Source organism: Peptostreptococcus equinus, from assembly GCF_027125355.1.
GTDB lineage: Bacteria > Bacillota > Clostridia > Peptostreptococcales > Peptostreptococcaceae > Peptostreptococcus > Peptostreptococcus equinus.
In genome coordinates this window covers 576716-634386 of record NZ_CP114052.1, presented here as the reverse complement: position 1 = coordinate 634386, position 57671 = coordinate 576716, and the positions used below count along the sequence as shown (strand labels likewise).

Genomic DNA, 57671 nt, shown 5'->3' with positions numbered 1-57671 from the left:
TTATGCTTTGAGTATACAGTCTGATATCTATCCTTATCTTCCAAAGTTTCAGTTATATACGGTGGAAGTGGCATATTTCCCAATTCATCCAATATTTCTTCAAAAATACCATTATACTTAAACTTAACTATTCTAGAACCATCTTCAAGTATATTATTTACTTGTGCTATTAATTTACCATTACCAAAGCTAAATTCACTGCCTATTTTAGCCTTTTTACCTGGTTTTACAAGAGTTTCCCATGTATCATCATCATTTCTTTTAAGCAATAGAAATTCTATTTTTCCACCAGTCGCAACTTTTTCCCCTATAAGCCTAGCTGGTATTACCCTAGTATCATTTAAAACTAGACAATCTCCTTCATTTAAATATTCCAAAATATCTTTAAAAATCTTATGTTCTATCTCACCAGTTTTTTTATCCATGACCATTAGCTTAGAACTAGATCTATCACTAATGGGAACTTGGGCAATCAATTCTTCTGGCAAATCATAATAAAAATCACTCGTCTTCATTTATTAACCTCTATTTGTATTTACTAATTTATTTCTTTTCTTGATATGCAATACCCAAATGTTCATATGCTTTTGGCATAGCAATTCTTCCTCTTGGAGCTCGATTTATAAATCCAAGCTGAAGTAAATATGGCTCATAAACATCCTCTATTGTATTTCTATCTTCACCAATAGAGGCTGCCAAAGTATCCAGACCTACTGGTCCACCAGAAAATTTTTCTATTATTGTAAGCAATAATTTTTTATCCACAAAATCAAGACCCAATGGATCCACTCCAATTAATTCTAGTGCATCACTTGCAACTTTATTTGTTATTTGTCCATCTGCTCTTACTTGTGCAAAATCTCTAACTCTTTTCAATAACCTATTAGCTATTCTAGGTGTCCCCCTAGAACGTTTAGCTATTTGAATAGCACCATCATCCATTATTCCTGAACTCAATATATCAGAGGATCTCTTAACTATTTCTGCTAATTCTTCTTCATTATAGTAGTCCAATTTACAAATAACTCCAAATCTGTCTCTTAATGGATTTGTAAGCATGCCTGCTCTTGTAGTTGCACCAATCAGCGTAAATTTAGGTAAATCTAATCTAATACTTCTAGCTGATGGACCTTTTCCTATTATTATATCCAGGCAATTATCTTCCATAGCTGGATACAATACTTCTTCCACACTTCTGTTTATTCTATGAATTTCATCTATAAACAATACATCATTTTCTTGCAAATTTGTAAGTATTGCAGCTAAATCTCCTGCTCTTTCTATAGCTGGTCCTGAAGTTATTCTTAGATTAACTCCCATCTCATTAGCTATTATACCTGCTAAAGTTGTCTTACCTAATCCAGGGGGGCCATATAGAAGTACATGGTCTAATGCCTCTTTTCTACTAAGAGCAGCCTCAATAAAGATTTTTAATTGTTCTTTTGATTTTTCCTGACCTAAATAATCATCCAATGTCTTGGGTCTAAGGCTATTTTCTATCTCAAAATCATCTTCCCTCATTGTAGAGGTAATAATACGTTCTTCTTCCACTTATGTCACCCCATTACTAAAACTTAAAACTTGTCTTCATTATATATTCTAATCCCTTTTTAACTATATCTTCAACTGACATACCTGGTTGCTTTACAAAATTTACTGATTCATTTGCTTCTGTAGATGAATATCCAAGTGCCATAAGTGCATCTATTGCACCATTAACTTCATCATCATTTTGTGATGTATTTAAATTCTCTATTTTCCTATCTTCTATACTTTCATCGAATGTAGCTTTTGAAACTTTATCTTTTAATTCCAATACTATTCTTTCAGCCGTCTTTTTTCCAACGCCTGGCGCCTTTGCCAAGGATGCAGTATCAGAACTAATAATATATTGTCTAATTTTACTAGGACTTGCAAATGACAACATAGCTAATCCAACTTTTGTTCCAATTTTTGATACTGATGTTAGAAGATTAAACATGGTTTCTTCATCTTTTGAATAAAAACCACATAGACTTATATCATCTTCCCTCACTATCATTTTTGTATATATCTTAGTATCCTCGTTCTTTCTTACATTTGCAATCGTATTTGCTGAGGTATTTAATTTATATCCAATATTATTATTTTCTATTATTAAATAATCCAAACCTATTTCTTCTATTTTACCTTTTATATAACCGATCATTTGATACCTCTCCTACTTCTTAAGGAATTTATCAAGAGTTTTTCCTACCTTATTAGAATGTGCATGGCATATGGCTATAGCCAGTGCATCTGCAACATCATCGGGTTTTGGTACAGCTTTTAAATTTAGAAATGAAGTAATCATTCTCTGTACTTGAACCTTATCAGCCCTACCATATCCACATACCCCTTGCTTTACTTGAAGTGGTGTATACTCATACACCGCTTTATTATTTTCAACACAAGATAATAAGATTACTCCTCTTGCTTGTGCTACTGTAATAGCAGTAGTAACATTTTTATTAAAAAACAATTCTTCTATTGAAACTTCATCAATATCATACATTTTAAATAACTGGTTCATCCCATTATATATCATCTGTAATCTATCTACCACATCCATTCCAGCTGGTGTAGTTATAGCTCCATAATCTAAAGTTCTAAATCTACTATTTTTATATTCTATCACGCCATAACCAATAATAGCCAATCCTGGATCTATTCCTAATATTATCATTTCATTCCCTTTACAAAAACATTTGTTCACATTAAACCAATTTATATTTTATCATACATATTATCTTTTCACAAATATTACAAATGCTTTCCGACTAATTCTTCTATATATTTTTTCTTTTTATAAAAAATCATCCTATTATCTATTAAATATCATTTTCTTTATATTTTTCACTATATTTTTTACTTTTAGAATGTTATAATAATATCAAATGCTAGTACATATTTTTACTGCATAAAGGATTATATTGTTTAATTTATTCTTTAAGGGGGGAATTAATTATGGATATATGTCAAATAGGTAATCATTTAATAGAATACAGAAAAAAAAATAATATGACTATCAAGGATTTTTCTTCTGTCTCAGGTGTAAGTACCGCTCTACTTAGTCAATTAGAGCGTGGAATGGGTAATCCCAGTTTAAATGTTTTAATCGCAATTGCAAGAACCATGAGTATACCAGTAGCCGCACTGTTTGAAGAAGCTATAAATCTATCAGACTTAGTGAAAAAATCTAATGAACAAACAATTATAAAAGATTCTTATAGTGATGAATTTGAATTTCAACTTCTTACTACAAAGACATCAAAATTATGTAAGGATTTGTATAGAATCGCAATAAAACCAACCACTGATAGTAATTTTTATCCATTTGGTAAAAGCAATAATGATGAAATTATTTATATGGAAAAAGGTAGTATTCATATTTTTTCTGATACAGGTAGCAATGTTATATTAAAAAAGGGAGATTCAATTAGATTGCCATCAAAACTAAGATACAAAATAAAGAATACTAGTTCGTATGAAAGCTATATTTTATATGTTACTAGTAATTCAAAAGAAATTTTATAGCAAAAGCGCTTAGGTTAACCTAAGCGCTTCATATTTTAAATCATTTTTTATTAGTCAAGTACTACTATTTCTAAATTTCTTCTACCAAAGTCATTAGCCTGAGCTTCTGAATTCATAAATATATCTATTTTAGTTCCTTTTATAACCCCGCCTGTATCATTGGCTATAAAAACTTTATTGAAATATGGTATATACACTCTTGATCCTAGAGGTATTACACTTGGATCTACTGCAATAGTACCCCATCTTGGAGCCTGACCTGATGCTGTAGTTCCATCACCTGCATATGCAGTAGCATTGGATGTATAAGTCTTTCCTGAATACCCACCCTTACTTGAAGATGTATTTGCTTTTGAAGTAATATTTTCTTTATTTACTTGCTTGTTTTCATAGTTTGTATTATTCTTGTAATTTTCTTTACTTTGAGTATTTGATTTTTTATTTGTTTTTACTTCTTGAACATCTTCTGATACTTGTTCATTTTTCTTATATTTATTTGACTCAGTAGATTTTACTTTGTTTTTTGAATAATTATTATTTTTTGAGTAGGTTCTACCTGCGTATGCACCATCTGAATCAAATTCAAACGATTCACCATCTATTTGAGTAGTACCTCTTACACTATGACCATTTTCATCAAAATAATACTGTACTCCGTCTATTTTGGCCCATCCGTATACTCTTACTCCATATCTATTGTAATATCCATAGTGGCCATTTTCATTAGTCCAACTACCCTTTGTATTTCTACTCTGTCTAACACTTACATTGTCATCATCGTTTTCTTGGTAATTCTTTTTATTGTTAACAGTATCATTTTCTTGACTATCATATGCTCTACTTATATAAGCACCTTTTGAACTAAATTGATATGATACACCATCAACCTCATATATTCCTGTAACTTTATGCCCATTTTGATCAAAGTAATATTGTACTCCATCTATTTTGGCCCATCCGTATACTCTTACCCCATATCTATTGTAATATCCATAGTGGCCATTTTCATTCACCCATGTTCCACCAGTTCTCTTTTTATTTAATTCACTTTTATTATATTCATATTGTGTACCTTGATATGCATTTGCTTGTGTATCAATTGTAGCTCCTACAAAACTTAGTCCTAATAAAATACTCGATGCTATCGTTATAGTTCTTTTCATAACACTCTCCTTTTGTTTCATTATTGTATAAATATTTGTAACTTTTTTGTTACTTTTTAACGTTACAACTATATATTCTAATATAAATATTACAAAAAAGCAACATTTTTATTTTTATTCCTTTTTAATTATTACATTTCTTAAACTTTAAACTTTATTAAATTAAAGTTATAAACCCAATTTAAATTTTATACTATAATATCAAATATTAAATTATTAAACAATAAGATATAATATCCTTCTTTAAGCAAATATTTATGAATACGTGTTTTCTTTTTTAAAAAAGACTAATAAATTAAATTTTTCTGATTTTTTTAAAATTTAACTTTTAAAATAAAATTTGCTGGGTAAATAAGGATTAAGAGAAACAAAATAATTTGTTAGTTATATTATAAAAATTATTTTTGTTTATTTTATATACTAACATAAAAAATAATAATATAAAGGAGTGAATATTATGTTAATCACAGACGGAATCAGAAGAAGAATGGAAGATGCAGTATTAGAAAGAAGAAGAAAAGAAAGAAGAAAAATGAATGCAGTTGGATTATTTGCAGGTGCAACTGGTTTACTAGTAGGTGCATTTTTAGTACCAGAAGATAAGAAAAACATGGTAGTTGATAAGGCCAAGGAAGCTACTGAAGAAGCAAAGGCACAGGCTCAGAAAATTTCAAATGATGTTACGCTAAAGTCTAAAGAACTTGCTAATAAAACTCAAGATATAATTGATGAACAAAAATGCAAATTAAATGAATCAAAATCTAAAATTAAAAGTTATTTAGATAATAAGCAGGAAGAAATGATAAGTGTAAGCGATAAAAAGAATTTACAGGCTGATATACAGGAAGCTAAAAAAGATATAAAGATATCTGCTAATAACATTAAATCTGATGCTGAAGTATTAAAGGAAGATATAAGTCACTTACCAAATAATAAGTAATAATATAAAGGAGGAATCTTATGAGTTTTACAATAGATATGGAAGTTCTGAACTTTATATTAGCTATAGTTGGTATAATAGCATTGGTTTTCCTAATAATGTTATTTGCTAAAGTAATAGGCTTATTAAAGTCAGTTCAGAAAATACTAGATAATAATGAATCGAATATAGATTTAACTATATCTACTTTACCTAGCATAACTAGAAATGTAGATGGTATACTTGATAATACCAAAGATATATCTGCCGTTGCAGTTGATGTTGCAGCCGATGTATTAGATGTAAAAGAAAAAGTTAAATCAACTGTTAAAACATCTGTAGATGTTGCTAAAATAGTAAAGACGACTTTTAAGGGCAGATGTTAGACCCCTTAAATTATAGACATATGGATATTTTACCCCCAAAAATATTATATAAAACGACCACAATGTGGTCGTTTTTTGTTTATATATACTTGCAATAAAAAAGCAGCTGTAAAATACAACTGCTCAGGATATTAAGCTAAGTTAGATTTAGCTACTTCAACTAATTTTGCAAATGCTTCTGGATCAGCTATTGCTATTTCAGATAACATCTTTCTGTTAACATCTATATTAGCCTTCTTCAAACCGTTCATGAATTTAGAATAAGACATGTCATTCATTCTACATGCAGCATTTATTCTCTGTATCCATAATTTTCTGAAGTCTCTCTTTTTCTGCTTTCTACCTATATATGCATTCTTTAAAGCCTTCATTACGAACTGGTTAGAAGTCTTATATAATTTACTTCTTGATCCTCTATATCCCTTCGCAAGCTTTAATACTTTTTTATGTCTCTTATGGGCATTCATACCCTTCTTTACTCTTGCCATTATACTTCCTCCTAATATCTATATCCTACTTGTATGGTAATAATTGTGCTATTCTCTTTGCATCTCCATCACTTACTAAAGTTGACTGTCTTAAATTCATCTTAGTTTTCGCAGATTTCTTAGTAAGTATATGACTCTTATAAGCCTTAGCTCTCTTTAGCTTTCCGCTTCCTGTTCTTTTTAATCTCTTTGCTGCACCTCTATGTGTTTTCATCTTTGGCATAACAAAATCCTCCTCTCAAATTTTATCTATTTCTTTGGATCTATAATCGCAACCATATTGTTACCCTCAAATTTTGGGGCTTTATTTGGTTCTCCAAACTCATTTACTAATTCGATGAATCTCATCATCACTTCTTTACCTATGTCCTTATGACCTAATTCTCTACCTCTAAATCTAAGTTCAACTTTAACCTTATCTCCTTTTTGTAGAAATTTAATTGCCTGATTAGATTTAGTCTTTAAATCATTATCTCCAATACCTGGTCTTAATCTAATTTCTTTGACACTTACAACCTTCTGCTTTTTCTTAGCATCTTTTTCTTTTCTTGCTTGCTCGTATCTAAACTTACCGTAGTCCATGATTTTGCAAACAGGAGGCTCAGCATTTGGAGAAATCATTGCCAAGTCCAAGTTTTTTGCACTAGCAGCTTCTAAAGCTCTATTAATTGATACAATTCCTAACTGTTCTCCAGTTTCTGATAAAAGTCTTACCTCTTTAACTTTAATCTCTTCATTGATTAATATTTGTTTACTAATACTAGACACCTCTTCTTTCTAAAAATAATAAAGTCTAAATGGAATACTACTCCAACCCGGTATGGTAACTTTTAATTTATACAATAAAAAAGACGGATAGTAATCCGTCATAATAAGCATAATTATAGCATACAATAAATTGTATTTTAAACTTATTAACCACACTAAGCTTTGCCGTATGGTGAGAACAGATTCTACTTCTTTTCTACTCTATCTATTCTACACCATGGCATTTTTTTTGTCAATATGTTATATTTATTTTTTTCTAATCTTTATATTTATTACCAAGATATTAGTTCATATCCGTCCTCTGTAACAAGTATTTGGTGTTCCCACTGAGCTGATAGTGAACCATCTCTTGTATATGATGTCCAACCATTCTCCTTATCTACATATACATTTGCTTTTCCAATATTAATCATAGGCTCTATTGTAAATACCATACCAGGTACCATCAGCATTCCAGTATCTCTTCTTCCAACGTGAGAAACAAATGGTTCTTCATGAAATTCATTTCCTATTCCATGTCCTCCAAACATTGTAACCACAGAATATCCATGTTCATCAGCATGTTCTTTTATTGCTGCTCCTATATCACCTATATGTCCCCAAGGTTTAACTTGTTCTATACCTTTTTCTAAGCATTCTTTTGTAAATTCTACTAGTTTTCTTGCTTCATCAGATACATTCCCCACCATAAACATTCTTGAAGCATCTGAAAAATATCCATTTTTTATAGTAGATATATCTACATTAATAATATCTCCATCTTTTAAAATAACTTTTTCACTTGGTATACCGTGGCAAACTTCATTATTTATTGATGTACAACAAGACTTTGGAAAACCCTCATAGTTTAAAGGTGCAGGTATTGCATCGTGTTCTATAGTATAATTATATACTAACTTATCTATATCTTCAGTACTCATTCCTGCTATTATTTTACCTTCTAAAAAATCTAGTATTCCTGTATTAACTTTTGCACTGATTTTTATTCCTTCTATATCTTTAGCCGTTTTTATATTAAATCTTTCTGGTACTATATGACCTTTTAATTCATATTCTCTTATTTTTTCATCTAAACTCATATGGCATTTTTTATATTTTAAACCACTACCACACCAGCATTTATCATTTCTACTGTCCATTTTTACCTCCTATAATATTACTTTACCCTATAATCATACCACAATATTATAGATTTAGAACATTAAAATAAATAATCTACACATACTACTATCTAAAATAAAACTAGTTTATATCATTCATATAAACTTATATCTTTCCATAGATCAAATTTTTTAGAATTAGGATTATATTCAATGCTTGGTCTAGTGTTGAGTATAAATGTAAATTTATTCTTTTCATCATATTTTTTCCAAGTCATTGGCCAATTACCATTAGGATTTCCATTTTTACAAAATTGAACAAAACCTCCATGCATAAATTCATATATTTTTTTCAGTCTCTTTTTAGAAGTTAATTTATTGAACTTATAGGCTGTGCCTTTCCAAGTATCAAGAGCCGAACATATATCTGTAGCATGCGTTGCCCCTAATTCCATAATTTCATTTAAGAAAGTAACAAAATCATACCTATATGAATATACGTCATTATATTTACTCTGAGCTATAGTACATTTAATCGAATCTACCCAAAATAGCCTGTCACTACTAATTGATTGCATAGCATTTTTTTCATTCAAATGGCCATATATTTTTTTAAACTCTTCAAATTTATTGGCATAGTTATTACTGTATAACATTTTTTTTATTTCTAACCATGTTCTGGGTATAGTATTCATCATATAAAATAAGTTACCCTCATCTTTAGTTGTTCCAAAAATACATTTTACATCTTTTGAAATACCTAATTCTAATGCTTCCCACGCTTTATAAGGTAACAAATCATCAATTACCGGACCTGATACAAATAACCCTGGAAATAATTTATTATTTCTTTTAAATACTTCTTGTGCTGCAGGATAAAAATCCTAATAAGTCATATCTCTCAACTTATAAACTTGATCTTTTTCTAAACCTAACTTTTTAAGAAATATCCCATTGTTTAATTCCTGTGTTCTATAAGTGTTTATATTGCCTGCTAAGCCGCTCATTGCAATAGCTTTATTAAAATATCCTCTCATATATGGACAAGAAAGCATTGCATAAACTCCCGTGCCACCGGCTGATTCACCGCATATCGTAATATTTTCAGAATCTCCACCAAAATTTTCTATATTATTTTTGACCCATTTAATCGCTATCATCATATCAGATATCGCACAGTTAGAGTCAAAGCTAGAATCTAATTTTGAAAAATCATAAAATCCAAAAGGTCCTAATCTATAGTTAAAGTTTACTCCTATAATTCCATCCTTTGGAAAGCTTTGAAGAGAAAATTCAGGCGCCGAACCCTCACCATTATGATTGCCACCACCATATATCCATATAAAAACAGGGGCTTTGATGGCTTTCTTAGGGGACCATATATTTAAGTATAAGCAATCCTCACTTGATTTTATTTCATTTTCTTTTAAATTTACTAATATACCACCACCAAATTGATATGGTCTATTAGACATTTTTCTACAATTTAATATTCCATCCCAACTATCTTTTTTTACAGCTCTCTTAAATCTAAGCTCATTAATTGGTGGATTTGCAAAAGGTATGCCAAACCATTTATACATACCATCTTCTTCAAATCCTTCAATCAAACCGGATTCTGTATTTATAATCAAACTCAAACTTATCAACCTTCCCTCGAACTAATATAGGTTTAATTTTAAACATTATTGCTTAATCTATATTATAACTCACCTTCATTAATATTTAAAGAAAATACTAGCATTGTACCCATACACTCTTATTTTTAATTTAGCTTTTAACTATTAGATTGACTTTTAATTGCCTTGAATATAGAATCAATTATAGATTCTATGTGGAGGTATTATAAATGAATAATAAAAAAATAGCAAAATTAGCACAAGCTGCAATATTAGCCGCCCTGTGCTTTGTAACATTTACTTTTTTACAAATTAAAATACCAGTTCCTGGTGGAGATGCAACATCAATACATTTTGGTAATGTATTTTTAGTATTAGCCGCATTATTACTAGGTGGAATGTATGGTGGATTGGCTGGTGCAATAGGTATGACTCTTGCAGATTTGATGGATCCAGTCTATATATTAGTGGCACCAAAAACTTTTATTTTAAAATTAATAATAGGATTAATAATTGGTGCAGTGGCTCATAAAAAAGCTCATATAAATGAACATATAGATAAAAAATATGTGTTTAAATGGTCACTAATAGCTTCAATATTAGGTATGACATTTAACGTTTTTGCTGACCCTATAGTAGGATATTTCTATAAAATATATATATTAGGTCAACCAGCAGACATAGCTTCAATTTTAGCTAAATTGAGCGCTGGAGTAACTTTTTTTAACGCCATTACCACAATTATAATAGCTATGGTTATTTACAGTGTATTAAGACCAATACTAATCAAATCCAATCTATTATTAGACTTTAAAAGAAATACAAATAATTAATAAAATATCATAAATATAAAAATAACTGAGAGTTAACTCTCAGTTATTTTTATATGCTTCTATTCTATTAGTTATGAATATAATAATAAATAATAGAAAATATATTAATGTATTATTTATTAACTCTTTGATATTTAATTCTCTTATAACTTCGACATTATTATATACTGCAATCTCTAAAACTGTCGGTATAGTCAAAAATAAAAATAAATTAAGTACTGATAGTACCATGTTAAACATAGCTATAAATTTTATGTATTTATTTTTTACATAATACACTAAAAAATAACTGATTATGGATAGTAGAGAATAAATAGTAATTGCATTTTTCATATTATCAGCTCTTATACTCTTATAAATCAAAAATAATATTGGCATAAATACAAAAATTTTTAAGAGTATTGAAACAATTTTTCTCTGATTAATTTTTTTTCCAAAAAGTTCATTTATTTTATAAATAGTATTCATTCTACAGTCACCACCATTTTTACAGTTATTTATTATCTATCCATTTAGCATATTTATCTTATATATTATAATTTTTCGCTAAATACATTAATAGTATAACATTTTCGTTAAATAAGTTCTATAATATAGTTACGATAATTATAAACAAATTTTATCAATGTTTTTGATAATCTTGACAATATAATATAGAAAAAAGTTATAAATATTAATTGTCAAAATCTATCTTCACTCAAAAAGATAAAAATAGAGAATCTATATAATTTTATTGTCCTTTTTTAAATAAATGATAAAAGCGCCATTTAATGGCGCTTTTATCATTTATTTTATAGTACTTCTACTTCTACATTTTCTCTGTCAGAAATTTGCTTTTGGATTTTTTCTAAGAACTCTTCTATCTTCATTTCTCCTAATTCACCTTCATCTCTTGATCTAACAGAAATATTTCCACTTTCGCTTTCCTTTTCTCCAACAACTATCATATATGGTATTTTTTCTAGCTGAGCTTCTCTAATCTTGTATCCAACTTTTTCAGTTCTGTCATCAAGTTCTACTCTAATACCAGCATCAAATAGTTCTTCATTTACTTTATTTGCAAATTCGGCATATTTATCAGATACTGATATTACCTTTACCTGACAAGGTGCAAGCCATACAGGGAATTTACCTGCATAGTTTTCTATTAATATACCTGTAAATCTTTCAATTGAACCAAAGCAAGTTCTATGTAACATTACCGGTCTATGTTTTTCTCCATCCTTGCCTACATATGTAGCATCAAATCTTTGTGGTAGCTGCATATCTAACTGAACTGTTCCACACTGCCAAGTTCTACCTATACAATCTCTTAGATGGAAGTCTATCTTAGGTCCATAGAATGCACCATCACCTTCATTAAGTATATATTCTACACCCATCTCTTCAAGAGCACCTCTTAAACCATCTTCAGCTATTGACCATTCTTCATCTGTTCCCATAGAGTCTTCTGGTCTTGTAGATAATTCTATATGATAGTTAAATCCAAACTTCTTATATACTCTATCAAATAGTTTTATAACACCAATTATTTCTTCCCTTATCTGCTCTGGTAAACAATAAATATGAGCATCATCTTGTGTAAAGGCTCTAACTCTCATAAGACCATGTAATGCTCCAGAAAGTTCATGTCTATGTACTCTACCTCTTTCAGCAACTCTCATAGGAAAATCTCTATAAGAATGTAAAGAAGATTTGTAATGAATTAATGATCCTGGACAGTTCATTGGCTTGATCGCATAATCTTCGTCATCTATTTTTAAAGTATACATATTTTCTTTATAATGGAACCAATGCCCTGAAGTCTCCCATAACTTTCTATTTAATATTAAAGGAGTTTCTATTTCTACGTAATGAGCTTTTCTATGTTCTTCTTCCCAATATTTCATTAATGCAGCTTTTAATGCTGTACCTCTTGGTAGGAATAGTGGAAATCCGGGTCCTTCATCAGGAATCATAAATAAAGCTAATTCTTTTCCTAATTTTCTATGGTCTCTCTTCTTAGCTTCTTCCATCATCTTTAAATAATCATCTAAGTCTTTCTTCTTTTCGAATGAAGTACCATAAACTCTTTGAAGCATTTTATTATTTTCATCACCTCTCCAATAGGCACCTGCTATTGATTGAAGTTTGAAAGCTTTTATTTTCTTTGTTGATTGAAGATGTGGTCCACTACATAAATCAACAAATTCACCCTGTCTATACATTGATATCACTTCACCATCTGGAAGGTCTTTAATCATTTCTACTTTATAGTCTTCTCCAATTTCTTCCATCATGTTGATAGCTTCTTCCCTTGAAACTTCAAATCCTTCTATATCTAAATCTTCTTTAACTATCTTTTTCATTTCAGCTTCTATTTTTTCTAAATCTTCTGGAACTAATCTATAATCTAAATCAAAATCATAGTAAAATCCATTTTCTATTGCTGGACCGATAGCTATTTTCGCTTCTGGATATAGTCTTTTTAGCGCTTGTGCGAATATATGTGCACTTGTGTGTCTAAATACTTCCTTACCTTCAGCATCATCGAATTTATAGAAACTTACTTTACAGTCTTTTTCTACTTTTTCATTTAGTGATGCCATCTTGCCATCAATTGATCCAACTAATACACTTCTAGCAAATCCATCACTTATTCCTTTAGCTATATCTAAAAGTGATGATCCTTTTTCAACTTCCACTATATTTCCGTCTTTTAATTCAATCTTTAACATAATAACCTCCGACATTTTTAAATTCTTTATTTTTAAAAAAACCATATTTACCCGTCATCTTCTGAATATACATAATTTCCGGACAATTAATTAATTCAGTCAATTTATGTAAATAAAAAACTCGTCTCCAAATATAAAATTTGGGACGAGTGTGTTCGCGGTTCCACCCAAGTTGGTACAAAAATAGTACCCTCTCGAAGACTTTAAGGCAGTCAACCGAGTCTTTTCACATATGCTACTGGACTCTGCTCAAAGGTAGTTTTCAAATAAGTCTGTCTAGTCGAACTTTCAGCCGGTGATTCAACTTCTCTGTAGATGATATTTATTTTACTTTTCCTTTTTCATCGCATTTATATGATATTTAAAATATTAACATATACTTTTTTATTTTTCAAGTCATTTTTAGAATATTTTATTTATTTTTTATTAATAATCAAAATATTAATAAAATTAAATTTATAACAAGTATTTCCACTTCAAATATCTACAATAATTTAATTTTATATAAATACTGTTATTAATCCCTGTACTATACCAATTATAAATCCCAACAGTAATCCTAAATTTTCTATATGAGTCAATTCTTTCTTAGATAAATTTATTATCATATTTTCAAGTTCAATCAAGTCTAGTTCATTTATTTTTTCTTCCACCATCTTGGCTATATCTATTCTAGATTTAGCTTTATCTTTAGCTAATTCCATCAAACTATCTAAACCTCTATCAAGTTCACTTTCTACTATTTCATCTATTGATGAGAATATCATAGGTTTAAACATAGATGGTATAAATGATATTTTTTCGTTTATTATAACTTGAAGTCTAGCTTTAGCATATTCTTTTAATCTGTCTTTATCATCTTCCACTATTAAATTTTCAATAATAGCATCATAATCTACTAACTCTTCTCCTACGGCTTTACCTATATTATATGCAATTTCTGATTTTCTCTTAGGTATTAAACCCACTATTTCATATCCTATAATTGGTATTCTTATTGGATTTAGTGGTTTAAAAAGCATTTTCACTGCTATTACATTAGTACTATATCCAATTATTCCCCCTACTACAGCTAGTAATAATATTCTTATAATTATTTCTTTTCCCATTATTTCCTCCATTTATAAAATTCACTTACAATAATATTATATTTATCTTTATTAAATCTAAATATTTAGATTTAATACTATTATTTTTTATTGCTACTAAAAAACTATACAAGATCCGTAGTCTCTCAGTTTCCCCTCACTTAAACAAACAATTTTCTTATTCCTATATTCTATAAATTTTCTTATACTTTGACCATCTGGATGTAAATCTATATTGCCAAAAAAACATATAGTTTCATCTCCTAGTTTTCCGGATGCACCGCCAATAAAACCATAGTCCATATCAAATAAATCAATATGCCCAGCTTGAATTAATAATACATCTAGCCCTTCTTCTATAACATTTTTATATATACCCTTATCAGATGTTATTAAAGATTTTTGATCAACTTGGCATATTGAACAGTTCGCATAACCTTGATTAATATCTATAAGTTTAGTTCCATTCTTTTTTAGCTGTTCTAATACTATTTTATCAGTACACTCAATGTTTGCAATTGCGTATTCACCCATATAAGAAACATTATAGGCAACATCTTTAGGATAATTTTTAGATAAACGTGTAGAACCACACTCAATTTTTTGGCCTTTCAAAATTATACTGTAATATTCATATGATTCAGGGCTAGCAATAAATATTTTACCATCAAAAAATAGGCATATATCGACATGAGATTCTATAGCACTATAGAGATACTCATGCTTATATGATTCAATCACATTGTATCCTATTGATGACAAATTACTTTTTATTTCTTTGCTAATTCTTCTATCGACTATTATATTTTTCAAAATAGTACCTCTACTTCTTATAAATATAAATTATTTATTTACTAGTTCATATAATTTTTTACCAAGACTATCCCATGATAAACTACTTATATTAATACTAGTATTTCTATTTCTTTTTCTATAATCAATAGCCTTATCCAAGGCTTTTGAAATATCTTCTATAAACTGAGGTATATAATCTTCTTTTGGTTGAGATACATTTATCATTTCCGGTAATTTTACAAAATTCAACAAGTCATTCGATACTATATCTTTACCTAGCCATCCTCTCATCCCCTCTATATCACTACATATGACATAGTTTCCACAAGCCATTGCTTCTAATATTACCAGTGGCAAGCCTTCATAGTACGAAGGTAGTACAAATATATCAGAACAATTTAATATTGTTGCCATTTTTTCTTGACTTACTCTTCCTGTAAATTTTACACAGTACTTACAAGTAGATGCCATTTCAAGTATTGTTCTATATTCATTTTCATCACTTGCCTGTCCCATAAAAACAACTTCTATATCGTCTTTTTCATATTTTAGTAAATTTAACGCTCTAATAAATTCTCTTAGCCCCTTACTAAAAGCAATCTTTCCTGCATAAGCTATTTTAATTACTTTTCTTTTATATATTTTACTTTTAATATTTTCATTTATATTAAATATTTTTTTATTATATCCACTTCCCAATACTTCTACTTTTTCTCTATTTTCAATAGCAAATATCTCTATAATATCTTCTTTTTGTGCATCGTGTAAAGCAAATATAATATCAATTTTAGGTATCATTTCAAGAATGTACTCTTTCATAAAAATATTTGTTTTCAATTGTCTTAAACACGTTCCATGGCAAATAGCACATACTTTTATATTTTTATACTTTTTTTCTATAATTTCTACGCAAATAGAACTTGTATAATATAGATGATGACATATTATTAAATCAGGTTTGAAACTATTAATTTTTTTTATTAATACCTCTTCAAAAACAGATTTTATTGCCATCGCCTGGTAATTAGTAATATCTCTGTACCTAGTGCTTGGATAAGGCATATTGTCACTCATTCCAGGAACATTAAAATCAAGTTTACCAGTATTATATACAACTGCTTCAACACTAACATTTTTATTAAATTTATTTCTTATTTTTTCTATGTCATCATATTTATCAATACCTACAATCATAGCTTGCTCACTGGATAAGTTTCCCATAGCATCAATTATTCCAGTCATATATACACCACTGCCTGTATAATCTGGCTTTTGAGCACTAATGTGCAAAATTCTCATAAAATATCCCCTCATTTAACTATTCGTTTATTCATTTATTTTTTCTATATTTATACAAAGACAAGTGCAATCATCCTTATCTTTAAATCTAGGTATTCTCCTAATTCTATCTTTATCATCTTCAAAATTTCTTATTTGATTTATCATAATATCAATACCATATTTGAAAGTTTCGTCTATTAATAAATCTTCTTCAATTAATCTATACTTGTCTGAATATGAGTAATATCCATCACTTGCTATCATTATTCTAATATCTTTTTCTATATCAATAATTCCGTACTTTGCCTTATCAATTGCTTTTTCATCAAAGCTTAATATCCAATAACCATCATCACAATTATTCTTCATTCTATTTTCAATAATCTGCTCTGATAAAATACTTAGACTTTCACTAAGATCAATACTATAAAAATCTTCCATATCTAGCATCGCATTAAATATATTATTGTCCAACTTACTCACACTATCATCATGTATTATTTGTACTTTGCATCCATCATCAATGTATAGTCTACAATCACCTAATATAAAATATTCCAATTTTTCGTCATTAACTCTTATTATAGTTATTGAGGCAGATGGAAAATCTATTTTTTCTACTTTTTTCCCTACACAAAATTTTTGGTAATCATCATCTACTTTTTTTATACCCTTATACATAATATCTTTTAAATTTATGTCTTTAAAAGAATTGTCGTTCAAATATTTATCCCACCAGTTAGTATACCAATGTGCATCACTTATATCATCACTTAAATTTCTTTTATTTAATCCTGTAGCACCATCCAATACCCAAAAAGTATTTTCTTTATATCCACAGGCGTCTTCATTTATTTTACCTACTCCTATTTCACTTTTAAATTCAACCTTATCTACTTTAACTGACATATTTTTATCCTCATAATTATATTATTTATCTAAAAATTCCTAACTAATAGAATCTCTTTATAATATCTTATTTATTATAAAATATATAACTCAAGTTATTTTAACATTAAAATAAGGAAGATACAATCATTAAGATCGTATCTTCCTTCTATCTATAGAGAGGAATAATGTGCTAATTAATCTTTATCAATCTACATAGTTCATCGGAAAATTCGCTGGTACTTGCATTCCCACCTAAATCTCTTGTCAAAACTTTTCCCTCTTCAAAAATTTTTTGTAACGCTAATTCTATTTTATTTGCCGCATTATATTCTCCAATATATTTTAACATCATTACAGCTGACTGAATAATAGCAGTAGGATTAGCAATATTTTTTCCAGCAATCTCTGGCGCACTACCATGAACCGCTTCAAAAACTGCATATTCTTGCCCAATGTTTGCACTAGGTATCATGCCTAATCCTCCAACAAGTCCTGCACCTAAATCTGACAATATATCACCATAAAGATTAGGCATAACTAGTACATCAAACTTTTCAGGATTAAGCACTAAATTCATGGCTGTGGCATCAACTATCATATTATCTCTATATACAGAATCATTTTTATCCATATCAATATAGATACCATTTTTATCACATACTTCATTAAAAATATCCAAAAATAATCCATCAGATATTTTCATTATATTAGCTTTATGAACACCAGTTAACCTTTTATAAGAATTATTCTTTGTATAATCACAAGCAAATTTCACTATTTTTTCGCAGGCTGGTCTAGTTATTATTTTTATAGTTTCTCCTGCATAATCTCCTATCTTGTGCTCAATTCCAGCATATAATCCTTCTGTATTTTCTCTAATAATTGTGAAATCTAAATCGCTATATTTACTCTTTACGCCCTTAAAACTTTTTATAGGTCTTACATTTGCATACAAATTTAATTCTTTTCTAAGAGCCACATTTACACTCCTGAACCCTTTACCTACTGGTGTAGTAACAGGACCTTTAATTGCAATTTTATTTTTCCTAATGCTATCTATTACATACTCTGGCAATGGTGTACCATATTTTTCAAGGACTTTTTCACCAGCTACTACCTCTTCCCATTCTATTTGAACTCCTGTAGAGGCCACTACTTTTTTCATAGCCTTTGTTACTTCTAGACCTATTCCATCTCCCGGTATCAAAGTAATATTATACATATAAAACCTCCTTAGAGTTTTTTATCTTGATTGAATTCAGTTTTCCACCTGCTAAAAGCATATTTATTTCATTGTCATTGAATCCAGTTTTGACAAAAAAACTTGTTCCTCTATTAATATTGTTTACAAGTATTCTATCTGCTTTTATTCCACTTTTCACATCAGTAATAACTAACTCATCCATCTTATTAATTAAGTCATAATCTTTTTCATTTTCAAATACTAATGGTATTATTCCGCTATTTATTAGATTCGCTCTGTGAATTCTTGCAAAAGATTTAGCTATTACAGTCTTTATACCTAAATATAATGGAGCTAATGCAGCATGTTCTCTAGAAGATCCTTGACCATAGTTATCTCCACCAACTATAAAACCACCAGAGTTTGCCATACATCTATCAGCAAATTTGTCATCTATAGTACTGAAACAGAAAGTTGACAAATGAGGTATATTACTTCTAAAAGGTAATAATTTAGCATTTGAAGGCATAATATGATCGGTCGTGATATTATCACCTGTCTTAATAATTACTTTTCCTTGTATATTTTTTGCTAAAATCGTATTTAAAGGGAATGGTTTTATATTAGGTCCTCTAACAACTTCAACATTTTCTGATTCTTCACTAGGTTCAATTATCATTGAATCATCAATCAAGAAATTTTCTCTATAAATTCCTTCAAAATCAACTTTAAAATCTATATCTCTAGGATCTCTTAAATATCCATATATTGCACTGACTGCTGCAACTTCTGGACTAGTTAAATAAACACTAGCAGAGTTTGTTCCACTTCTTCCGAAAAAATTTCTATTAAATGTTCTTAAAGATATTCCATCCGTTCCTGGAGATTGTCCCATACCTATGCATGGCCCGCATGAATTTTCTAAAATTCTTGCACCAGATGCAATTATATCAGCCAAAGCCCCATTTCTTGCTATCATTTCCATAACTTGCCTTGATCCAGGAGCGATTACTAAACTCACATTTTGAGCTACTTTTCTTCCTTTTAATATTCTTGAAACTTTCATCAAATCTTCATATGAAGAGTTTGTACAACTACCTATAGCAACCTGATCTATTTTTATTGGTCCTATTTCCTTACATGTTTTTATATTATCTGGACTATGAGGTGCTGCTACCATCGGTTCAAGCTTGTCTAAGTCTATTTTTATTATTTCGTCATAAACAGCATCATCATCTGCCAATAGCTCTGACCAATCATCTAATCTATCTTGAGCCTTGAAAAATTCTTTTGTTTTATTGTCAGAAGGGAAAATTGAAGTTGTAGCACCTAATTCTGCTCCCATATTAGTTATGGTAGCTCTTTGTGGAACTGATAAACTTTCAACTCCTATTCCTCCATATTCATATACTCTCCCTACACCACCTTTGACAGTCTCTCTTTTTAAAACTTCTAATATTATATCTTTTGAAGCAACCATAGGGTTAAGTTTTCCAATTAATTCTACTTTTGTTACACGTGGTATATTTATTGAATATGGCTCTCCTGCCATAGCAAGTGCTACATCTAATCCACCGGCTCCTATAGCCAACATTCCTACGCCACCAGCAGTAGGTGTGTGACTATCAGATCCTAATAGTGTATCTCCAGGCACAGAAAATCTTTCTAAATTTACCTGATGACATATACCATTACCTGGCTTAGAAAAATATATACCATATTTTTTAGCTACGGTTTCTATATATTTATGATCATCTGCATTTTCAAATCCCTGTTGTAACATATTATGATCTACATAGGCAACAGATTTTTTTGTCTTTACTTTATCTATATTCATGGCTTCAAGTTGCAAATATGCCATAGTACCAGTTGAATCCTGTGTAAGTGTTCTATCTATTTTAATAGTAGCTGGACTACCAGCTACCAATTCTCCCTCTACTAGATGTTTTTCTAATATTTTATATACTATATTTTTTCCCATACAATTACCTCTCTCTATAAATTTCTTAGCTATTTAAACTTCTATATATATAAGCCAACTCCTTATCAAATAACGATCTTTTTAATTTTACTGAAAGACTTCTCACTTCATCAAGTATTCTTGTAGCTTGTTCATCAGTCAATTTTACATCATATTCCATAAATTTATTAATGATGGCAGCCTTTCCTGAATGCTTGCCTATTACTATCTGTCTTTCTAGCCCAACTTCTGCTGGGTCAAAAGCTTCATAGTTCCTTGGATTTTTTATAGCACCATCTGCATGTATACCTGATTCATGCCTAAACATATTACTTCCTACTATTGCTTTCCATGCAGGTAATTCTCTGCCAGATGCATTTGATACATATTCAGATAATTCTTTAAATCTTCTAGTATCAATTTTTGATTCATACTTTAATACATGTATCAAAGACATAAGTACTTCTTCTAGAGCTGCATTGCCAGCTCTTTCCCCAAGACCATTTACTGTTACACCTACATAATTCGCACCACCCAATATACCTCCAATGGCATTAGCAGTTGCCATACCGAAGTCATTGTGTGTATGCATTTCTATATCAAAATTTGTAGCTTTATAAATTTTTTCTATTTTATTTCTAATTGTAAATGGATCCATTACTCCTACTGTATCACAAAATCTAAATCTATCAGCACCAGCCTGTTTAGCACATTCTATAAATTCTATAAGGAAATCATCATCTGCTCTTGAAGCATCTTCACCATTTACAGATACATATAATCCATTTTTCTTTGCATATTCTGTAGTCTTAACCATTTGTTCTAAGACCCAATCTCTTGAAGTCTTTAATTTGTTTTCTATATGAATATCTGATACCGATATTGATATTGCCACTGCATCGACACCACAATCTATACTCTGCTCAACATCGCCAATTACAGCACGATTCCAAGCCATTATACTAGGTTTTAGGTTTTTCTTTACAATTTGTTTTATAGTTTCTTTTTCATCTCCACCCATTGTAGGTATACCAACTTCCAACTGGTTAATGCCAAGATCACTCAACATTTCAGCTATCATAATTTTCTCACTATTGGCAAAAACCACACCTGCTGTCTGCTCTCCGTCTCTTAAAGTAGTATCAACAAATTTTAATTCTTTGCCATTTATTTTATCAGTAACACACATAATTATAACCCTCCATTTTTGCAAAATTAAAATATAATCTTTCATCTATGATTAAATTATATTATATACTTCATTTATTTTCAAGTGAATTTTTATTGAATTTTGCAAGTTTAATATTTTAAATTTCATTTCTAAAGTATTTTATAGTTTTTATAATATATATTAGCGTTTTTTTGAATAAAATAAATTTTATTAAGTCATTATTTGTTATTTTTCTGAAAATTCCTATTAAAATAAATTCTGAATATTATTATAGCTTTTATATTCAATATGGATTACCTATTAATAATATACCTAATTTACTTATTTTAATTACAAATTAAATCTATTTATTCTCTTATAAAGAATATATATAAAACACCATAATTGCTAAATATTAACTTACTATGATATAATGTATATCTATATGTTAATAGGAGGATATATGCATTTTTCAAATTTAAAAATAGATAATAACATTATTAATGCCCTAAGCAAAAATGGTATTAAAGAACCCACTCAAATACAATCAGAAACTATGTACCCAATACTTAATTTAAACAATATTATAGCCAAGTCAAATACTGGTTCTGGTAAAACACTTGCATTTGTAATACCTATTTTAAATCTTATATTAAATGATAAAATAGAAACAAGTCTAATACTGGCTCCAACTAGAGAAATAACTATACAAATAAGCCAAGTCATTGAAAGTCTTGTTAATGTTATTACAAATATAGATAAACATCCTATTAATTACATTGCTATATATGGTGGTAAAGATATAAAATCCCAAATAAAAAAACTAAATAGCAACAAAATAAATATTATAATAGCAACTCCAGGAAGATTACTTGACCACATACAAAGAAAAACTATCAAACTAGATATGATAGATACTCTAGTAATTGATGAGGCTGATCAGATGCTTCTTATGGGATTTAAAAACGAAATAGATTCAATCTTTAACAAAATAAATACCTATAAAAATCTTTTACTTTTTTCAGCAACTATAAATTCAAGCGTAAAAAAATTAGCATATAGATATGCAGAAAATTTTATAGAAATAGATACTAGCAAAGAAAATATACCTAACAAAATAGAGCAAGAATTTATAATCTCAACAGACAGGTCAAAATTTGATGATTTATGCAAACAAATAGAAAAAGATTCACCATTTTTAGCTATTATTTTTTGTAGGACTAAGGCTAGAGTTGATAATTTAGATATAAAGTTAGGACAAAAAGGATATAGTTGTTGTAAGATACATAGTGATATTAGCCAATCTAAAAGAGAAAGAATTATAAAAGATTTTAAAAATATGAAATTTCAATTCCTAATCTCAACAGATTTAGCGTCAAGAGGTCTAGATATACAAGGCCTAAGTCATATATATAACTATGATTTCCCTGAACTTGCACAGGATTATATACATAGAATCGGTAGAACTGGAAGAGTAAATAAAGATGGAAAATCTCGTTCCTTTATTACAGAAAAAAACATGCTTGTTTATGAAGAAGTTAAAAAAATATTGGAATAAATTTAATAAAAACAAAAAGGAGCATATGCTCCTTTTTGTTTTTTAACTTTTATATTATTAAGCTTCTGCTTTCCACAATCCATGTAGATTACAATATTCATAAGCACATATAGCCTTATCATCTTCTGCAAGTACAAATTCTGCTTCTGGCTTACCATCATGCGGTAAATCTACTCTCTGAACTGTTTTTTCAGTTACTAGATATATAAATGAAATATGGTGTTTTTCTTCCATTGGATGTGGTACACTACCAACCTTAACTACTACTTTGTTTCCACTAACTTCTATAACTGGAACATGCTTTTCTCCAGCTGCATCAGTAGTATTTGGTTCTATAAGCTTCATTTCTTCACCACAACATGAAACTTGACATCCTTCTTCAGGAACAACTACTTCAATTATAAAATCCTTATCTGAACATGAATAAAACTTTAAATCTTTAGCCATAAAATTACCTCCTATTAAACTATTAATTAAATTATATTTTTTCTATCTTTTTAGTACATTCTACACAAATTCCTTTTAAAAGAATCTGTGCAGAATTTACTTTAAATCCTAATTTTTCAAGACCCTTATCTGCATAAGCGACCAAATCCTTATCAATATCGAAAATTTGCCCGCAATCTTCACAAATAAAATGATTATGTTCATCTGTGTTGCAATCGAATCTAACAGGATCCCCTGGTATACTAAGTTTTGTAATTAATCCATTATCTGCTAATTGAGTTAAATTTCTATAAACCGTACCCAAGCTCAAATTAGGATTATCTTTTCTCAACTTATCATATACCATATCAGCTGTAGGGTGATTATTATTATTTTTAACTTCGTTTAATATCATTTCTCTTTGCTTTGAAAACCTCACCACTACCACCTACTTTGCTAAATATTATATTATTTCCAGTTTTCAGCCTTCACTTCGAAATACGCTTGTGGATGCTTACATACAGGACATAACTTTGGAGCACTCTTAGATACGTGAATATGTCCACAATTCATACACTTCCAAACTACTACTTCATCTTTCTCAAAAATCTTACCATCTTTTAAATTCTGAAGTAAAGTTCTATATCTTTCTTCATGTGTTTTTTCTATAGCTGCTACACCATCAAATAGTCTAGCAATTTCCTTAAATCCTTCTTCTTTTGCATCATTAGAGAATCTAACATACATATCAGACCACTCGTATAATTCACCTTCTGCAGCATCTAATAAATTTTCTTCAGTTGTTGGTATTTCTCCTCCATGAAGAGCCTTAAACCATAGCTTAGCATGTTCCTTTTCATTTTCTGCTGTTTCTAAGAATATATTAGATATCTGATTATACCCTTCCTTCTTAGCCTGAGAAGCATAGTAAGTATATTTATTTCTTGCCATTGATTCTCCTGCAAAACCATCTAAAAGGTTCTTTTCTGTTTTTGTTCCCTTAAGTTCCTGTGTCATTTTTTTACCTCCAAAATTTAATTTTATTTTCCAATAGTAGTAACTATTATCACTTACAAGTATATATTACTACTATTCATAAACAAAGTCAACCGTTATTTATCATTATTTTAAATTTATATTTTAAATTATATAAAAAATAATATTATCTAACTTTAACATATTTATTTGATACCCTTATCACTAATTATCAATCAAATTTAAAGTAGGAAAAAGTATTTTTTATAAAAAAAAGGAATGAATAAGTTATTCATTCCTTTTTAACATATATCTAAGCTTTTATTCTGGTACTATGAACTAAATTTAATATAATTTTATAATTGTTGCAATTACTCGATTCTATTTTAAATATTCCATTATAAAAAGTAGTTAATTTTGCGTAGGTAATGCAAAAATGCGCCAATATTGCGCCAAAACAATATTGTTATTGACTATATACTAGTAATAGTATTAATATATTGGTATAGTGGCTTATCCATTATTACGACTTTTTTTAATCCTATTTATAAAAAATAGAAGGTCTGGTGTAATCCAAGCCTTCTATTTTTTATTAACATATTTACTTATGCTTATTAATTTCTGACTTAGCATTGTCAGCTACTTCTTCAGCTTTTTTCCCAGCTTCATTTAACAATTCTTTTGCTTTTCCAGTAGCTTTATCTACAGCACCTTCAGCTTTTAACTTATTGTCGCCAGTAGCTTCTCCAGCAATATTTTTTGCACTTCCCTTAACCTTATCAAATACTCCTGTATCTTTCATTTAAAAACACCTCCAAAATATTATATTATTAATAGTATACCCACAAATCTGTTTTAAATTCTTAAGTTTTTATTAAAGAGACTTGCTCTTAGATTTTTCCATAGCCATTATAAAGTCTATGGCATTTCTTTTTTTCTTTATATTAATACTTTTTAAAAATAATTTTGTAGCAATAAACATACACCTCCTAATAAAACTACTTGAAATTATTTTATAATTATATTATACCCACGTATTAAAATTAATTCAATACACTGGAAAAATTTAATATAAAAAATAAGGGTAGCTAAATGCTACCCTTATTTTAATTACAGCAAGTACCCCTCATTATTAAATTTATATTTCTTATTATCAATCACTTGTTCGCCAGTTAACATGTAACCTTTAGAATTGAAATAAAACCAGTTATTGTTATATTTGAGCCATCCTATTTTCATTTCTCCATCTTTTTCTGGTTGCATATAAAACCACGCTTTACCCGACTTTAACCAACCTATCTTTTTCTTTCCATCTATATAGTAGAACCATTTTCCTTCTTCTTGTACCCATCCTTTTCTTGCTGGTGCAGATGTTTTTTGAGAATTAACTTCTACCGCAACGCTATCTTTAGATAAGTCTAAGATTAATCGTCTAGGCTGTTTAACATCAGATAAAAACTTGTTCCACTTTGCATTGTTATAGCCTGTGTAACCATGCGGACAATCTTTTCTAGTTGCGTCCCAATGTCTAACTACTTTAGCATTAGGATATTGCCTTAGAAGCTCTTTTACAAGCTCTACAGTATTAAAATACATCTTGCTATAGTCAGCATCTGAATTGACACACATTTCTATTGATATGGAGTTCTCATTAACAATGCCACCTAGTCCAGTTCCATATCCTTGATTTCCACCAACAGCATAAGCAACTGTACTATCTCCAACTATTTGAACAATATTGGTATCGTCAACAAAATAGTGTGCGGACGCTCCTACGTTGTTATTCTGAAAATACTTATAGTGTGCCATTGCATTAGCACCTCTGCTCTCATTTGCAGTCCAGTGTATAGCTATAAATTTAATGTTAGATTTACTTCTTCCCCAGCCAAAATTATATTTTCTTGAAATTGGTTTATAATAAAAATTAGTCATGTTATACCTCTCTTTCTGAATTGTAGTTTTTAGTTGAAATGCCTAAAATTGTGCCTAAAAACGTATCAAAAGCTGTCATAATAATAACTATTAAATCAGTTTGCTTAAAGCCTACAGCTACCCCTACAGCACCTACAAATATAGTAAGTGCAGGTAAGAATATCTGTGCTATCCATTTTAATATATCATATGTTTCATTTTTTAACTTCATATACTACCTCCTATCTATTAAATAATGTTTTTATTTGTTCTGAATTACGTATTACATCATCTTCAACCCTACTCAATCTATCATCATGCTTATCTAATATTTTATGAATATTATCTCTGTCTTTTTGAGATTCTTTCAAGTCATACGCTAACATATCTACAGATTTTTGCAGTGCTTGATTAGTCAAGTCATTTCTTTTCATAGCTGTTGTAAATGGCTGTACAACAAGCTTCACTAAGCTATAGACTGTTATCAATGCCCCACAAACACCGCTAAATGCAATTAGTTGTTCCATAAATCACCCCTATTAATTAAGCCCCATAGCTTTAACTATGAGACTTTAAACTTCACTATTCTACTTTATCTTGAATTACAAATAATACGTCTGTATACTTAGTTCTTATAGATTCATCAGTAGCTGTTTTCCATTTAAGCATCCCAGCTTTTGAAAAATATAATTTATACTTATCTCTTGCTCCTGTTTCTCCTTCATCCACAAATGCCATTGTTATTCTTGCTGCTAAAAATTCTCCCATTTCATTTTCTCCCTTCAAAATTAATTTAATTTTATTAAAAATATCGCGACATATTTTAATCATTTTAGCCACCTGCTACTGTTAAAGTAAGTTCTTCTAGTGCTGTTGAAAGTGTATTTATTCTCTCATTAGCTTTCTTTAATTCTAATTCTAAATCTATATTACTTTTTTGACTATTAATATATGATTCAACTATTTCATTGTCTGTTGACCCTTTATATCCACTAGCCTTTAAATCCTCTAAAAATACAACCTCGTCATAATCTTCACCCTCTTTAAAAATTAGAACCATAGTTTCATTTTTTGATCTTGGCCATACTTCAAACCATTTTTCAGGTGGAAATCCTTTGAGCTTTTCTACCCTGTCCCAAATTTTATAATTAGACATATTACCTCCTAAACTCCATTTATTGGTGTACCAGTTCCTGTAGATGTGTTCAGTAATCTAGTCGTACCATTATTTGCATATCTAATGGCATAGTCATACCTAACATGTATTGTATAACCGCTATCTTCATATACAACTTTTAACTGTGCTGCAATTGGATCTATCTTATCTAATTTAGCCTTATCTGTGGCACTCATGAGTCCGTTTGCACCAGATGTAGCTATTGCTGTGCTTGCTTTAGAATCTAAATCAGTCTTTAACGCATACTTTCCGTCAGAATCAGTTTTATTATAGTAGTTAGCTATATTTATACCATCTAATTTAGCTTTATCTGCACTTGACATCAGACCATTCACTGAACTACTAGATAATATGTTATTAGCTTTTAGCGATAGTGCTTGTGCTACTTCGGACTTATTATAATAGTTGTTTATATCTATATTATCTAACTTTGCTTTGTCAATTGCTGACATTAATCCATTAGCTACATTAGATGCAACTAATTTTAAAGCATATCTATTATCTGACTCAGACTTATTGTAGTAGTTAGATATATTTATACCATCAAGCTTTGATTTATCTGTCGTGCTCATGAGACCGTTAGCTGATACACTAGCTACAGATAGACCAGCTTTACTAGATAACTTTGAGTCTACTTCTCCTTTATTATAATAATTAGATATAGTTATTCCATCTAATTTCGTTTTATCTGTGCTCGACATTAAACCATTATATGTTCTACTTGCAACACTTAAACTAGCTTTATTAGATAAACTTGTTTGTGTTTCACTCTTAAAGCTATCAAAGTTTTTTGTTAAATTTGCCAAATCTGAAATAGCTTGCTTTAACTTTGCCCAGATAAACTTAATATAATTAGATAGTGATTTATCACCATCTATAGTTGTACTATATGTATCTGGTGCACTGCCAGTATAGTTACCTATTGCTGTATCTATTTTATCGCTATTCGCATTAACTCTTCCTACATCATAGTGATCTGTTGAGTAGTCTTTTGTAAGACCTAAGTTTTTTGTAGTTGTTCCCACTACTTAATCACCTCCTCTTTTAAATGTTGGTGTGTATAATTAGATAATTGTTCATGAGTAAAGTTAGATAAAGTTTGACTAGTATTATAAAGTAATTCAGTATTGAAAGTTATATCAAGTGGTAGCATATTTTCAAGCATTAGATCTATTGCCCTTTGCTGAAATTTAACGCCTAAATCTACCTTACATACTAAATGTTTGCTTACCGGGTTTAAGTACATCTTATAACCTGTAGTTCCGCACATACCATCCAGTATTTCTTTTAGCCTTAAATATGTATATGGAGTGTAGCCAAGCATTTTTAACTTAATCATGAATCTTCTATCTTCAAGTGAGTAGTTTGAATTCACATCCATTCTAAGAAATCTTTCCCATCTACTGCACCCAGATTCATTTAGTGTATCTAAAAAATAGTTATTTGATACACCCTCAAAATCATCCATCAAAAGCTTGCACTCAATATCATATGCTTTAGATAAAGCTTTAAATTCTTCTATTTCAGCATATACACTAGGTATATACTCAATACATGTTGGTATATATTCTGTACTAGACCCTAACATAACTAACACCACCTAATACTGGAATACTTTTATCATCTATTACAACATTGGAGTTTAAACCATTTATCTTTGTCCCAAACACATCTATTACCCCAGAAACATCTAACAATCTATTTTCTATTCTTGATATTCTAACTACAGTTGAATATTTACCTGTAGATAAATCAAATTCACCAAACTGTTGTCTTAAATCTTGCAAGTACTCTTCTATAGCACTTGTAATATCTTGAGTTACATCACTAACTAATGGATCTAGTGTAAGATTAGTCTTTATAGTTAATGACTGTTTAGTAGGGGCAAGCACTGTAACAAAGTGATCTATAGGCGCTATTCCTAGACCCTCACCATCTTGGGTAGGGGTAAGTGCATTTTGCACTATCTTAACCAATTCAGGTGATGCATCCTTATAAGATGTATCCAAAATAACTGCTTCAATTTTTGTTGATCCATCACTCGACACCTTTCTTCTAAATAACCTTACTGCACCTATATTATCCATGCCTAAAATCTTTTCTTTATAGTCTGCCCTATTACCACCAAAGGCTGGATTTGATATATTTTCAAAAAATCTATTCCTTAGATCCTCTTCTGATTCTTCATCTCTTCCATCAACCTCAATTTTAGTAATAACTGCTTTTTCAAGGCCATAGATATCTTGAATTGGAGTTAATTCTCCAATTGATTCTATATGCCCTACTTCTTCAGCAATTAGTCTGTATTTAAAAAGAGATAGGTCAATTAGTTCACTAACTGCATAATTTCTTTGTTCGTGATTAAATCTTGTACCTATCTCTACTTCTTTATTAAATTCTGCTATTACCACACCTTTTGTAGGTTCTCTAAGCTCCATATTCCTATTTTTTGCAAACCTTTGAAGTGTGAAATACGAGCATGTATCTGGAAAAGCTTCATCTTCAAGCATTCTTATTTCATGTCTTATTACTGTAAGTTCAGGAATAATCATTGCCGCTGATTGATAAATTAAAGAGGTTTCTCTTTTGTCATATTCATCTGGTATGTTACCTAATATCCTATTCATCACATATCCAAATTCAAAATTTCTGTCATTCATTATCCAATATCCACCTCTCTTTCTATCTCAATTAATTCTTCAGATATATTACTTTTTACAGTAATTTCTATCTTAAGTGTATTTCTTTTAATTTTTTCTATGATAAATTCTGTTATTTCTTCTATCCTATCATCATTAAGAAGTGCATCAGTAATAATTGATTTTAGATTTATCATTACTAAATTAATATCATCACCATACAAATTCCAAAACCCTACTCCAGTATTTTCACTTACTGTAAGTGATTGATATTTTTCTATTGATAAAATAAAAAAGATGGTCTGTTTTAACTCTTCAATACCATCTACTATGCCTACTATTCTATTATCAACCACTTTAAAATCTTTATTACTATATTTCTTTTTTTCTACCATTTCAATTAGTGCTTCAAACTCTTCTTGCTCCATTCCAGTGTTAGGTATCATTCTATCAACTCCCCTAATATTACATATTTGTCTCCACCCTGGCATCTACTTAGTACCACTGTAGAGTTTAATATATAATCAGATTTTAGCTTAAGTAGGTTTACTTTTTCCAAAGTTATTTTTTCAGTAATCTTTATCCTTAAAGGTTTAACGGATACCACTGTACCTATTATATTGTCACATGGAGCCATACTATAGAAGGTTTCTGCTGAAGCTTTTTTTATAAGTTGTAGTAAGTTAGCCATATATACCTCCTAACTATTCTTGCCATAAGCAACAATTCTTGCATATGAAATCCCCGTTTTTCCGTAGCTGTGTGAAGCAACCCATCCGCCATTAGAATATCCTTTTGAGTCATGTGAGGTATTCCCCTCAATGGTTATTATTCTTCCGTTAGAAACTTCTTTAACTATTCCCACATGATTAGTCCAATTTGCGGTTCTACTAGATTTAAAAAATATTGTATCTCCAGGTTTAGGTGTATAATTAGTACCCATAACTAATTTTCCAGCACTTTTATAGTATGATGCAAGAGTAACACATGAACTAGTTCTTGAAGAGAATTTATATTGCCCTGATTGTTTTAAACAGTAAGTAACAAAATCAGCACACCAAAGACCTGGATAAAACCAAGATACAAACTTATTTTTACCAATATGCTTCATAGCTTCATTGACTATAGCCATGTTGCCCTCTTTTATATCTACTGCTGTGGAAGTGGAGCTAATTGGTTGCATTCTTCTCCTTGCCTCTTCAACACTTGCAACACCTTTACCAAGTAGTGAATTTGACCATTCTCGTCCGCTGAACTGTCTATACCATGATTTCATACTTGCTATATAGCCATTTGTGTTATTCTCAAAACTTGGAGCATACATATTTAAAATTGCCTCTATAGATTTCTTCCCCCAATCGTATAAGTATTTGACCCCCAATAACCTAAAGTGTCGCTCTATTCCTACATCAACAGATGGATAAATTACGTGCCTACCAGATTTTTGTTTATAGTCTGGATCTGAATTTATTCCACCAAAATTATTACACTCTCTAGCTACACGTGAATCAAAATTAGGCCCACATTCCATTCTTTGAATTAGAGCTACTAACAAAGGATTTACGCCATATGCATTACCGAATTTTACGTACATTTCGCCTTTACCTGCTAATTTACCTTTTAGTACATTATTAATCATTGCTGGCGTTATTCCATGACCCCAGTCTTTATCAGCTAGAGACTTGTTAGATAAAGTATCGCCATTATTTTTTTCTTTTTCTTTTTTAACTTCTCCATCTTGGGTTACCCCTCTAGTTGATACAAATTCACCGCCTATAAGATCTAGATCCATAGAATAAAGTCCGTCTTCTACTCTATGAGTTACTGCATCAACCACCATGTTTTTAGCTAATTTCATATCACCTAAATCTAGATTTACAATTATTATTGAACCTGCTATAATTTCGACCGCTCCCATTGCTTTTTTAATTCTAAGTGTTTTAGTTTTAGAATTGTATAATTCTAAGTTTTTTGCAGCTACAGTGACAGCTTGGAATGTGTTATCTGCCTTTGTTGTTAATTGTAATTCACCCCACCTATCAATATTTTTTTGATCTCCTTTAGTATAGTAAACCTCTGCACCGTCTTTCCCAGATTTTACAGATACTCTTACCATATTATAGGTTTGCTTATCGATAGTGGACTCATAGTCAAAATTTTCTATTACTGAATTATCAATAACTATATTTTTATACATACTCTTAAGGGATTTTAATGTAAGTTTTCCAAAGTGGTCATATAAAATAAACATTTCTCCAGTTGCTTCTGTGGTACGTTCCATGGCGTTCATTATAATATCAAAAAAGCTGGAATTTTCTTTAACCATAGTTGGTATTTTATGAGTAGAATCTTGAATTTCACCTATATTAAGATGTCTATCATTTGCTATCATTTTTACTATTTGCCCAACTGATTTATTATTAAATATTACTGATTCTTTATTCTTTAAGTACCTAAGCTGGTCATAACAAGTTATTTTTATTAACTTGTCTGCTGCTCTTTGCTTAGTAAAGATAAAACCAAAAAACATCCAAGTCTGTGATATTCTAACTCTTACCTTGTCACCCTCTTCAAATTCAACTTTATCTGTATCCTCTTGAACTAGAGTAAAAGTACATTTACCGGGTACGCCTTTTCTCTCCCAAGCAATTTCTAGTCCATCTGCAACATTAACCTGATATACTTCTTTGTTATGATCTATAAAGACATCACAGTTGGTAGTGTGCATATTTCTATTTTCTATAGTCATAAATTCACCTACCTAATTACCTTTGTATACTTGGGATTTCCAGATATCCAACCCCAGCCATCAGGCCCTGCCGAATGTTTTATCTTATACCAAGTGGTTGATCCTACTTTTTGTTCAGCATATGCACAAGGCTCTTGACCTTTTTTAAACTTAGCAAAGTGAGGATAGCTTTTGCCTGGTCCTTTTCTTATGTAAAGATAGCCTACCACTTGCCATTGCTTGTGATAGCTGATACATTGCTGCTTGTTGTTCTTGAAGTCCAGCACCACCAACTTTAAACTGCTTACTCATAAGTTCAGTAAACTTTACTATCTCAGCATTTGAACTAAATGAGTCTTTAGCCATAATACCTAACTTAGTTACATTCTGTGCTATATCTAAGTATGAACCTCTAACCCTATTAGCTGAATTAAATATCATATTATTTAGTTGTTCAGTCGTTTGCAAACCATCATTTATCATACCTATTCTTGATTGTGTTTGCATATAAGTATCTGCCATTCCAATAAATGCCTTAGCGCCTTGGAAACCTGCATATGCACCAACAAGTAATTTAGCTTGATTAGCCATTCTACCCATTAGGCTTTGACCTTCAACAAGTCCAGCATTGAACTGTTGCTGAGTTGGAATCATCTTAGGATATGGATCAGGTGGTCCTGATATAGGTCCGTTATCTCCTATTCCTGCACCAGTTGGCTTTGGTATTGATGGAATACTTGGAGATAGTGGTTTACTCATTGTCTGATGAAGTTTTTCATACTCCATTACTAGCTTAGATACTTGGGCTGTCATTGATTGAAATGGACTTGATAGTCCATCCGATACACTTACCGGCATACTAATTCCTGCCATTAATTAACGCCCCCTCTCCATCTTTTTAGCTTGCTTTTTTTCTTCATCAATTCTTATATTAATGCAAGCTATTATAAAAGCTTTTTCTCTTTCATCTTCTAATAGTTCTAATGTCTTAGATGGTGACCAGTGAAATTTATGTAAACAGTAATACGCTATATTACTATCTTCGTCACCATCTTCTATTAGTTTTTTGCTTCGTCAGCTAGTCCCTTTGGTGTTTTAAATCCATTTATTTTAGATAATTCAACTTGTAACTGCTGATTTTCTCCCACTAATAACATTTCATTTAATAAATCTTCAGGAGTTAGCACACCATAAAAGTCCTGTAACTCTTTATCATGCAAATCTGGCTCAACTATGCAATTTACAGCTATCTGATTTTCATAAGCTACTGAATCAAAATCTTGTCCATTTTGTGTTATATTTGTACACCCTTTTCTTATTAGTTTTTCAAGGCTTGTTGGAATTGGTTTTATCTTAAATGGAATAAACTCTCCTGTTTCTTCATTTATAAATCTTTCTGATATAACAACTTCCTTAGTTAAACTATCTATATCTTTTTTCATAAAAGCTTGAAATTTACTCATTATATTATTCTCCTATTCTTTAATAAAAATAGGGATATGAAATAAATCACATCCCTTAATAATCTATGCACTTGGTAGATCTTTAAACTTTTCAGGAAAATCAAAATCATTGAATGTTCCTGATAAATCTTCTTCTAATATTTCAGCATCAACATCTAGCATTGATATAATCATTTCTTCAGATATACAATCTTTAAAAATTACCGATTGTCTACCAATAGTTTTTACTGAAGATTGGTCTTCATTAATAGTTTGTATATTGAATGGTGGTAGTACTCCAGTATTCTTATACTCTTCAGCTAAAGCTCTCATAGTTGATTGATTATAATAAACTGTTGCCTCCCAAGAGCCTTCCCATCCGCCCGGCTTTGCTTGTTTACCAGACTTACCAAGAACACCCTTTTTAGTTATGTTGACCTTAAACTTAGCTTTAAATTTAGTAAGATTGGCCATTACATAACGTCTTGAACCTATTTCACAAAAAACTGCACCCTGTGAACCTGCTACAGTTTCATTAGTTAAGTTAAGTGTTTTTATTCCTTGCATCTATTTACACCCCCTATATTTGCACATAATTAGTAAGATATAGCTGTCTAAAGCACTCAGCTGGAGTTATGACTGAATCAACCTTTACAGCCCCTCTAACTCCCTCTATTTGAACTTCTTCAACCTTTATACCTTTTTTATCATATGCTTTTAAAGCATTCTTTGCTAAAAATGCTTCTCTTATTTCTACTATTTTATTTTGTAGTGATTCAATTCCAGGCTTATCAATATTAACCTTTCCTAAGTACATTTCATTAAATACCTTGGCATCTGCCATGGCCAAGGCATCTAAAACTCTTATTACTTGATTGTCTTTAAATTCACTGCCCTTAGTATCAGTGGTAGTGATAAGACCATTAACATCTTCTAATACTCTTACAGAATCACCCACTTGATGATATACAAATCTTCCTTGTTTTCTAAATTCATTTAACTGAAATTGAGTAAATTCAGTTACCACATCATATTCACCTGTATATAATCTATTTAAATTAGATCTTCCAAGTTCTGCATTAGCATAAATAGCTGCTGTAAAAGGAACTAATTCATTGCCCTTTACTTTTTCGCCCTTGACTTTGTTTTTAACAACAACAACGCCTTCAAAATCATACATAGTAATATCTCCACCAATATCACTAGCTTCACATACCACTGTAGCAAACTTTAGCCCTATTTCGTTTCTCATACGCTTAGTATAAGTTATATATAGTTTCTGCAATTCCTTAGTTGTAGACATACAAGCTAATACATTGAACGACTTTGTTTCAAGCTTGTTTAAAAAGTCTTGGTGATTTTCATTTGTAGCTGTTCCATCTTCCCCGCTTGCAAGCTTTGTTCCTGCTGTTAATTCAAGTAATGAATCCGGTTTAAATGTTACAAGTATATTAGGATATAGATCCTTTGCTGTTGTTACTGTCTGCTTATCAATCACTATATAATCAAGCATTGTAATAACATCTTTTTTCTTTGGGTCGTCTATATTAGTTTGTACCTTAATAGTAATATCATTACCTCTTGTTCCGCCTTTATTAGCTATAGCATATGCATTTTCAGCCTTAGTAGTCTTGTTTAGAATGTAAAAATATACCATCTTAGAGTTTTCTATTAGTTCTCTAATTCCTTTTAATTTTTCATCAAATAAACTATAACCAAATATAGTTAATGAGTTTTCTCTAAATTCTGACGTTCTAACCTTAAATAATTCTCCTTGATTTCCGAAATTATGTTCAAGTGCTATTGCCACTATCCCATTTTCTCCTGTTAAATCAAGTGTCCTTGCAGCGCTTACTGAATTAATATAAGCACCTGCTAAAGACTTATCAGTTGTAGTGTATTGTCCACCACCTAGTGCCATTTACTACACCTCTCTTTCTAAAAATTCATTTATTATATTATCTACTTCAGCAAATGAATACTCTTCATCATCATTTAACAAGACATTTATAATATCTTTTTGATGTGTGTATCTTTTAGCTTGTAGAAACTGTTCTTTTGTATATCTAGAAACTTCTTCTCGTTCAATCTTTTTTCTAGCCACTAATTTACCTCCATATCATCAATTAAGATTCGCATTTTATCAACATTTGTATTATCTTCCAAACCTGTCATTTTTGGTTTTTGTGCCTCTTCAAATTCAACCATAACTGGATATTCTAAAAAACAATGTAACTTACCATCGTCTACCTTATATTCAATATCAAATGCTCTTACATACTTATCTCCAACCTCTAAAAGCTCTAGGACAATTGATAATGTATCCCCCATTCTATTAAGGTCATCTTCACCTATATCATCATTGAAGTACATTACATCAAACTTATGTCTTTTACTTCTTCGATTACCTAATTCATACTTAGTGATTGATTGTATATGATTAATATAAAAACAGGGCTGTTCAAAGCCCTGTTCTCTATTCTCGGAGTAGATTTCAAATTTTTCATCCCAAAATACCATTTTTAGTTTTTTAGAAATTGCATCAATTATATTATCAAACATTGAATCCCTCCTTCATATATTTTTCAAGCATTCTAAGTGCAATAGCTGGATATCTAGCTTGTGCATGCATAACGGCTCTATCCGCCATAAATAATCCATTCACCCAAGGTTTTACCAGTCTTTTTTCTATAGCTGGTACATATCTACCTACTTTTTGTGAATGCCCATAATTTACATATGATGCATAGAACATATCATTTTTAAGTGTAATACCATAAGTGTTACCAGTCTTTCTTACATTCTTTTTTGCGATATAGTCTTTTGCATCAATAGCAACACCACCAGTCCAACCACGTCTTAAATCGCCTGATACAACCGGTGTAAGAAATATTGCTTTACTTAACGTAATTGCAGCCAATTCTCTACATAAATCTCTTAGAAACTTATCATTTTCTGTCTTTTCCATTTTTTTTAGCTGTCTTTCAAATTTCTTTAATTCAGAAAAATCTGCCTTACCCCTAATGCTCGCCATAGCTAACTCCACTTATCGAGTATCTCAAGGTTTATTTCTTGATGGTCAGTATAAACTTGAGATACTGAACTATATTTATAAGCAGTTTCTCTTCCATTTTGAGTAACAACTATTTTAGCCCCTGGATTAATAACAATTTCAGGATTGATAAATAACTTTATGTTTTGTACAACTATGCCACCTTCAGCTTGCTGTATAGTCTGAGAACTGTTATAAGATACCCTACAACGGATCGGATCAGTATTAATTTTAACTGGTTTAGGTTTTGCTGTACGTCCAGTTTCTTCATTCTTTACAGCTTTATACTCATATATATCACAAGTACCTTTATATAGCGATTCTATTACTTCTCTTCGCGAACTCACATAAATCACCTACCATCTAAAATCTCTAAATGAATATAAATTATCCAGGCCATAGTTTTTACTATCTTGAATAAATTTATTAAGTAAAGCCCCTTTATCTATTGAGCTATAATATGTGATACTAACATCACCTTCTGATATTGATTTTATGCCTTTTTCTATATTCATTGATTCAGCTCCATCAGTTTGTAGCTTAAATCCAATTAAATTAGCTAGAACACGTCTGATTACTACATGTTCTAGCTCTTTTGGTATTTCTTTTAAGTTGCAAAAATTGAGTATATCTTGAATTGTTGATTGTACAGCAAATTCTAATGAAAAGTCACTAGTTTCTATTGCAATTCCAAAAGGCTTTAATAGTTCCATTATCTTAGCCTTATATTCTTCTATGCTCACTTAATCACCCTCAAACTATCCTCTTGAAATTATTCTCGCAAGTGGTACAAACTTATCGTTGATAGCTTCAGTACCATCATTAATTAATTCCCAGTTAGATCCATTTTCTAGTTCAGCATTAGTAGGTGAGTTAGTTGCCTGAGATTTCTTTAAGTAAGATATACCAGCTACTGCTATTGCTTTTCTTACTCTAGAAATTAATTCAGTTTCACCACCCTTAGTGTGTGGGTCTCTAAACATTTCAAATGGCACCTTTGCTCCTACATCTGTTAATGATATAGCGCCATTACCTAATACGTAAGATGTATATACATCAACTGCTGCACTCTCTGCTCCTATTTTCTTAGATTCAACTGGCATATTATCATCTATAACTACCAATCTACCATTCCAAGTAGCTAGTGTTAAATCTCTAGTTACGCCATTTTCATCAGTATACTTTAAGTGTTCAAGTAATCTTAGATTTTCTAAGTTAGTGGCAACCGCTGAATGCATGAATACTAATGTGAATGAGTTTTTATTATCACCACCTGCCTGCTGAATCGCCTTGTTTAGAGTTGTAGCTCCAACTAGCATATTTTCATCTGTAGCAACTGGTGCACCTGAAGATGATATATCAAGTGTATGTTTAGCAACAAAGTTCTTATTAGCACCTTTATAATTGCTATCAGACATAGAGAATATGCCTTTTAGCACTGATAAAATAACATCCTGGTCTACATCATTCCAATAATCCTGTATCTGACTTCTTATATTAGCGTCAAAATCTTCACCGCCAGTTATATCATATGAGAAATCTGCTTCTATCCAAGAGTTCATTCTTCCTAAAGTAAATACACCCTGCTCTAATGTTTTTGTTCTATTTCCTTTTAAATCAGTAACTCCATCATAGTTAAGAGCCTGTCCACCTATTCTTCCAAAATATGGAATCTTAGCATACACAGTACCAGTCTGTGTATTATCTTTAAATACAGACTGTAATCTCTTATCTGCTGATACTATTGCACCTGAGCTTACTAATTTATTTAATCTAGCATTAGGAAATGCCTGCATGTATTTGGCCCATGCTTCGCCATTAAATGATTTTTCATCAAACTTCATAAATTTTACCCCTTTTCTCTAAATTATTTACTTTCTAATTCTTTTACGAAATCTTCGTATGATTTTTCTGAGTCTGGCTTTACACCCGGATTTGGATTTCCACCGTCTGGCTCCACCCCCGTAAAACCCTTTTTTGTTGGTTCCTTACTTTCAAAAAGGTATGGATCAGATGTCTTAATTCCATCAAGCATAGTAGATATATTTTCTAAATTACCAGCTTCATCAAACTTAGCATTTTCTACATCAATATCTAACAATGCTTTTACAGCTTTAGTATTTTTTGCTCCTGAACTAATCAGTGCTTTATCCAGTGCCGATTCGACTTTAAGATTATGTATCTTAGCATCATATTCAGCCTGTTTAGTCGCATTAGCCTCCTTAAGAGTGTCAATCTCTTCTTGTAGCTTTTTAGGATCAACTTTCTTTAGATCTTCAAGTTGTTTATCTCTTTCAGATATTTGCTCTTTTAGATCTTTAACTTCATTATTTTTGTTGTTAAAATCATCTTTGGCTACAAAGTTTTCTCCTATACCTTTTTTAATGTTTTTGATAATATCTTCTTTACCATCAACATCCTTTAAAATTTCTTCTAACCATTCCATAATATTTACCTCCTACTTTCCTTTTTATTCTGGTGGTCCAGTAATGTAGTGTGCTTTATTTATTCTCCAAGCTAGAGTAATTTTTTGCATTAAAAAAAGACAGTTTATTGACTTATCTTAGGTCATTTTACATATTAAAAAAGCACCCTAGATTTATTCACTAAAGTGCTTATATAAATGGTGTAATATCCTTAACATCTTTTAAACCATTTTTAATTTTTTGCATTGTTGAATTTTCTTGAAGAAATTCCATACCTTTTATTGTTAGTCTAGGTTCCATAGCCTTAAAACCATATCCACCGGCATAGTTAATTCTTTTAAAACCACTAATAAGGTCATCATCAATCATTGACTGAAGTATCCTGTTTTTTCTTTCTTCACTTATTTTTAGTGCTTCTAAAAAAGTGCCATCAAAAATATTACTATCCATAGAAGCTTCAATACCTACTAGTATTTTATACACAATTTTTAAATTATCCATTACATCACCACTTTTTCTATATCATCTAGTGTAATATCAACAGTTTCCCAAGTAGATGGATCATCTCCGATATCTGCCAAAAATTCTGTTTTACTAAACACTTCTATAATAGCTGCTTCTCTGCCATCTTTTAATAAAACTGTATCATATTGTTTTATATCCATGCTACTTCACCTCCGTAATATATGCTGTAGTCATATGTGTTTTACCATTATTTTCAAGCCATGCCACTAATAAATTTACCGGCTCTTTATTTTTATTATAAAATATGATTTGCTGTTCATATCTTTTTCCATGTTGATTTTCACCCTTAAATGTAGCTGGGTAATCTCTTGACCTCAAAAGAATTTCTTTTTCAAAATATTTATAATTATTTATGTTATATCCCAATTTTTCTTCAATCAATCTACCTTTAGTGAGCCCTTTTTCATTGTCTCCACCAAATAGATATTTCTCAAACTTATTTTTATCTATTGTGGCGGTTTCAACGTTAGGCAATCTTAATTTTGGGTTATTCTTAAGTTTATTACGTCTTGCATAATCAACTGATCTTAATTTAATATCTCTGTCTGTACTTTTATTATACTTCATTTTCTGATAATCTTCAAAGCTTTTAGGTACTTCAACACCTGCATTTTTATACTTTTCGTGTTGTTTTTTATCGGAGAATCTATTCTTCCACGCTTTTTCTACATTGCTATACTCTTTATCTCCAGCAATATATTTTCTATGAAATTCTGGATAAGTCATATTTTCAGGAACATAAATAGTTTTACCATTTTTATCCCTTGCAGCTCTTTGCCCTAATCCATATTCTTCATCAATATACGGCGCTACTGTTGTTCTACATCTTACATGAAATGGGGGATAGTTTACTCCAACTTCTTTCTTAGATAACTCAAATACCTTACCGTCCACTTTTCTGCATATGCTTGAAGTTTTATGGTCCAGTGTGGCAACAATAATATATTTTTCTACCTCTAAATCCTTTAGGTTTTCGTATCTTGCCTCTTCATCAATACGTGCTGATTCTGTATGTAATAAAGCTTCAGCATGATCTTTTCTAACCTCAAACTTTTCTGCTATATCTTCAGCCATTTTAGTAGCATTATCACCTTTTCTAAGTGACTCTTCAAGTGCCTTGTGTAGTTCCTCTACAATTTTTTCTCTATGAGGCCCCCAAAGTCTTTCTGAAAACTCTATACCATCATCAGTCCAAGGTTTCTTGATTAGTAACTTAACCTTATATTCATTAGGATGAAACAAATTTACAGTAGCATCAACACCTTTTGCTATTTCATATGTTTGCCTATAATAAGTGTCTTTATATAGTTCCTCAAGAAATTCAAATATAGCATTATTCTCTTTATAGATAAAGTCGTTAACTTCATTAATCAAGGCTATCTTAAGAGCTTCTAACCTTGTCAAATGATAAGTTGTACTTGCATTTCTAACCATCAGTAACCATTCTTCGGGTACCTGATCATCTAATTGGCTAGCATATTTGATATATGTCTGTAAATCAAGTCTATATTCTTCAATCTCAGCTGGAGTTAATTTCTGCTGTGCTGCTGCATATGTTAGACCATTATCTTTAGCAAATCTACTAACCCAGTAGTTTATTTGCCTTTTCATTCTTCTAGAAATTTCAGCATTTATTGTTTCAAGCTCACTTAATTGTTTTTCAACTTTTTTATTCTTTATTGCTTCAAGTTCTAATGCTCTTTTTTCCCAATACTGTTGATTCTTAGTTTTCTTCTTCGGCATTATTATCACCGCCTATAGAAAAATTATCTTCAATTTTCTTTGGCTTATTATTTTCTTGCTCCTGCTTCAATCTTTTCTCTTCTTCAGCTGGATCATCAATATATGGATGATTTTCAAGTAATGTCCTAGTTGATAACAGTCCTGTACTTGCTTGTATATCTGTTATAACCTGTGATTCATTTATCAGAACATCTTTATTAAAGATAATATCAATTTTATCTTTATCAGTAGCTGTGTAGTCTGTTGTAGCTTCCAAAAACATCTTTACAAAATCTGTCATCTGTTCAAATGATGCCTTAAATTCTGCTTCAATATCATTAGAATCAAGATCTATATCAGAATACATTGATTGTATATTCATCTGATTAGGATTGCCACCAAGTCTTTCATCTTTAGCATCAAATGACTTGGCATTTTCTATCAAAGCTTTCTTAAGTATATCTAATATCGACTTATAATTATCTGAATTAACCTCAATGCTTAATGTGTCAACTCCACCGTCAGATTGAACTTTTACAGCTCCCGCAGTTGCTAAATTCTCCCTAAAATCTTCTAAATTTGCACCATCATAATTCGTAATTACAAGAATAGTATTTCTAGCATCCTGTTGCATATTGTTGTTGTAATCAGATAATATTTCATTTATTGCATCCTGTAGAGACTTTATTTTATTGATTAGTGGTATTTCATCATCATTATATTTAAATGCTACAATAGGCACTCTATCATTCCAGTTATATGCTTTGCCTTCTGAATCAACCAAATAATTCAGCTCTTCAAGCTTAAGTAATGATTTACCATTAACTTTATATCTTGTAACCTTATCTTTGTCATATACTTCAGCATATTCATTTATAACCTCTTTACCAGCAATGAACTCTGGAATCGCATATAATCTAATAACAAAATTCAGCTCGTTGTGTTCCTCGTCTTTCCAAACTGGATATATTTCATATGATTTAAATAACTTAAATTTTATTTGTGAGTTACTATCAATATAAATATACACATAAGCGATTCCACAGTTTAGAGAACTCTTTAATATGTTCTTAAGTGATTTCATAAACCTATGATTAAATATAGGCTCAATCAAATTATCAAACTTTTCATTATCTGATTTAATTGTTGGTGCTTTACCTAGCATATAGTTTTTCTTTTTATCAACGGCAATAGCATACTGGTTATCCACTCTCTTATTGTTAGGAGTATTCAACAATTCTTTCTTTGTGCCATCTTTTAAAATCATGTATTTTTTACGATTTAAAATATCATGATTACCTTTGTAGTACTCTTCGCCTATAATCTGATTTTCTCTTTCTTTAGAAGTTTTAAAGTTATTTACCAGATATTCTAAATATGTCATATTTTCTGAAGTTTTTTCCTCAGGTTTATTTATTAAATCATTCAGCTTGTTCACCCCCCTTTTTAACCAATTAAACATTTATTCACCTCCTAATCAAATGAATATGTTGGTGGCTTGGATAATGTCTCTGCAATACCTGTTATTGCGTCTGCACAGTCATCATGCTTATTTTTACCTTCACGCTGATACTTAATTACATCTTTAGCAAATTCAGGCCATTTATTACGCCAAGTAGTAGGCACATATATATGCTGATTCACCCATGATGAATTTGAAAGTATTCTAGCCTGTTTATTATTAGATTGATGAAATGCATCAAATACTGTGTGATTAGTATTTAGCTCGACTTTCATTATTCTTTCAACATTTCTAGCATATACTCCGCCACCATTATTTGATTCTATTCTCGCTTTATTTACCTTATCTTTATGCATCATTTCGGCTTGTGCTTTTTCTGTAATTTCCATATCGTCTTTTGTGTACAACACATCAATGATATAAGCTTCATTATCAAAAGATACGCCATAATCTATGCTACACAAATAATCGTCGCCCTTATCAGCCGTATCTGTATAATTGTATATATGCTTAAACGTTGGTAATTCTTCATAAGTTTTAAGCTCATATAACTTACCTTTAAGATCAATTGGCTCTTGCTGGTAATTTGCTGAAGCAATGTCCTCTCCCATAGCCTTTGTCTTTAGTAAAAAAGATTCCTTGGATAATATTTCATCACACAACATTGATCCATCATCTTGCATAGCTTTCATATTTACGTGCTTCACTTTATAACCCAACTCTGGCAATTCTTCTAATGCTTTGCCCGCCAAATCATCACTAGCCCACCTAGTCATTATTATTATGATTTTGCCACCCTCTTCAAGTCTAGATAGCATAGTATTAACAAACCAATCCCAGTGTTTTTCCTTTATTGATTCGTTGTAGGCTTCTTCAGCATTTTTTATTAAGTCATCTATGATTAAAATACTTGCACCAAATCCTGTTGCAGTTCCTCCTGGGGAAGTAGCCAAGTAGTTATTGTATCCACCTTCAAGTGACCAAAGGTTCATAGATCCATCACCTTTTTTTATTGCTCTATCTGGAAAAACATCTGTGTAAACAACTTTATTCTTATCGGCTTTTTCTTCTTGAATTGTATTTCTAACATTCTTTGAAAACACAGTTGATAGAGTCTCATTGTATGATCCAGTCATTATTTTTTCTTCAGGATGTTCACCTAAAATCCATTCAACAAAACATCCAGCAGTCCTACTTTTCCCGTGGCGAGGTGGCTCATTTATAATTAAAACATCATAACCACTTTGTTCATAAAACGCTTGTAATTCATTACACAAATCAACTAAGAACTTTCTATCTTTTTTGTAAAAATCAGGCGCTTTTAAATTACAATAAAAAAAGAACCCACGTTTTGCAAGTTCTATCTTAGCACCCAACTTTATTAAATCCCTATCCATCATCATCACCAGCTAGTTTTAATAGCTGTTCTGTTGTTAAAGCTTCATATGGATTGGCTAAGCTACCACTCATATTTATATTTTGTTTTTCAGTAGGCTTATATCCCGTTCTATCCAATATATCCTTTGCTGCATTATATCTGACCTGGTCGCTGTCTGATGTAAGCAACTTATCCATAGTTCTAATAGCTTTAGCAGCTAGGTTATTTAAATATTTTCTTTGATAGTCATCTTTGAATTCAATGAATTCATCTTTCTTTTTCCAATTGATTATCGTCTGTACAGACACATTTAACTCTTCGGCAATTTGTTTCTGAGTTAAATCAGTTGAAACCATTAATATTGCACATTTTTCAATTTTTTTATTCACAAACAAATCACCTCTTTTCTTAAAATTTATTAAAGTATAATTGCATCAAAAAAGGACCTCTGTGGGTCCTCTTGTGGTTATTTATTATTTTCTAGTCCTAACATAATATTTCAACAAATAGAAAGGGCACACGATAAAAATATACCGCATACCCTTTCAAGACTATATGAACTACTTTAAAGAAACTCCCAATGCTTTTGCAACAGCTTCTTGCAACAATTTAGAAAAATTTATTCCCTCTTTCTCAGCTTTTTCATTTAACCAATACGGAATAGTACAATTTTTCTTAACTGATTTATTCTCTAATTTTCTTCTGTATTCAGCTAAATTGATATCTACCAATGTTTCAATATCAAATTCATCTTCATTAAATTTTATTGAATATGGTTCAGGCAAATCTTTTTTATCATCTTGATAATCAATTCCCATCAAACCTATGGCATCTCTAGCCATTTCCATAGCTTCTGCTACATTACTTCCTTGTGTTGCGATATCAAAGTCAGGTATTTCCACATAATACCCGTCATCTGTTTTTTTCATCAAAACAGGATATGCTAATTTTAGTTCTTTTCTCATTCTTCATCCCTCCAATATATAAACTATATGAATAAATCCGTTAGGGCTATTTAAGCCCTAACTTCTTAATAATTTTCCTTGCTAGCATTTCATTTATTTCTTTATGCCTTGGTATGGGTTCTGATATTGTCCCGTTTGTGTATATATCATGATTCCCACCTGCACGTTTGTAATAAAATCCATTACTTTCAAGAAGTTTAATTAAATCTCTGTGCTTCATATAGTCTCCTTTCCTTATTTCATACTTATATTATACGCATTTTATACGCACTTGTCAACACGTATTTTATACGTATAATATAATTTCACAAACAAAAAAGACACCCATTCAGATGCCTTTTTCGTAATAATAATCTTCATAAGGAGGATATAAAAAATGAAAATCAACGATTACCATTTCTTCCACAATAACATAATACCACACTATCAACTGCAATTAACTGCAATCTTTATTTAGTATCTTATCAAATTCAACTAAAGCATTTCCATGAAGTTGGTAAACTCTTCTAATACTATAATTCATATCTACAGCAATTCTTTCCCATGATCTAGACTCTATGTATCTTTTTCTAAGAAGAGCTTCCATTGAATTATCATTTAATAAACTTATTTTAGTACTTATCTCCCCTATCAGTTCTACTTTTTTATTTAATATATCATATATTTCCGACTTCTTATCAGCAATTTTACACACAATAAATTCTGTACTTCCTCTACCACTTGTTTGAACTCTTTCCTCATATGTGATAGCTCCACCCTCAGCTAAAGTATTTAATTCTAATATCTCATTTTCAAGTGCTTTTATATTCTTGTCAATATTGTGTAATTGCATTAAATACTCTTTAGCTTCCATTACTTCCATTCTCCTGTCAATCTTTTTATATAGTCGACTGCTGCATCTAAATCCCTGTAACCATCTTTATCGTTATACCTACTAAGGTATTTTACAATTTGAGAAATTGAAACAGCCTGTTTACTATCAAATTTAGAACAAACATATTCCATTGCTTCTATAGTCTCAATATTATGCTTACCTTTTCCAGCGTATCTCGTAGGTGTCTGTCCATTAACCCTAGTAGAATTTCTATCATCCATATTTACTTCTTCAATCATTAGCATTTTTAAACCTCCTCAACTCTAATATAAATACCTGGCACATCCGCCCAAAACTTTTCGCAAATAAGGCTTGCTACTTGACTATCATCTTTCCAAAATCCAACATTAGTCATACAATCCTGAAGTAATTTTTGTGCATTGTCTAAATCTGGTTTTGATGTTTTGTACTCTCCATTCTCATGTTTGCCACTTAACGGATAACACCATTTCACATATAACCTAAGAGCTCCTACAAGCTTTTTTGAAGGTTTATATTTAGCTAGCCAATCATTTAGTTTACTTCTCGTTTGTTTTAGCTCTGGTGGTTCATAAAATTTGTTAGTCTTAAAGTTTACCTGTTTTTCTTGGTGAGTTATAGTTGGCGGTATTATCGGCATAAAAAATTCAATCATATTATCCTCCTATTTAGTTGATAATAATTTTCTTTTAATAATTCATTTCTTAAAAATTCGCTTTAGTCATTAGGCGACCGTGAATAGTTATGTTGGGCGTAGCTATCGCCCAACTTACTTTCACAGTCTATGACATTTGTCTCCCGTGACAGCAAAATATATATATTATTTTTAGTTTTTGCCGTCACACCTTGACAAAAACTAAAAATAAGTATTTGTCACAGGTTTTGTGTCACACCGTGTCAATAACTAAAATTTAGTATTTGTCACACCTAGTATGACAGGACAAAATCAGTTATTGTCACAGGTGTTTTCTTCCTCTTTTCTATAAATTATGCTAGCTTTTCCATCTCCAGTTCGTATAAAATCGAACCCACCATGTTCTTTTATTCGTCTCCAAACGGTCCTATTTGACACTCCCATTTCTTGAGATAAATCATTAACAGTAATTTCATTGTGATCCATTTCAAGATTTGCAAATGCAATTTCTAGCTTATTTTGTCTTTCCTCTTTCTTCTTTTCTTTTGGTTTTCTAGACTCAACACCCTTTTGCCATGGTGGTTTTTCAGCTTCCGGCATTACATCTTTGAGCACTCCAGAATCATCTATCTTGTGTATTGGATAATCAAACCACACATTCACAGGCTCAAATCCAGCAAACTCTCTAAGAGTACCTTCTATTCTCCAAGCTGTCTTTTGCCCTGCTAGCCTCATTACTTTATCAAGCCTTTTTTCTAGGTCAATATACTGCATTCTAGTAAGACATCTATTGGCGTGTGTAAGCATTTGAGCACGGCTTAAAGTATCATCTAAGCCTACATTCTCCTCAAAATAATCTTGGTTTAAATTCTGCAATGCCAGACTAATATAATTAGCTGCTGCCTTTTCCTTTTCATGTTTTACTAGCTCATCAGATAGAGACAATTCAGTTAAATCTATTAAGGCATCAGGATCTCTTGCAAATACTCCTGAGCCTGAAGCTCTATCCATAGACCTTTTACCACCTTGGTATCCTTTTGAATGGTGGTGACAATAAATAACAGCACTTCCTAAATCAGTACACACACGGTCAAATTGATTACAAAAATGTGCCATCTGATCCGCTGAATTTTCATCCCCTGTAATTACTTTATATATTGGGTCTATGATTATGGCCGTGTAGTTCTTCTTGTGGGCTCTTCTAATCAACTTAGGCGCCAATTTATCCATTGGAACTGACTTACCTCTTAAATTCCATATATCAATGTTTTTTAAGTTGTTAGGGTCTACTCCCATAGCTGTATAAACATCTTTAAATCTGTGAAGGCAAGAAGCCCTATCTAACTCTAAATTGACGTACATTACTTTTCCCTGCTCACAATTCCATCCCATCCATTTATCGCCTTCAGCAATAGCCACACAAAGTTCTATAAGCGCATATGACTTACCAGCTTTTGATGGACCCGCCATTAGCATTTTGTGACCTTGTCTAAGTATTCCATGTATTAACGGTGGAGCTAAGTCCGGTAAATCGTCAAAGAATGAATCAAGGCTTTCAGGATCCGGCAAATCATCATTTACACCTTCTATCCATTCAAACCATTCATTCCAATTTGATTTGCCTATATTTGTGTCAATAAGAAACTGTTTTTTGCCATTTCTCATAATCCCTGGCATACGGCTTAACCTTGATGGATTCTTATTCTGTTGGTCTATTTCTAATCCATTTTTCTTACACACAGTATATAAGTAATCTACTCTTTTTCTGTATTCGTCATAATTTGATGCATCAACTCTAACTATTGCATGAATTGACTTTTTACCACTATGTACTAAACAAGCTACCGGTAACTCTAATTCTCTAATTATGGCATTTTGCTTATCTAATTCCATTGAATCAGATTCCACAAGTGCATATCTAAAATCAACTACATTGTCATTTTTACACCCTATACCATCAAGTGGATTAAATCTAATCCATGCACCTGCTTGTTCTTTATAATCACCAAGCACGGCGCCTATATCTCCATTACACTGATTAAGCTCTTGTATTAATTGTCCTGAAGTTCTGTCCCAGTGACCTTTGGTAGGTAAATACTTTCCGTCTTTTTCCCAGGTAGCTGTTACATATCCTACATTTTCAGTAGAATCAAATAATATTTCTAGATACTTAATTAGCTCTTTCGCTGGCTCCCAGTTATTCGGTTCTTCTATATCTTGACCTTCTAACCATGCTTGGTCTACTACAACCAAATCATCTTTTATTTCGTCATCCCAATCTAGAGCATGACCATCTTTTCTAAGTGGAACATAACCACCATCAACTGCCATCTGGTATATTGTTCCACCAGTTACTGGAGAATTGCTACCTTGAAATGACATCCATTTAGTGAAGCATTCTCCATTTCTATATCTTTTTGTATCTCTTGTTGACCATCTATCCCAATCACTTGCTGTGTAGCCTTCTTGCTTGAGTCCCATTCCTACATTGACCCACTCTTGGTAGGTTAGGATAGATGGATCTATATATTCTAATAAATTAAGTAGATCTAATGTATTGTTCAACTATTTATATTCCTTTCATAATGGTTTATGGTACAATGATTTTAAATAATAATTTAACTTAGGAGGTATTTATGGATATTCAAAATATGCTTATGTGTGGTGGTAGTGCTTTAGTTGGAGCAGGAATTTTAAAAGGTCCAGTAGAAACTCTAAATGAATTTTGGTATATACACTTTGGCAAAAACATTCATCAAGAAGCTGAAATTCTAAAGGCTAAAGCCGAGAAGAACAAACAACTTTTTGGAGAAAATATAATCACAGAAGTTAAAAATATACCAGAAGAAAATTTGAAGGAACCAAAAACTAATATTATAGGTCCAGCTATGGAAGCTTCTAAATATTACGTAGAAGAACCTGAACTTAGAAGTATGTTCGCTAAACTTATTGCATCATCAATGGATAAAACTAAAGATGCAATAATACACTCTTCTTATGTTGAAATAATAAAACAAATGTCACCTCTATACGCTAATAATTTAATTTGCATATATAATTCTCATCGCAACCAGGCTCCAATTTGCAAATACAATTTAATGTTTACTAATCACACAAACCTAAATTTATATACTAATATTTTTTTAAGCAATCCATCATGTTCAGATCAAAATTCACTTTCACCATCACTTAGTAATTTAGAAAGACTTGGTCTTATTAAAATGGACTATTCTCAATGGATATCCAATGAAGAATACTACAAAGATTTCTATAATACCAAAGAATACTTTGAATCTGAACGTACATTAGAAGATTATAAGAAAACTAACTTGCCAAACGATTTAGTAGCAGATAAAATCGACACTCAAAAGGGTATTGCGGACTTAACACCTTTTGGGAAAAATTTTGTTAGAACATGTATGTAAATTAATCTAAAGTATTTTTCAGTATTTCTATAACTTTATCCACTGTGTATTTATGAAATTTTATAGATACACAGAAGGATGTTATAGATGATACCAATATTCCCAAAATAATCTCTTTCATATACAAACCTCCCTATCCTTTATATCCTTTTACATCAATATCCTTTGGTATTTTCCACCCATTACCAGCAATTCTATCTATAAGTTTTCTTGCTGAATCAAACTCCCACATACCTACATTTTTAAATCCTCTTTGTTCTAAAAATCTAATTTGTTTAGGTGTAGTAAGTCCTTCTTTTCTTCTTGAATCCAATCTATCAAGTAACATCTTAGCTTTACCAGCATTATCTACTTGGTCTGGGAATATTCCCAATTTTTCCAATGTCTTTATTTGTTTTTCACTGGCTGGTCCCATTTCCCAACCAAATGCCGGAACATAATTAACTAAGTCCTCAGCATTAATTGACATTTCAAATTGAAGTGGATCAACCAACTTTCTTTTACGCTTTCTCATTTCTTCAAGCTGTTTGGCCAATGCTTCTTCTCTTTGAAGAATCACTTCTTCTTCCGCCATCTTTTCAACTTCTTCTAAGTCCTGAGGATTTCCTGATTCCTCAATTATTTTAGTCATTGCCTTTGATACTTCTTCATTGGGTGCAATAAGTGAAGCTGGATGACACAACTCATGTCTTTCTGTATGCCACAAAAAATCTAATACAAGCAAATCTTCCTTACCTGGATGTAGTCTTGTTCCACGTCCTACCATTTGGCTATATAAAGACCTAACCTTTGTTGGTCTAAGCACTATAATGCAATCGACACTAGGGCAATCCCAACCTTCAGTAAGGAGCATTGAATTGCATAATACATTGTATCTATCGTTGTCAAAGTCCTCTAAAATTTGACCCCTATTTTCTGAATCCCCATTAACCTCTGCAGCTCTAAATCCTTTTTCTTGAAGTATTCTAGTAAACTTTTGTGATGTCTTAATAAGAGGTAAAAATACTACTGTTTTTCTATCACTACAATACTTTACCATTTCATCAGCAATTTGCTCCAAATATGGATCTAATGCTGTTCCAATTTCACTAGCCTTAAAGTCTCCTGCTTGTTGACTTACTCCTGATAAATCTAACTTAAGAGGAATAGTAAGTGCCTTAATTTGTGATAAAAAACCTTCTTTAATTGCCTTAGGTAAAGTATATTCATAGGCAAGTGACTCAAAGTACGAACCAAGATTCTTCATATCCCCTCTGTCCGGCGTGGCTGTTACTCCTAGCACCTTAGCACTATCAAAGTGTTCTAATACTCTTTGGTAACCGTCTGATATACAGTGATGTGCTTCATCTATAACTATTGTGTCAAAGTAATCTTTATCAAATTTATTAAGCCTTTTAGGTCTCATAAGTGATTGAACTGAGCCTACAACAACTCTATAAAAACTACCTAAGCAACTATCTTCCGCTTTTTCAACTGCACATTTTAGTCCAGTAGCTTTATCCAACTTATCTGCTGCTTGATCTAATAACTCCCCTCTATGCGCTAACATTAATACTCTATCGCCACTTTTTACAACATCTTCTATTACCTTGCTAAAAACTATAGTCTTCCCGCAATTATGAGTTATTGTAAAATCACCCATTAAATATCTATTATCTACATCAACTGTTATTCCAACATAGTTGCCTATTCCATATTCTAAAACTGTAAATCCAGTTCTTTTTACATCTTTTATTTGTCTTCTTTTATTAACTTTCTTGTGACTTACTCTACAAGGAATTATAGAACAGTCTCCACTGATACCTACTCTGTAGTAAATACCTTCAAAATCCTTACATCTTTTCTTACACTTCTTAACATATGCAGCCAACCCTAAAGACCTAGCAATAAATGCGACATCATTACTTAACTGCTTAGATGCCGAAACAAAATCGTATCCTCCATTTGTAGCACTACCATCTGTATCTATTAATCCTGCTAATATTTCAAGTCTATTAATGTAATTTGAAGCTTTATAATTATGTGGTATAAATTTTTCATAACTGCCTTTACCTCTGAGACCTAGCTCCTTTAATTGTCTGTGAAGTAAACTGCCCTTGCATCCAAGCTCTCCACTTTTAAATATATATGTATTCGCTTTACCGGATGGTTCAATAGAATATGTCATATCATACCTTAAACATTGATTTTTTATTTCACTTACAACTTCATCATCCATTGTGGTAACAGATATTGAGTTTACTAGATTTCCATCTCCTAGTAAAATGCCTAAGAAATAGGGGGAAATTATATGTCCGTTATTAAATCCAAAGTTTTTTATTAAACCTGATCTAATTAATTTATGTATATGTTTTTTGTTCTTACTCCAACTTAGCCATTCTTTTATACTTACATCAATAATTTGACCTCCAAGCTTATCTGAAGGATATATATTTCTGCTTTTTTCATTGGTCCTTACAAGGGTAAGCTTATGATCTTCAGTTACTAAAAAACTTTCACCTTTTACTGGTTGAACTTTGTATAATAATTTAGTACCTTTCTGCTTGAATAAAATATTTCTTGGAAGTCCATCTGCTCCCATAACTTGTTCACCTATATTAATATCTTTTATCTTTTTCAATGAGCCATCAGACATTAATATTTCTTGATTCTCTTCATGGCATCCAGTTGGCAAAACAAGGAGTGTTTTACGCACTCCCTGATTCCATTGTTCTAATACTTTTTCTTTTGCTTCATTCTGATAAGGTCTTAATTCCATAATTAAAAGCTCCCAGGTGTAAATGTTGTCTGAACTGCTTCAGTTTCCTTTGGCTCATAGAATTTTTTAATTTCATTTGACTGCATTGGATTTCCATCTTTTGATGTCCAGTTTCTAATTCCAACTTTACATCTTCCTTTAGCTCCAACAACACTATTCCAATTCATCTTTAACGGCTGTCCTTTTTTCTTTTGCCCTATAGATGTGAAAAATTCTGATAAAAATCCTTCTGTTTTTTGATGTAAAAATAAATTATGTTGTATAACAGCAATTCCTTCAGCTGTTTCAATTTTTATATTCAACATTGCTTTATTACAAGCTGACATTTTATCACTACCATCAAATCTACCTCTTTCAAATGAAGTAACTTCAAAATCATAATCACCGGCTGGCAATAATATAAAATCTGGACCTTCTTTTGATATTTCATCATCCCAGCCTAATCCTACTCCCATATCTTCTGTCATCATATTTAATTTCCTCCCTTTATCATTTTATATACTTGAGACCATGCACCTACTAAAACACCATCAATGAATCCAGGATCATAATTTTCTATTGGTGTTCCTGCTGGATAATAGCCTTTAGCTGACACTACATTTTGTATTTGTTCTACACTTACATTATTTGCTACCATCAATTCATTTAAAGCTTTATTTTTTACTAATTGTGGCGCTTCTTTTGACTCTTCTTTCTTATCTTCAAATGGTGTTGGTTCATTTGTTGGTTTAAACTCTGCCCCACTTTCTGTTCTTATTGGTAAATCTTGCTTAGGTTCTTCAACTTTTTCTTTTACCGATTCATACTTTGATTCTTCTTTTACTGGCACTTCCTTAACCGGCTCATTTCTTGGAACTTCATTAGGCTTTGCTTTTATTGACTCCAATCTTAAATCTTTTTCAAAGAAAATTCCTATTTGGTTATAATCAAAATCCATCTTATCTGGTAGACCTTTTCTATTTTTTGCATCCCAAGCTGGTGTATGAGTAGTATACATAACCCTTTTACCGCCCTGTGCTTTATTCTTGCCTTTTACAGCTCCTTGATTATCTATGTTTATAACATGGGTTTCATAATTAGCAAATAAAAGCATATCCGCCCATTCCTTTAATAAGGGGGATGTCTTTTTCTGTAACTTTAATTCCCATCTATCATATGCTCCCATTTCATCTGGTTGTTCAAATTTATTAATCTTTGCATGTGCACATATAACAACATTTACACCCATATCTATAAATTCTTGTAATGAATTTAAAAATCTTCCAAATTCTTCTTCTAGATAAGTGTAGCCTTTGCCCCATCCAAGTCCTTCAATTCCATCAAGTTTATATCTACTGCATATATCTTTAATTATTAGCCTTTCAGTCCAGTCTGCTGTATCTATGACAATAGTTCTAAAAAGAAATGGCCTAACCTTTTTTAACTTTCCTAAAAAATCTTTAAGCGCTGCATAACTTTGTGGCGTTGGAGCTCTTAAAACATCCAAATCATTTGACCCTTCTTCTACATCTATAAATACAGCTTCTGGAAATTTAGAAGCAAAAGTAGATTTTCCTACACCTTCAGTACCATAAACCACTACTCTTTGTGCTTTTTCAACTTTTCCTCTTGTAACACCTGGTAACATTAAAATTCACCTGCCTTCCATTTTGGCTCATTAGTCTCTTCTATACTTTCTTGACCTACTACATAACCATCTTCTATTATTATTGAGCATTCTTCGCCCTTAGATACCCTAGTGGCTATAACTTGTAATCCTTCTTGTTCTAACCACTTACCAAATTCATTTAAGCTATCTAGATCCATTTGTTCTAGCTTGTCCATAAGAACAAAACCACATCTAGGATTTAGCTTTCTAACTATTGCTGTAGAAACTTTTAATTGATCTGCACCACTCATAGAATCCCACTTAAAACCATTGTAAATAAGTTCTCCATCTTCAACTGATAATGCTGGTAAAGGTAGTTCTGCATTAACAAGCAAATCAGTTTTTTCAGCTCTTACCTTATTAAGGTCAACTGTAAGTGCTGCATATTTTTCTCTGTATTCTTTTGCATCATCTTCAGCTTTTTCCTTATTAAGGTTAGCTCTTACTTTCTCATTAAGTTTTTCAATATTTTCAATGCTTGATTCAAGTTCAGCTGTAGATTCATCTTTTAAAAGCTCTACTGATTTTTTACCTTGTTCTACAGCTTCGCTTAGAGCTTGTTGATTAACTCTTTCATTTCTTAGCTGTTCTTCTAGCTGTGCAATTTTTAGATTGACCATTTCTAAGCTTTCAATATTCTTATTAAGATTATTTCTATGCTTTTGATTTTCACCATTCTTAGCCAGTATTTCTTGTTGCTTTTTTATAAGCTCAGTAGCCGATACTATCTGAGTTGGAGCATCAGGATAGTAATCCTGTTCCTTTGCAAACTTTTCTTTCTGATCAGCTATTTGCCCTATTGAATGCCTTTCATTATATATAATTGTTTCTTGTTGTTCTAATTCGTAAAGTTTATCCCCTACTCCAATTATTTGAAGTAAGGTATTTGCTTTTTCTTTACTAGATTGCTGCATAAATTTAGGTAGGTTAATAGCCAATTCTTCTACAAAGCTATCTAAAAGTTGTTGACCACCTTTTTCACCAGATGGATCTATTACTTTAAGGTCTGAATTTTTTCCTTTTCTTTCTACAACCAAACCATTATTCATTGTTATTTTTAGATTTGGTGGAATCGTTGAACCATCCCTATAAGCTTTTGATGGTCTGAATTTATTTCCTCCTAAAGCCCACGCAATTGAGTCTAATACTGAAGTTTTGCCTTGCTTATTATTTCCACCAATCACAGTAAGTCCAGTTTCATTTGGCTTAATTTGAACCGCTTTAACTCTTTTCACATTTTCAATTTCTAATTTGTTTATTTTCATTTGTTCCATATCTATCCCTCATATCCTTCTTCTACATCTTCAATAACTATATGCTGGCTTGCAAAATCTATCATTCTATTGAGAACTGTATGTTTATTAAGTTCAGTCTTATCAGCTATACTTTCTATTAACTCCATAGAATCTTCACTTACTCTAACTGTTCTTGAATAACCATCTTTTATTTTCCTTCTTGATTTAAATACTAATTTTTCCATTTGTGCTTACCTCCTTTTTGTGATATAATCGGATTAACTTAACATTTTTATTTGGGCGATAGATTGGGCATTAATCTTCGTCCATTTCTTCGTATACATACTGTTTATGATCATCTGAATTTAAAAATTCCTGGTAGATCCACTCATCATAGGTCATACGGCATCACTCCCCTTCACATTCATTTATTATTGAAATAACATCATCAAATGTTAGACCATACCTATTCATTGTTTCAATTAATTCTTCATATTTTTCTTTTTCTGCACTAGACATCTATTTAAGTACCCCCTTAACTAAATCTGATAAAAAATCTACTCTTTCTTTAATATCCTTATATTTTTTGTTCATTTTTAATAGCAACAAAACCATTAGTAGATCAGCTGTAAGTAAGAATACAATTAGTTTAAATAGCCAATTATTCATCTACTACCTCCGAAAAATATATTTTTCATATATAAAGCTAGTTTTTTAACCCATTCCTTTATAATCTCTAGTGCTATTAAGAATAAATAATATAGTGCACCAGCTAAATCTATTTCTCTATTCATCTGCTAAACCCATCCTTTTCATAAAGTATTTTCGTGGTGTCT

The 57671-nt window shown here is 31.0% G+C and carries 70 protein-coding genes, 1 pseudogene and 1 other annotated feature (2 of these 72 running past the window's edge); of the genes and pseudogenes, 6 read left to right on the top strand and 65 right to left on the bottom strand.

Features of this window, described 5'->3' with window-relative positions:
• The 4 genes in view from queA to ruvC are tightly spaced (at most 46 nt apart) and all read right to left on the bottom strand, a layout consistent with a single transcriptional unit that may run on beyond the window.
• On the bottom strand, positions 1 to 515 hold the 5' portion of the coding sequence (gene queA / locus O0R46_RS03355; protein ID WP_269312165.1) for a tRNA preQ1(34) S-adenosylmethionine ribosyltransferase-isomerase QueA. It extends 511 nt beyond the left edge of the window; 515 of the gene's 1026 nt are visible here — the first part of the coding sequence; its start codon is at positions 513 to 515; the stop codon falls past the left edge of the window.
• Between the two features lie 28 nt (positions 516 to 543).
• Positions 544 to 1521 carry a Holliday junction branch migration DNA helicase RuvB gene (gene ruvB / locus O0R46_RS03350; RefSeq protein WP_269312527.1) on the bottom strand — a complete coding sequence of 326 codons (978 nt, stop codon included), beginning with the start codon at positions 1519 to 1521 and terminating at the stop codon, positions 544 to 546.
• Positions 1522 to 1567: 46 nt separating this feature from the next.
• On the bottom strand, positions 1568 to 2188 hold the full coding sequence (gene ruvA, locus O0R46_RS03345; RefSeq protein ID WP_269312164.1) for a Holliday junction branch migration protein RuvA: 621 nt from the start codon (positions 2186 to 2188) through the stop codon (positions 1568 to 1570).
• A 12-nt stretch (positions 2189 to 2200) separates the two neighbouring features.
• A complete protein-coding gene (gene ruvC / locus O0R46_RS03340) occupies positions 2201 to 2704 on the bottom strand; it encodes a crossover junction endodeoxyribonuclease RuvC (protein WP_269312163.1) in 504 nt (167 codons plus the stop codon).
• A 281-nt stretch (positions 2705 to 2985) separates the two neighbouring features.
• Here ruvC and O0R46_RS03335 point away from each other — a divergent pair, with 281 nt between their 5' ends.
• Positions 2986 to 3555 carry a helix-turn-helix domain-containing protein gene (locus O0R46_RS03335; protein WP_269312162.1) on the top strand — a complete coding sequence of 190 codons (570 nt, stop codon included), beginning with the start codon at positions 2986 to 2988 and terminating at the stop codon, positions 3553 to 3555.
• 50 nt (positions 3556 to 3605) lie between these two features.
• Here the strand turns inward: O0R46_RS03335 and O0R46_RS03330 are convergent, their stop codons facing one another.
• Complete coding sequence (locus O0R46_RS03330) at positions 3606 to 4718, bottom strand: 3D domain-containing protein (RefSeq protein ID WP_269312161.1); 1113 nt, start codon at positions 4716 to 4718, stop codon at positions 3606 to 3608.
• Between the two features lie 457 nt (positions 4719 to 5175).
• Between O0R46_RS03330 and O0R46_RS03325 the strand changes: the two genes are divergently transcribed.
• Together O0R46_RS03325 and O0R46_RS03320 are read left to right on the top strand one after the other, a co-directional pair.
• Positions 5176 to 5658, top strand: coding sequence for a hypothetical protein (locus tag O0R46_RS03325; protein WP_269312160.1), 483 nt, complete (start codon positions 5176 to 5178; stop codon positions 5656 to 5658).
• Between the two features lie 20 nt (positions 5659 to 5678).
• Positions 5679 to 6023 (top strand): hypothetical protein, encoded by a 345-nt coding sequence (locus O0R46_RS03320; protein ID WP_269312159.1) that lies wholly within the window; start codon positions 5679 to 5681, stop codon positions 6021 to 6023.
• Positions 6024 to 6154: 131 nt separating this feature from the next.
• Here O0R46_RS03320 and rplT read toward each other — a convergent pair whose 3' ends face one another.
• The 5 genes and pseudogenes from rplT to O0R46_RS03295 form a co-directional block, all read right to left on the bottom strand.
• Complete coding sequence (gene rplT / locus O0R46_RS03315; protein ID WP_269312158.1) at positions 6155 to 6511, bottom strand: 50S ribosomal protein L20; 357 nt, start codon at positions 6509 to 6511, stop codon at positions 6155 to 6157.
• Positions 6512 to 6536: 25 nt separating this feature from the next.
• On the bottom strand, positions 6537 to 6734 hold the full coding sequence (rpmI, locus tag O0R46_RS03310) for a 50S ribosomal protein L35 (protein ID WP_269312157.1): 198 nt from the start codon (positions 6732 to 6734) through the stop codon (positions 6537 to 6539).
• Positions 6735 to 6760: 26 nt separating this feature from the next.
• On the bottom strand, positions 6761 to 7279 hold the full coding sequence (infC, locus tag O0R46_RS03305) for a translation initiation factor IF-3 (RefSeq protein ID WP_269312156.1): 519 nt from the start codon (positions 7277 to 7279) through the stop codon (positions 6761 to 6763).
• 272 nt (positions 7280 to 7551) lie between these two features.
• Complete coding sequence (locus O0R46_RS03300) at positions 7552 to 8418, bottom strand: methionyl aminopeptidase (protein ID WP_269312155.1); 867 nt, start codon at positions 8416 to 8418, stop codon at positions 7552 to 7554.
• Positions 8419 to 8531: 113 nt separating this feature from the next.
• Positions 8532 to 9962, bottom strand: a pseudogene (locus tag O0R46_RS03295) (carboxylesterase family protein).
• A gap of 266 nt (positions 9963 to 10228) precedes the next feature.
• Between O0R46_RS03295 and O0R46_RS03290 the strand changes: the two are divergent.
• Positions 10229 to 10831 (top strand): ECF transporter S component, encoded by a 603-nt coding sequence (locus O0R46_RS03290; protein ID WP_269312154.1) that lies wholly within the window; start codon positions 10229 to 10231, stop codon positions 10829 to 10831.
• 39 nt (positions 10832 to 10870) lie between these two features.
• Here O0R46_RS03290 and O0R46_RS03285 read toward each other — a convergent pair whose 3' ends face one another.
• The 9 genes from O0R46_RS03285 to nifV all read right to left on the bottom strand — a co-directional run bounded on the left by O0R46_RS03285 (position 10871) and on the right by nifV (position 21935).
• Complete coding sequence (locus O0R46_RS03285; protein WP_269312153.1) at positions 10871 to 11299, bottom strand: hypothetical protein; 429 nt, start codon at positions 11297 to 11299, stop codon at positions 10871 to 10873.
• 323 nt (positions 11300 to 11622) lie between these two features.
• On the bottom strand, positions 11623 to 13548 hold the full coding sequence (gene thrS, locus O0R46_RS03280) for a threonine--tRNA ligase (protein WP_269312152.1): 1926 nt from the start codon (positions 13546 to 13548) through the stop codon (positions 11623 to 11625).
• Positions 13549 to 13686: 138 nt separating this feature from the next.
• Positions 13687 to 13902: a binding site (T-box leader), on the bottom strand.
• A 146-nt stretch (positions 13903 to 14048) separates the two neighbouring features.
• On the bottom strand, positions 14049 to 14657 hold the full coding sequence (locus tag O0R46_RS03275) for a DUF445 domain-containing protein (protein ID WP_269312151.1): 609 nt from the start codon (positions 14655 to 14657) through the stop codon (positions 14049 to 14051).
• A gap of 96 nt (positions 14658 to 14753) precedes the next feature.
• Positions 14754 to 15449 (bottom strand): DUF6873 family GME fold protein, encoded by a 696-nt coding sequence (locus O0R46_RS03270; RefSeq protein ID WP_269312150.1) that lies wholly within the window; start codon positions 15447 to 15449, stop codon positions 14754 to 14756.
• Between the two features lie 30 nt (positions 15450 to 15479).
• On the bottom strand, positions 15480 to 16730 hold the full coding sequence (locus O0R46_RS03265; RefSeq protein WP_269312149.1) for a glycosyltransferase family 4 protein: 1251 nt from the start codon (positions 16728 to 16730) through the stop codon (positions 15480 to 15482).
• A 27-nt stretch (positions 16731 to 16757) separates the two neighbouring features.
• The gene (locus O0R46_RS03260) at positions 16758 to 17621 is read right to left on the bottom strand and encodes a protein phosphatase 2C domain-containing protein (RefSeq protein ID WP_269312148.1); all 864 of its coding nucleotides are present in this window, start codon (positions 17619 to 17621) and stop codon (positions 16758 to 16760) included.
• 172 nt (positions 17622 to 17793) lie between these two features.
• On the bottom strand, positions 17794 to 18825 hold the full coding sequence (locus O0R46_RS03255; protein ID WP_269312147.1) for an isocitrate/isopropylmalate dehydrogenase family protein: 1032 nt from the start codon (positions 18823 to 18825) through the stop codon (positions 17794 to 17796).
• Positions 18818 to 20767: an aconitate hydratase gene (locus O0R46_RS03250; RefSeq protein ID WP_269312146.1), complete on the bottom strand. Its 1950-nt coding sequence runs from the start codon at positions 20765 to 20767 to the stop codon at positions 18818 to 18820. Before O0R46_RS03250 ends, O0R46_RS03255 begins: the two co-directional genes overlap by 8 nt.
• 25 nt (positions 20768 to 20792) lie before the next feature.
• A complete protein-coding gene (gene nifV / locus O0R46_RS03245; protein WP_269312145.1) occupies positions 20793 to 21935 on the bottom strand; it encodes a homocitrate synthase in 1143 nt (380 codons plus the stop codon).
• A gap of 424 nt (positions 21936 to 22359) precedes the next feature.
• On the opposite strand from nifV, the gene O0R46_RS03240 reads away from it, so the two are divergent.
• The gene (locus tag O0R46_RS03240; protein ID WP_269312144.1) at positions 22360 to 23454 is read left to right on the top strand and encodes a DEAD/DEAH box helicase; all 1095 of its coding nucleotides are present in this window, start codon (positions 22360 to 22362) and stop codon (positions 23452 to 23454) included.
• Positions 23455 to 23511: 57 nt separating this feature from the next.
• On the opposite strand, the gene O0R46_RS03235 is transcribed toward O0R46_RS03240, so the two are convergent.
• From O0R46_RS03235 to O0R46_RS03050, 38 genes are all read right to left on the bottom strand, one after another.
• The gene (locus O0R46_RS03235) at positions 23512 to 23901 is read right to left on the bottom strand and encodes a desulfoferrodoxin family protein (RefSeq protein WP_269312143.1); all 390 of its coding nucleotides are present in this window, start codon (positions 23899 to 23901) and stop codon (positions 23512 to 23514) included.
• Positions 23902 to 23932: 31 nt separating this feature from the next.
• Entirely contained in the window at positions 23933 to 24319 is a 387-nt protein-coding gene (locus O0R46_RS03230; protein WP_269312142.1) for a Fur family transcriptional regulator, read from the bottom strand.
• Between the two features lie 29 nt (positions 24320 to 24348).
• Entirely contained in the window at positions 24349 to 24897 is a 549-nt protein-coding gene (rbr, locus tag O0R46_RS03225) for a rubrerythrin (RefSeq protein WP_269312141.1), read from the bottom strand.
• Positions 24898 to 25456: 559 nt separating this feature from the next.
• Positions 25457 to 25657 carry a CsbD family protein gene (locus tag O0R46_RS03220; protein WP_269311425.1) on the bottom strand — a complete coding sequence of 67 codons (201 nt, stop codon included), beginning with the start codon at positions 25655 to 25657 and terminating at the stop codon, positions 25457 to 25459.
• Positions 25658 to 25965: 308 nt separating this feature from the next.
• Positions 25966 to 26787, bottom strand: a complete 822-nt coding sequence (locus O0R46_RS03215; RefSeq protein ID WP_269312140.1) for a peptidoglycan recognition protein family protein — start codon at positions 26785 to 26787, stop codon at positions 25966 to 25968.
• Between the two features lies 1 nt (position 26788).
• On the bottom strand, positions 26789 to 26998 hold the full coding sequence (locus O0R46_RS03210) for a phage holin (protein ID WP_269311975.1): 210 nt from the start codon (positions 26996 to 26998) through the stop codon (positions 26789 to 26791).
• A gap of 10 nt (positions 26999 to 27008) precedes the next feature.
• On the bottom strand, positions 27009 to 27293 hold the full coding sequence (locus O0R46_RS03205; protein ID WP_269311974.1) for a hypothetical protein: 285 nt from the start codon (positions 27291 to 27293) through the stop codon (positions 27009 to 27011).
• A gap of 55 nt (positions 27294 to 27348) precedes the next feature.
• Positions 27349 to 27597, bottom strand: coding sequence for a hypothetical protein (locus O0R46_RS03200; protein ID WP_269312139.1), 249 nt, complete (start codon positions 27595 to 27597; stop codon positions 27349 to 27351).
• A gap of 1 nt (position 27598) precedes the next feature.
• Positions 27599 to 27922: a hypothetical protein gene (locus O0R46_RS03195; protein WP_269312138.1), complete on the bottom strand. Its 324-nt coding sequence runs from the start codon at positions 27920 to 27922 to the stop codon at positions 27599 to 27601.
• Between the two features lie 8 nt (positions 27923 to 27930).
• On the bottom strand, positions 27931 to 28968 hold the full coding sequence (locus O0R46_RS03190; protein ID WP_269312137.1) for a hypothetical protein: 1038 nt from the start codon (positions 28966 to 28968) through the stop codon (positions 27931 to 27933).
• Positions 28968 to 29531 carry a putative phage tail protein gene (locus O0R46_RS03185; RefSeq protein WP_269312136.1) on the bottom strand — a complete coding sequence of 188 codons (564 nt, stop codon included), beginning with the start codon at positions 29529 to 29531 and terminating at the stop codon, positions 28968 to 28970. Before O0R46_RS03185 ends, O0R46_RS03190 begins: the two co-directional genes overlap by 1 nt.
• Positions 29518 to 30603, bottom strand: a complete 1086-nt coding sequence (locus tag O0R46_RS03180; RefSeq protein ID WP_269312135.1) for a baseplate J/gp47 family protein — start codon at positions 30601 to 30603, stop codon at positions 29518 to 29520. Before O0R46_RS03180 ends, O0R46_RS03185 begins: the two co-directional genes overlap by 14 nt.
• The gene (locus O0R46_RS03175) at positions 30603 to 31028 is read right to left on the bottom strand and encodes a DUF2634 domain-containing protein (protein WP_269312134.1); all 426 of its coding nucleotides are present in this window, start codon (positions 31026 to 31028) and stop codon (positions 30603 to 30605) included. The genes O0R46_RS03180 and O0R46_RS03175 overlap by 1 nt, the downstream gene beginning before the upstream one ends.
• Positions 31025 to 31273: a DUF2577 family protein gene (locus O0R46_RS03170; RefSeq protein ID WP_269312133.1), complete on the bottom strand. Its 249-nt coding sequence runs from the start codon at positions 31271 to 31273 to the stop codon at positions 31025 to 31027. Before O0R46_RS03170 ends, O0R46_RS03175 begins: the two co-directional genes overlap by 4 nt.
• A 9-nt stretch (positions 31274 to 31282) precedes the next feature.
• Entirely contained in the window at positions 31283 to 33331 is a 2049-nt protein-coding gene (locus O0R46_RS03165) for a CHAP domain-containing protein (protein WP_269312132.1), read from the bottom strand.
• A gap of 150 nt (positions 33332 to 33481) precedes the next feature.
• Entirely contained in the window at positions 33482 to 34183 is a 702-nt protein-coding gene (locus tag O0R46_RS03160; protein WP_269312131.1) for a tape measure protein, read from the bottom strand.
• 185 nt (positions 34184 to 34368) lie between these two features.
• Positions 34369 to 34773, bottom strand: a complete 405-nt coding sequence (locus O0R46_RS03155; RefSeq protein ID WP_269312130.1) for a phage tail assembly chaperone — start codon at positions 34771 to 34773, stop codon at positions 34369 to 34371.
• 63 nt (positions 34774 to 34836) lie between these two features.
• Positions 34837 to 35319 (bottom strand): phage tail tube protein, encoded by a 483-nt coding sequence (locus tag O0R46_RS03150; RefSeq protein ID WP_269312129.1) that lies wholly within the window; start codon positions 35317 to 35319, stop codon positions 34837 to 34839.
• 13 nt (positions 35320 to 35332) lie between these two features.
• Complete coding sequence (locus tag O0R46_RS03145) at positions 35333 to 36673, bottom strand: phage tail sheath subtilisin-like domain-containing protein (protein WP_269312128.1); 1341 nt, start codon at positions 36671 to 36673, stop codon at positions 35333 to 35335.
• Positions 36674 to 36676: 3 nt separating this feature from the next.
• Positions 36677 to 36856, bottom strand: coding sequence for a hypothetical protein (locus tag O0R46_RS03140; protein ID WP_269312127.1), 180 nt, complete (start codon positions 36854 to 36856; stop codon positions 36677 to 36679).
• Entirely contained in the window at positions 36856 to 37314 is a 459-nt protein-coding gene (locus O0R46_RS03135) for a phage tail terminator family protein (RefSeq protein ID WP_269312126.1), read from the bottom strand. The genes O0R46_RS03140 and O0R46_RS03135 overlap by 1 nt, the downstream gene beginning before the upstream one ends.
• A complete protein-coding gene (locus tag O0R46_RS03130; RefSeq protein WP_269312125.1) occupies positions 37307 to 37786 on the bottom strand; it encodes an HK97 gp10 family phage protein in 480 nt (159 codons plus the stop codon). Before O0R46_RS03130 ends, O0R46_RS03135 begins: the two co-directional genes overlap by 8 nt.
• Positions 37787 to 37788: 2 nt before the next feature.
• Positions 37789 to 38151, bottom strand: a complete 363-nt coding sequence (locus O0R46_RS03125; RefSeq protein ID WP_269312124.1) for a hypothetical protein — start codon at positions 38149 to 38151, stop codon at positions 37789 to 37791.
• A gap of 9 nt (positions 38152 to 38160) precedes the next feature.
• Positions 38161 to 38547 (bottom strand): head-tail connector protein, encoded by a 387-nt coding sequence (locus O0R46_RS03120; RefSeq protein WP_269312123.1) that lies wholly within the window; start codon positions 38545 to 38547, stop codon positions 38161 to 38163.
• A gap of 15 nt (positions 38548 to 38562) precedes the next feature.
• Positions 38563 to 39648, bottom strand: a complete 1086-nt coding sequence (locus O0R46_RS03115; RefSeq protein ID WP_269312122.1) for a major capsid protein — start codon at positions 39646 to 39648, stop codon at positions 38563 to 38565.
• 23 nt (positions 39649 to 39671) lie between these two features.
• Positions 39672 to 40250: a phage scaffolding protein gene (locus tag O0R46_RS03110; RefSeq protein ID WP_269312121.1), complete on the bottom strand. Its 579-nt coding sequence runs from the start codon at positions 40248 to 40250 to the stop codon at positions 39672 to 39674.
• Positions 40251 to 40419: 169 nt separating this feature from the next.
• On the bottom strand, positions 40420 to 40731 hold the full coding sequence (locus O0R46_RS03105; RefSeq protein ID WP_269312120.1) for a YjcQ family protein: 312 nt from the start codon (positions 40729 to 40731) through the stop codon (positions 40420 to 40422).
• On the bottom strand, positions 40731 to 40895 hold the full coding sequence (locus O0R46_RS03100) for a hypothetical protein (protein WP_269312119.1): 165 nt from the start codon (positions 40893 to 40895) through the stop codon (positions 40731 to 40733). The genes O0R46_RS03105 and O0R46_RS03100 overlap by 1 nt, the downstream gene beginning before the upstream one ends.
• A gap of 1 nt (position 40896) precedes the next feature.
• Complete coding sequence (locus O0R46_RS03095) at positions 40897 to 42498, bottom strand: minor capsid protein (protein WP_269312118.1); 1602 nt, start codon at positions 42496 to 42498, stop codon at positions 40897 to 40899.
• Positions 42479 to 43939, bottom strand: a complete 1461-nt coding sequence (locus tag O0R46_RS03090) for a phage portal protein (protein WP_269312117.1) — start codon at positions 43937 to 43939, stop codon at positions 42479 to 42481. Before O0R46_RS03090 ends, O0R46_RS03095 begins: the two co-directional genes overlap by 20 nt.
• An 11-nt stretch (positions 43940 to 43950) precedes the next feature.
• Positions 43951 to 45336 carry a phage terminase large subunit gene (gene terL / locus O0R46_RS03085; RefSeq protein WP_269312116.1) on the bottom strand — a complete coding sequence of 462 codons (1386 nt, stop codon included), beginning with the start codon at positions 45334 to 45336 and terminating at the stop codon, positions 43951 to 43953.
• On the bottom strand, positions 45329 to 45706 hold the full coding sequence (locus O0R46_RS03080) for a phBC6A51 family helix-turn-helix protein (RefSeq protein ID WP_269312115.1): 378 nt from the start codon (positions 45704 to 45706) through the stop codon (positions 45329 to 45331). Before O0R46_RS03080 ends, terL begins: the two co-directional genes overlap by 8 nt.
• Positions 45707 to 45877: 171 nt before the next feature.
• Positions 45878 to 46282 carry a type II toxin-antitoxin system HicB family antitoxin gene (locus O0R46_RS03075; protein ID WP_269312114.1) on the bottom strand — a complete coding sequence of 135 codons (405 nt, stop codon included), beginning with the start codon at positions 46280 to 46282 and terminating at the stop codon, positions 45878 to 45880.
• Positions 46283 to 46328: 46 nt separating this feature from the next.
• Positions 46329 to 46502 (bottom strand): type II toxin-antitoxin system HicA family toxin, encoded by a 174-nt coding sequence (locus O0R46_RS03070; protein ID WP_269312113.1) that lies wholly within the window; start codon positions 46500 to 46502, stop codon positions 46329 to 46331.
• Between the two features lie 216 nt (positions 46503 to 46718).
• Complete coding sequence (locus O0R46_RS03065; protein ID WP_269312112.1) at positions 46719 to 47144, bottom strand: hypothetical protein; 426 nt, start codon at positions 47142 to 47144, stop codon at positions 46719 to 46721.
• Positions 47135 to 47401 carry a DUF3310 domain-containing protein gene (locus O0R46_RS03060; protein ID WP_269312111.1) on the bottom strand — a complete coding sequence of 89 codons (267 nt, stop codon included), beginning with the start codon at positions 47399 to 47401 and terminating at the stop codon, positions 47135 to 47137. Before O0R46_RS03060 ends, O0R46_RS03065 begins: the two co-directional genes overlap by 10 nt.
• A gap of 2 nt (positions 47402 to 47403) precedes the next feature.
• Entirely contained in the window at positions 47404 to 47790 is a 387-nt protein-coding gene (locus O0R46_RS03055; protein ID WP_269312110.1) for a RusA family crossover junction endodeoxyribonuclease, read from the bottom strand.
• Between the two features lie 291 nt (positions 47791 to 48081).
• The gene (locus O0R46_RS03050) at positions 48082 to 50334 is read right to left on the bottom strand and encodes an AAA family ATPase (protein ID WP_269312109.1); all 2253 of its coding nucleotides are present in this window, start codon (positions 50332 to 50334) and stop codon (positions 48082 to 48084) included.
• Positions 50335 to 50405: 71 nt separating this feature from the next.
• On the opposite strand from O0R46_RS03050, the gene O0R46_RS03045 reads away from it, so the two are divergent.
• Positions 50406 to 51194, top strand: coding sequence for a DUF4393 domain-containing protein (locus tag O0R46_RS03045; protein ID WP_269312108.1), 789 nt, complete (start codon positions 50406 to 50408; stop codon positions 51192 to 51194).
• Between the two features lie 133 nt (positions 51195 to 51327).
• Here the strand turns inward: O0R46_RS03045 and O0R46_RS10095 are convergent, their stop codons facing one another.
• From O0R46_RS10095 to O0R46_RS03000, 8 genes are all read right to left on the bottom strand, one after another.
• Positions 51328 to 53952 (bottom strand): DEAD/DEAH box helicase family protein, encoded by a 2625-nt coding sequence (locus tag O0R46_RS10095; protein ID WP_331275615.1) that lies wholly within the window; start codon positions 53950 to 53952, stop codon positions 51328 to 51330.
• 2 nt (positions 53953 to 53954) lie between these two features.
• Positions 53955 to 54422 (bottom strand): DUF669 domain-containing protein, encoded by a 468-nt coding sequence (locus O0R46_RS03030; RefSeq protein WP_269312107.1) that lies wholly within the window; start codon positions 54420 to 54422, stop codon positions 53955 to 53957.
• A gap of 2 nt (positions 54423 to 54424) precedes the next feature.
• Positions 54425 to 55579, bottom strand: a complete 1155-nt coding sequence (locus O0R46_RS03025; RefSeq protein ID WP_269312106.1) for an ATP-binding protein — start codon at positions 55577 to 55579, stop codon at positions 54425 to 54427.
• Positions 55579 to 56874 (bottom strand): AAA family ATPase, encoded by a 1296-nt coding sequence (locus tag O0R46_RS03020; protein ID WP_269312105.1) that lies wholly within the window; start codon positions 56872 to 56874, stop codon positions 55579 to 55581. The genes O0R46_RS03025 and O0R46_RS03020 overlap by 1 nt, the downstream gene beginning before the upstream one ends.
• A gap of 2 nt (positions 56875 to 56876) precedes the next feature.
• Positions 56877 to 57080 carry a hypothetical protein gene (locus tag O0R46_RS03015; RefSeq protein ID WP_269312104.1) on the bottom strand — a complete coding sequence of 68 codons (204 nt, stop codon included), beginning with the start codon at positions 57078 to 57080 and terminating at the stop codon, positions 56877 to 56879.
• 274 nt (positions 57081 to 57354) lie between these two features.
• Positions 57355 to 57504, bottom strand: coding sequence for a hypothetical protein (locus O0R46_RS03010; protein ID WP_269312103.1), 150 nt, complete (start codon positions 57502 to 57504; stop codon positions 57355 to 57357).
• The gene (locus O0R46_RS03005) at positions 57501 to 57629 is read right to left on the bottom strand and encodes a hypothetical protein (RefSeq protein WP_269312102.1); all 129 of its coding nucleotides are present in this window, start codon (positions 57627 to 57629) and stop codon (positions 57501 to 57503) included. The genes O0R46_RS03010 and O0R46_RS03005 overlap by 4 nt, the downstream gene beginning before the upstream one ends.
• Positions 57622 to 57671, bottom strand: partial view of a hypothetical protein gene (locus tag O0R46_RS03000; protein WP_269312101.1) — the final stretch only. Its footprint extends 133 nt past the window's final position; the window shows 50 of its 183 coding nt (coding positions 134-183); the start codon falls outside the window, past its right edge; its stop codon occupies positions 57622 to 57624. Before O0R46_RS03000 ends, O0R46_RS03005 begins: the two co-directional genes overlap by 8 nt.

Coding starts and splice junctions, on each gene's coding strand:
- O0R46_RS03005 (WP_269312102.1), bottom strand. CDS start 57,629: ATGAATAGAGAAATAGATTTAGCTGGTGCACTATATTATTTATTCTTA.
- O0R46_RS03175 (WP_269312134.1), bottom strand. CDS start 31,028: ATGATACCTAACACTGGAATGGAGCAAGAAGAGTTTGAAGCACTAATT.
- O0R46_RS03300 (WP_269312155.1), bottom strand. CDS start 8,418: ATGGACAGTAGAAATGATAAATGCTGGTGTGGTAGTGGTTTAAAATAT.
- rbr (WP_269312141.1), bottom strand. CDS start 24,897: ATGACACAGGAACTTAAGGGAACAAAAACAGAAAAGAACCTTTTAGAT.
- O0R46_RS03180 (WP_269312135.1), bottom strand. CDS start 30,603: ATGAATGACAGAAATTTTGAATTTGGATATGTGATGAATAGGATATTA.
- rpmI (WP_269312157.1), bottom strand. CDS start 6,734: ATGCCAAAGATGAAAACACATAGAGGTGCAGCAAAGAGATTAAAAAGA.
- O0R46_RS03025 (WP_269312106.1), bottom strand. CDS start 55,579: ATGTTACCAGGTGTTACAAGAGGAAAAGTTGAAAAAGCACAAAGAGTA.
- O0R46_RS03045 (WP_269312108.1), top strand. CDS start 50,406: ATGGATATTCAAAATATGCTTATGTGTGGTGGTAGTGCTTTAGTTGGA.
- O0R46_RS03240 (WP_269312144.1), top strand. CDS start 22,360: ATGCATTTTTCAAATTTAAAAATAGATAATAACATTATTAATGCCCTA.
- O0R46_RS03220 (WP_269311425.1), bottom strand. CDS start 25,657: ATGAAAGATACAGGAGTATTTGATAAGGTTAAGGGAAGTGCAAAAAAT.
- O0R46_RS03015 (WP_269312104.1), bottom strand. CDS start 57,080: ATGGAAAAATTAGTATTTAAATCAAGAAGGAAAATAAAAGATGGTTAT.
- O0R46_RS03130 (WP_269312125.1), bottom strand. CDS start 37,786: ATGGCGAGCATTAGGGGTAAGGCAGATTTTTCTGAATTAAAGAAATTT.
- O0R46_RS03265 (WP_269312149.1), bottom strand. CDS start 16,730: ATGAGAATTTTGCACATTAGTGCTCAAAAGCCAGATTATACAGGCAGT.
- O0R46_RS03235 (WP_269312143.1), bottom strand. CDS start 23,901: ATGGCTAAAGATTTAAAGTTTTATTCATGTTCAGATAAGGATTTTATA.
- O0R46_RS03195 (WP_269312138.1), bottom strand. CDS start 27,922: ATGTCTAATTATAAAATTTGGGACAGGGTAGAAAAGCTCAAAGGATTT.
- O0R46_RS10095 (WP_331275615.1), bottom strand. CDS start 53,952: ATGGAATTAAGACCTTATCAGAATGAAGCAAAAGAAAAAGTATTAGAA.
- O0R46_RS03275 (WP_269312151.1), bottom strand. CDS start 14,657: ATGGGAAAAGAAATAATTATAAGAATATTATTACTAGCTGTAGTAGGG.
- O0R46_RS03250 (WP_269312146.1), bottom strand. CDS start 20,767: ATGGGAAAAAATATAGTATATAAAATATTAGAAAAACATCTAGTAGAG.
- O0R46_RS03160 (WP_269312131.1), bottom strand. CDS start 34,183: ATGGCAGGAATTAGTATGCCGGTAAGTGTATCGGATGGACTATCAAGT.
- O0R46_RS03155 (WP_269312130.1), bottom strand. CDS start 34,773: ATGAGTAAATTTCAAGCTTTTATGAAAAAAGATATAGATAGTTTAACT.
- O0R46_RS03325 (WP_269312160.1), top strand. CDS start 5,176: ATGTTAATCACAGACGGAATCAGAAGAAGAATGGAAGATGCAGTATTA.
- O0R46_RS03260 (WP_269312148.1), bottom strand. CDS start 17,621: ATGTCAGTTAAAGTAGATAAGGTTGAATTTAAAAGTGAAATAGGAGTA.
- O0R46_RS03060 (WP_269312111.1), bottom strand. CDS start 47,401: ATGCTAATGATTGAAGAAGTAAATATGGATGATAGAAATTCTACTAGG.
- O0R46_RS03065 (WP_269312112.1), bottom strand. CDS start 47,144: ATGGAAGTAATGGAAGCTAAAGAGTATTTAATGCAATTACACAATATT.
- O0R46_RS03020 (WP_269312105.1), bottom strand. CDS start 56,874: ATGGAACAAATGAAAATAAACAAATTAGAAATTGAAAATGTGAAAAGA.
- rplT (WP_269312158.1), bottom strand. CDS start 6,511: ATGGCAAGAGTAAAGAAGGGTATGAATGCCCATAAGAGACATAAAAAA.
- O0R46_RS03185 (WP_269312136.1), bottom strand. CDS start 29,531: ATGTTAGGGTCTAGTACAGAATATATACCAACATGTATTGAGTATATA.
- O0R46_RS03215 (WP_269312140.1), bottom strand. CDS start 26,787: ATGACTAATTTTTATTATAAACCAATTTCAAGAAAATATAATTTTGGC.
- O0R46_RS03170 (WP_269312133.1), bottom strand. CDS start 31,273: ATGGCTAACTTACTACAACTTATAAAAAAAGCTTCAGCAGAAACCTTC.
- O0R46_RS03165 (WP_269312132.1), bottom strand. CDS start 33,331: ATGACTATAGAAAATAGAAATATGCACACTACCAACTGTGATGTCTTT.
- O0R46_RS03210 (WP_269311975.1), bottom strand. CDS start 26,998: ATGAAGTTAAAAAATGAAACATATGATATATTAAAATGGATAGCACAG.
- O0R46_RS03290 (WP_269312154.1), top strand. CDS start 10,229: ATGAATAATAAAAAAATAGCAAAATTAGCACAAGCTGCAATATTAGCC.
- thrS (WP_269312152.1), bottom strand. CDS start 13,548: ATGTTAAAGATTGAATTAAAAGACGGAAATATAGTGGAAGTTGAAAAA.
- O0R46_RS03090 (WP_269312117.1), bottom strand. CDS start 43,939: ATGTTTAATTGGTTAAAAAGGGGGGTGAACAAGCTGAATGATTTAATA.
- O0R46_RS03135 (WP_269312126.1), bottom strand. CDS start 37,314: ATGTTTGATAATATAATTGATGCAATTTCTAAAAAACTAAAAATGGTA.
- O0R46_RS03095 (WP_269312118.1), bottom strand. CDS start 42,498: ATGCCGAAGAAGAAAACTAAGAATCAACAGTATTGGGAAAAAAGAGCA.
- O0R46_RS03285 (WP_269312153.1), bottom strand. CDS start 11,299: ATGAATACTATTTATAAAATAAATGAACTTTTTGGAAAAAAAATTAAT.
- terL (WP_269312116.1), bottom strand. CDS start 45,336: ATGGATAGGGATTTAATAAAGTTGGGTGCTAAGATAGAACTTGCAAAA.
- O0R46_RS03150 (WP_269312129.1), bottom strand. CDS start 35,319: ATGCAAGGAATAAAAACACTTAACTTAACTAATGAAACTGTAGCAGGT.
- O0R46_RS03100 (WP_269312119.1), bottom strand. CDS start 40,895: ATGGATATAAAACAATATGATACAGTTTTATTAAAAGATGGCAGAGAA.
- O0R46_RS03205 (WP_269311974.1), bottom strand. CDS start 27,293: ATGGAACAACTAATTGCATTTAGCGGTGTTTGTGGGGCATTGATAACA.
- O0R46_RS03320 (WP_269312159.1), top strand. CDS start 5,679: ATGAGTTTTACAATAGATATGGAAGTTCTGAACTTTATATTAGCTATA.
- ruvC (WP_269312163.1), bottom strand. CDS start 2,704: ATGATAATATTAGGAATAGATCCAGGATTGGCTATTATTGGTTATGGC.
- O0R46_RS03330 (WP_269312161.1), bottom strand. CDS start 4,718: ATGAAAAGAACTATAACGATAGCATCGAGTATTTTATTAGGACTAAGT.
- O0R46_RS03110 (WP_269312121.1), bottom strand. CDS start 40,250: ATGGAATGGTTAGAAGAAATTTTAAAGGATGTTGATGGTAAAGAAGAT.
- O0R46_RS03055 (WP_269312110.1), bottom strand. CDS start 47,790: ATGATTGAATTTTTTATGCCGATAATACCGCCAACTATAACTCACCAA.
- O0R46_RS03030 (WP_269312107.1), bottom strand. CDS start 54,422: ATGATGACAGAAGATATGGGAGTAGGATTAGGCTGGGATGATGAAATA.
- ruvA (WP_269312164.1), bottom strand. CDS start 2,188: ATGATCGGTTATATAAAAGGTAAAATAGAAGAAATAGGTTTGGATTAT.
- O0R46_RS03115 (WP_269312122.1), bottom strand. CDS start 39,648: ATGAAGTTTGATGAAAAATCATTTAATGGCGAAGCATGGGCCAAATAC.
- O0R46_RS03070 (WP_269312113.1), bottom strand. CDS start 46,502: ATGAAGCACAGAGATTTAATTAAACTTCTTGAAAGTAATGGATTTTAT.
- O0R46_RS03335 (WP_269312162.1), top strand. CDS start 2,986: ATGGATATATGTCAAATAGGTAATCATTTAATAGAATACAGAAAAAAA.
- O0R46_RS03075 (WP_269312114.1), bottom strand. CDS start 46,282: ATGAGAAAAGAACTAAAATTAGCATATCCTGTTTTGATGAAAAAAACA.
- O0R46_RS03200 (WP_269312139.1), bottom strand. CDS start 27,597: ATGATTAAAATATGTCGCGATATTTTTAATAAAATTAAATTAATTTTG.
- ruvB (WP_269312527.1), bottom strand. CDS start 1,521: ATGAGGGAAGATGATTTTGAGATAGAAAATAGCCTTAGACCCAAGACA.
- O0R46_RS03010 (WP_269312103.1), bottom strand. CDS start 57,504: ATGAATAATTGGCTATTTAAACTAATTGTATTCTTACTTACAGCTGAT.
- O0R46_RS03145 (WP_269312128.1), bottom strand. CDS start 36,673: ATGGCACTAGGTGGTGGACAATACACTACAACTGATAAGTCTTTAGCA.
- O0R46_RS03255 (WP_269312147.1), bottom strand. CDS start 18,825: ATGTATAATATTACTTTGATACCGGGAGATGGAATAGGTCTAGAAGTA.
- O0R46_RS03105 (WP_269312120.1), bottom strand. CDS start 40,731: ATGGATAATTTAAAAATTGTGTATAAAATACTAGTAGGTATTGAAGCT.
- nifV (WP_269312145.1), bottom strand. CDS start 21,935: ATGTGTGTTACTGATAAAATAAATGGCAAAGAATTAAAATTTGTTGAT.